A 57,671-nucleotide genomic window follows, 5' to 3' on the forward strand; every position below is an offset into this window, starting at 1 on the left:
AAGAGAGTAGAAAAGAATGGTTGTTATGGATGTTTAAAAGAGCAGGTAGAAAGAATGCGACAATAACTAAATATCAGCTTTGGCAACAACATAATAAACCAATAGAGCTTTGGAGTAATAAGGTTATTAAACAAAAAATTGATTACATTCATAATAATCCAGTAGAAAATGGCTTTGTAGTAAAGCCAGAGGAATGGAAATATTCTAGTGCCAGAAACTTTGCAGGAGACTATACAATTTTAAATATAGATTCTACAGGTTTTATATCAGAGTTTAATTAAGTAAAGATTAATCGTGTTTACCACTAGTCAGAGACTAGCGGTAGCGGGGGAAAAGGTAATTCACTATGTCAATCCAAATTCGGCCTTAAATGTTATGACTAAATTAGATGGGACATTTATAAGTGGTTGGAAATTAGGAGAAGAACAGTTGAAAAAAGTATTAACTAGAGGAAGCTTATAAATTATGGAAATAAATAAAGAAAAAAATAAAACTACTATTGAGTTTTCAAACAATGAACTTTTAGTGTTGTTTGATTGGTTAGTTGATTTTAACAAAAGAGATTATAATTTTAATTGTCAAGTAGCAGAGCAAAGACTATTATGGGATTTAGAAGCGTTATTAGAAAAACAAATTGTAGAGGCTTTTGATGATAATTATAGAAAACTATTAGATAAAGCTCGAAAAAAAATAGCCAATCATGAAATATGAGACCCTGCTCGCGCACGAAATGAAATTCCCGATAGCGCGGAAATGTTTTCCGTGCCGAGTATGAGTAACCCGATGGCGCGGATATAAAAGTACACAAAAGTGCTAGCACAGATTTGTAATCTGTGCCGAGTATGAGTAAGTAAATAGAAATTAAATTATTAAAAATAAATAAAGCCACAGTAGTAATGTTGTTGTTTTACATAGTCCTAACTCTATTGCTTGGATATGATAGCGCAGATTTGCAATCTGTGCAAACAAAGAGTAAGTAAGAATATTAAAAAGTTATGGTTTTTAACAGCAATGGAGCTGAAAATATTTCCGTACCAACTACTAGCTTGTAAGATAATATAAAACGGTTTAATAATATATAAAGACGTTTTTAATGCTTTTTTGTAGATTTAAAAAGAAATATAATGAGCATGTCAACAAAATACAAAGCTTTAGATAATCAGTGTTATTTTATTACAATTACAGTTGTAGGATGAGTAGATGTGTTTACAAGGCTTTCTCAGAAATATGTTATTACAGATGCTTTAAAATATTGTATGAAGAATAAAGGATTAGAGCTATATGGATATTGTTTAATGCATAGCCATATACATTTGCTATGTAGAGCAACAGAAGTTAAGGTTTTACCTGATATTATTCGAGACTTTAAAAAATACACCTCAAAAAAGATTATAACAACTATAAAAGAAGAAGCAGAGAGTAGAAGAGAATGGATGTTGTCTTATTTTAAAGAAGCTTGTAGTCATTTAAAACGTAAACAAGAATACAAAGTTTGGCAAGATGGTTATCATGCCGAGGTTGTTTATTCGAATAGTTTTATAAAACAAAAATTAAAATATATTCATAACAATCCAGTAACTGATAAAATTGTAACGAATCCAGAAGAATATATTTTTAGTTCAGCCAGAAATTATGCAGATTTAGAAAGTGTAATTGATATATAGTTCTAAGAGAGGAGTTACTTTAGTTATAATTAGTATACTATTTTAAATTTTTTCACGGATTACAAATCCGCGAGATCGAATATTCATAATAATACAATTGGTATTAAAGTAGGAAAGATAAATCCAAATGCCAGTATATAAGATTTAGCCAAAATAATTATGCAAAAATTAACGAATGGGGAAGATATAATAATAAATTAGTGAGCTCTAATAAAAAAGATGTGAATTCTAATTTTGTTAAAAGAAAAGGAATTTCAAAGAAAATTTATGGAGAAATAAAAAATGGGACAATTCAATTGTAGAAATATAAATTTCATTATGAATAAAAGGTTTTATTTAATTATAATTACTGTACTTTTAATATTATCATGCCAAAGTAGTTATAAAGAAAAAGATAAGGTTAAATACTACAGTTCAATCAAATCTGAAGTAGTGGATACCTTGAAAGTTGATTCAGAAGATTTAATTACTAGATTAATAGTAAAAATAAAAGGTCATTCTAAAGGCAAGTTTAAGTTTTATTATGGACATAAACCTTATGACAAATTTCAAATAATAGAAATGAATGATGAAATTAACAAAATAATTAACTCTGATTGGTATGAACCAGAATGTGTAATAAAAATTATTCCAAATTATGAGGTGAAAATAGATGGCTTATCTGTTGGGTTTAATTTTGAATAAACTCGATAGCGCGGAAATGTTTTCCGTTCCGTTGGGGTAATGAAATATTGAATCATTTACTAATTAGGGAATTATTTACCATTTTATTGATTTTAGCATTACTTTTGTTATATTGTACAATATGGTAATAAAATGATATAGATATGAGCACATTAGAATTAAGACAAGAGATGCTGGATATGATTAAGAATGAAGATGATAGTTCTTTAAAAAATCTATATCAGCTTATTAAATCCTACAAACAGCAACGTCAATTAGATAAGATGATAGCTGAAGGAGAAGAAGATATTAAAGCAGGAAGATTACATAGTCAATCAGATGTTCAAAAAATGATTGAGAGTTGGGTGAAGTAATTAAACCAGTAGTTTGGACTACCAGAGCTACAAAGGACTTAAAAAAGGTTACTAAATTCAACTTGGAATTGTATGGAGTTGAAAAAGCTTTAGAAATATCTACTAACCTTAGAAAATCTACAGAAATTTTAGAGAGTACTTCTATTGATGTGACTGAATATGGTCAGATTGATGAATAATTTTTACATCTTAAGCATGAGTACAGAAAGTTAATCAATAACCACTGTAAAATTACTTACAGAGTTGGTAAGAATAGTGTTTATATAGTTAGAGTATTTGATACTAGACAAAATCCAAGTAAAAATTTATAATAAGAAAAAGATATCACCCGATTGCGCAGAAATGTTTTCCGTGCCGAGTATGAGTAAGTAAATAGAAATTAAATTTTAAAAATAAATAAAGCCACAGCAGTAATGTTGTGGTTTTGTTGTTTTATATAGTCCTAGCTCTATTGCTTGGATATGATAGTCTCGTTCCCATGTTGTTGTAAAAGATAATTCTTCATAGTAAATTAAATAGTTAGAATGCAACAAGATAAGGTTTGGATTTATTCTTTCACATGAAATGAGTAACAGAGAAGGGGAAAGTATATGGAAAAGCTGACTTATTAAACAAAACTTTTATAAAATAAAAAAACCTTAACAAATAAATGTTAAGGTTTAGTACTGAAGGCGGGACTTGAACCCGCACGGGCATTACGGCCCATTGGATTTTAAGTCCAACGTGTCTACCAATTCCACCACTTCAGCATGGTATAATATATTTATTTTGACTACTTTTAAAATTAAGCCTCGCTAATGAAAGCGAGGCTTAGTACTGAAGGCGGGACTTGAACCCGCACGAGCATTACGGCTCATTGGATTTTAAGTCCAACGTGTCTACCAATTCCACCACTTCAGCATAATCTCTTAAAAGGATTGAGCGAAAGACGGGATTTGAACCCGCGACCCTCACCTTGGCAAGGTGATGCTCTACCCCTGAGCTACTTTCGCGTAGTCAAAAATTATTTTAAAGAACTTGTGCATTGCTCCGAATGCGGGTGCAAATATAACACCATTTTTTGAATTACAAAGCAATTTTTTATTTTTTTTAAATTTAATTACCAATAAATTTTATTGCGATTACATAAGAAAGAAATATCTTTGCAGAAATTTTAAAATAAGAAGTGAGCACCGTTTCATCTGTAAATACAAAAACCTCTTTAAAATCAGTCTTTAACGATTTTAAGCAATTAACAAAAGTTGGCTTATCGGTTAGTGTGGTATTCACATCTATTACAGGATATCTTTTAGGAGCAGAAAATATAAATTATACAACAATACTATTATTAGCTATTGGTGGGTACTTTATGGTAGGCGCATCAAATGCATTTAATCAAGTAATAGAAAAAGATATTGACGCAGTAATGCAACGTACTAAAAACAGACCATTACCTGCAGGTAGAATGTCTGTAACAACAGCATTAATCATAGCAACAATATTTACAATAGCTGGAATAGCCATATTATATGCCATTAATCCTAAATGTGCATTATTTGGAGCAATTTCGATATTCTTATATACAAGTGCCTATACACCATTAAAAGCAGTAACTCCTTTAGCAGTTTTTGTAGGAGCAATCCCAGGAGCAATTCCTTTTATGTTAGGTTGGGTAGCAGCAACAGGAAATTTTGGAATAGAAGCAGGTTTTTTATTCATGATCCAATTTTTCTGGCAATTTCCACATTTTTGGGCAATAGGTTGGTTACAATATGAAGAGTACAATAAAGCAGGGCTGCATATGCTACCTATGGACAAAAAAGACAAAGGAGCTATTGTACAAATTATATTCTATACTTGTGTAATGATATTAATGTCTATTGCACCAGTATTAAAGGTAACAGGAAACTTTTATATATATCCAGTAACTGCTGTTATCATATTATTATTAGGAATGTTAATGTTGTATTATGCATTTCAATTATACAAAACAGAAAAAAACACTGATGCACGAAAATTAATGTTAGCAAGTGTTTTTTATATTACAATAGTACCCATTATATATGTGGTAGATAAATTTTTACATTAATGAGTGAACAAACTTTACAAGAAGAGTTAAGAGCAGGTAAAAGAAAATCAGCGAAACCAATGTTATGGATTTCAATGATTAGTATGGTAATGTTTTTTGCAGGACTTACAAGTGCGTATGTAATAAGTATGAATCGTGAAGATTGGGTTACTTTCGAATTACCACAAGCATTTTATGTAAGTACAGTATTAATAGTAATGAGTAGTATTACATTAATACTATCGCAAAAATTTTTAAAAAAGGATAAAATTCAGGTGTCATTCATGCTATTATTAGCAACTTTAGTGCTAGGATTAGGTTTTGTATGGCAACAATATGTTGGATTTAACGAATTAAAAGCTGTAGGATTGTATTTTACTGGACCAGAAAGTACAGTGTCTACATCTTTTATAATAGGGATAACATTTTTACATGTACTACATTTATTAGCGGGTGTAATTGTGTTATTAGTAGTAATTTATAATCATTTTAAAAAGAAATATTCATCGGCGGATATGCTTGGGTTTGAGTTAGGTGCAATCTTCTGGCATTTTGTAGATGTATTATGGATTTATCTATTTTTCTTTTTCTATTTCATAAGATGATGAAAAATGCGTAATTTTGGCGCACTGTTTTAACAAAAATTAACAAAAAGAGATTTATGGGAGCAAATATTGCTGTAAATTCTGACAACAAAGAGACCTGGGGCGGAGGTGGTGCAAAACCATTTGGCGCTAGTTATGGTAAAATGATGATGTGGTTTTTCATCGTATCTGATGCATTAACATTTTCAGGTTTTTTAGCAGCGTACGGTTTAACACGTTTTAAGTTTATTGACTCTTGGCCAATAGCCGATGAGGTATTTACCCACTTTCCAGGGTTACATGGTGTACACGCACCTATGTATTATGTAGCATTAATGACATTTATTTTAATTGTATCGTCGGTAACAATGGTATTAGCGGTAGATGCAGGTCATCAAATGAAACAAAAGAAAGTAGCTTGGTATATGTTCGCAACGATTGTTTTTGGTATTATTTTCGTTGGATCACAAGCATGGGAGTGGAAAAACTTTATTAACGGTTCGTACGGAGCAGTTAAAACTTCTGATAACCACATTATACAGTTCGTAAAAGATGGACATCAGATAGCGTTAGCCGATTTTATACACACTGAAAGAAAAGACGACAGAATTCACCATACCCGTAAAAATGGATTATGGTTTGATCAAGAACCAGCAATTTCTCAGTATTCGGTAGCACAAGTACAAGAGGCTTTTAAAGCTGATCCTACTTTAAGAATTAGAACTGAAAAATTAAATCCAGAAACTAAACAAAAGATAATTTTATCTAGAGAAGAAAGTTTAGCACAATTAGCTTTAGCAACTCAAGTTGTTGAAGGGGCTAACTTAAAAGTAAATGAGTATGGTAATCCAATATTTGCAGATTTCTTCTTCTTTATTACAGGATTCCACGGATTCCACGTATTCTCAGGGATTTTAATTAATATAATCATATTCTTTAATGTTGTATTAGGAACCTACGAGCGTAGAGGACATTATGAAATGGTTGAAAAAGTAGGTTTATATTGGCACTTTGTAGATTTAGTTTGGGTATTTGTATTTACCTTCTTCTACTTAGTATAATAAAAAAACGATAGTAAAATGGGTCACGCACACGAATCGAATAAAAAAAGAATTTGGATTGTTTTAGCAATCTTAACAATTATAACAACTGTAGAGGTTGTGTTAGGTATTATAAAGCCTGCATCGTTACATTTACATGGATGGGGAACTAGTTGGTTAAACTGGATTTTCATTATCTTAACAATTGCAAAAGCATACTATATTGCATGGGCTTTTATGCACTTAGAAGGTGAAAAAACATGGTTTAGAAGATCAATTGTTTGGACAGGAGTTTTCTTAATATCTTACTTATTATTTATTGTATTGATAGAAGGAGATTATTTATATGAAACATTAGCGCCATTAGTAAAATGGTAATTATATAAAATTGAAAAAAAAGGTGGTTTTAACCACCTTTTTTTGTCTTTAATTTGAAATCAAATGAAGGTAACTAAAAAACACATAGTTCTATTTGCATTATTTATAGTGCCCTTATTATTTTATATATTCCTATCACTTGGAATTAATAATTTTGCAAAACTACCAGTACTAACTGAAAACGTCATAGATATTTCGTCAATTAATAAAAAACACACATTTGATAGAAAAATATCAATTGTTACTTTTTTGGGAACTAATATTGACGAAGCAAAAGGAGAGTTATTTAATTTAAATGAAAAGATTTACAAACCATTTTATGGGTTTAAAGATTTTCAATTAATAGTAATTGCGCCGAAAGGAATGGAAGATAAAGTTGTAAAACTTCAAAAAGACATTGGAGCATTTACAAACATGATTAAGTGGAATTTTGTATTTGCTAATGAAGCAGAGATAAAAGTGTTGTTTGATAGTTTTAAAACCAATCAATCATTAGATAATGTATTACACACATCAAAGGCTTTTATTATAGATAAAGAAATGCACTTAAGAGGAAGGGCTGATGATGAAGATAGTGCAAATGGAAAGTTGTTTGGCTATAATATGAAATCGGTAGCTGAGTTAAATAATAAAATGAAAGATGATGTTAAAGTGGTGTTAGCAGAATATCGCTTAGCATTAAAAAAGAACAATGCTGATAGACAAATATAAAAGCTAATACTATGAAAAAACAAAATTATTCATACATAGGAATTTCATTCATTATCTTATTATTTGGTATTTATTCAGTACCCAAAATTGTTAAACATTTTAAGAAAGCAGACTTATATAAATATACTAAGGTTCCAGATTTTGAATTCACAAATCAACACGGAGAAACCATATCTAATAAAGATTATGAAGGTAAAGTATATGTGGTAGAGTTTTTCTTTGCTACTTGTCCAACAATTTGTCCAATAATGAATGCAAGGTTAGTGGAGGTTCAAAACGAATTTATGGGGAATCCAAATTTTGGTATTGCATCGTTTTCAATAACGCCAGAGATAGATACACCAAAGCAGTTAAAAGCATATGCTAAAAGAAATGGTATAAACCATAAAAACTGGCATATGTTAACAGGTAAGCCAGAAGAAGTTGTGTATAATTTATCAAATGATGGATTTAAATTATTCGTTGGAAAAGGTGAAGTATCTCATGGTGGATTTGAGCATTCGGGGTTATTTGCTTTGGTAGATAAAGATGGATATATCCGTTCACGTTATGACGATCAAGGTAATCCAATAGGTTATTATAGAGCGTTAGAAGAACATGGTTTTGATAATCAAATAAAAGAATTAAAAGAAGATATAAAATTATTGTTAAAGGAGTAATATGAGTGCAGAAGAAAAAAAATATAAAAGGTTTATAACAATTGTATCTATAGTAATTCCAGTAGCAGTAGCGGCATTGTTTGGGATTAAAATACCAAATGTTGAACCCTTAACTTTTTTACCACCTATATATGCAAGTATAAATGCATTAACAGCTGTGTTATTAGTAGCATCGGTAGTAGCTATAAAAAAAGGAAATAAAAAACTTCATGAGCAATTAAATACAACTGCAATTATCTGTTCGGCATTGTTTTTAGTGATGTATGTAGCATATCATATGACTTCAGATTCGACAAAATTTGGAGGAGAAGGGCTAATAAAATATATATACTTGTTTATTTTATTAACACATATTGTATTGTCGGTAATAATTATTCCTTTTGTGTTAGTTACATTTATGAGAGCGCGTTTAGGAAAATTTCCAGAGCATAAGAAAATAGCAAAAATCACATTTCCATTATGGTTATATGTGGCAGTAACAGGAGTAATAGTATATATAATGATATCGCCATATTATGTTTAAAAAAATAGTTTTAATTCTACTATTAATAGTTTCAGGAAATGCATCTGCACAGTGTGCAATGTGTAAAGCGGTAGTAGAAGGAGGTAATGAAACAATGGCAGAAGGAGTTAATAATGGAATAACTTATTTAATGGTATTTCCCTATATATTAGTGGGATTATTATTCTATTTTATTTATCGCCATAAAAAGGCTTCAAAAAATTAACAGTCTAATAAGAGTTTTTTTTTGTAACATATTCTATTTTTAGTCGTCATATAAAAACAGTTTTAAAAAAATGTTCGATTTTGAATCAAATAATGTTCGGAATCAAACAGTTAAATGAAATTGAAAAACAACTAGTACTCTGGAATTCAGAAGATTATATTTTATTTCTTTTTGGAATACCAATTGACTAACTATAATGAACAAAAAAATATTCGTCTTGAAAACAAAAATTGTATTACTAGGAGCTCTATTAGTCTCATTAACAGGTTTTTCTCAAAAACAATGGACGCTTAAAGAGTGTGTAGACCATGCGTTGAAAAACAACATTACAATCAAACAAAATAAGCTAAGTGTACAACTTGCTGAAAAAGATGTAGCTATTGCTAAGGGGAATTTTCTGCCAGATTTAAATGCATCTTCAAATGGTTCTGTAAATTTTGGTTCTTCAATTGGTCAAAATGGATCAAGGATTTCTGCCGATAACTTCAGGTTAAGTGGAAGTTTAAGAACTTCAACAACTTTGTTTAATGGATTTAGAAATTTAAATACTTACAAACAAGCGAAATTAGGAGTAGAAGGAAGTAAATTAGATTTAGAAGTTATTGAAAATGATATTTCTTTAAATGTTGTAAATACTTATCTGAACGTGTTATTTGCTAAAGAAAATTTAAACGTAGCTAAAATTCAGGCTGAAATAAGTAAAAAACAAATTGATAGAGCCAAAGCTCAGTTTGAGGCTGGTGCAGTGCCTAAAGGTGATTTGTTAAATGTTCAATCTACAGCAGCAACAGATGCTCAAAATGTAGTTACTCAAGAGAATACATTAAATTTAGCTTTATTAAGATTATCGCAATTGTTACAATTACCATATGAAGGTTTTGATGTTCAAACAATAGATTTAAATTCTCCCTCTGGTGCATTATTGTATGATAATTCGAATGTAGTTTTCGAAAAAGCAGTTAAAAATAGACCTGAGATAGCTAAAGCAGAATTAAATGTTAAGAATGCAGACCTTTCTATCGATTTAGCTAAAGGAGCTTATTTACCTAGTTTATCATTTGATGCAAGTGCAGGAAGTTCATATCAGCACTTTTTCAATACCAATATTTTTTCTAATGAGTATTTATTTAAACAAATAAATGACAACTTAGGTTATAGTGTTGGTTTGTCATTAAACATTCCAATATTTAATCGTTTTCAAACAAAAAATAGAGTTTCGAAATCTATTATCAGTAAAGAAAACTCAGAGTTAGCTTTAGAGAATCAAAAATTACAGTTGCGTCAAACAATAGAGCAATCGTTTTTAGATGCGAAAGCAGCAGCAAAAACATTTGAAGCAGCAAAAGTATCTTTAGATGCCCAAAAAGAAGCTTTTAAAAATGCACAAGTAAGTTATGATTATGGTTCAATGACTCAGTTTGATTTTGATCAAGTTCGTAATCGTTTAGTTAATGCAGAAGGAGCTATGATTAGAGCTAAATACGATTATGTGTTTAAAACAAAAGTATTAAAGTTCTACTTTGGAGAGTCGATAGTAGATTAGATATAAAGTTTATATAAAAAGAAAAACCTCGTTAAGTAAAAATTAACGAGGTTTTTCTTTATAATGTATCTTTGCAAAAAAGTATTATTAGTTTGGCATTAATTTTAAATATAGAAACGGCTACTAAAAACTGTTCAGTAAGTATTGCAGAAAACGGAAAGGTTTTAGCTATTAGAGAATTAAACGAAGGAAGTTATTCACATGCGGAAAAATTACATCCTTTTATACAAGAGGTTTTAGAAGAACTAGCATTAACCACTAGTAAGTTAGATGCTATAGCAGTAAGTAAAGGTCCTGGTTCTTATACAGGACTTCGTATAGGGGTTTCAGCAGCAAAAGGGCTTTGTTTTTCAATAGACAAGCCATTGATATCGCTAGAAACATTAAAGTCGTTAGCCCGTAGTATAAATGTTGAAGAAGGGCTAATAGTACCAATGATTGATGCGCGTAGGATGGAAGTATATTCTGCAATATATAATTCAAACTATGAACAAGAGAGAGAAATACAAGCTCAAATAATTGATGAAAACTCATTTAAGGAAGAGTTATCGAAAGGGAAAGTGTATTTCTTAGGTGATGGAGCAGGAAAGTGTAAAGAAGTTATTACACATGAAAATGCTGTATTTGTAGATGGAAAGTTTCCTTCATCAAAAGAAATGGCTGCATTAAGTTATGAGAAGTACAAAAAAAACGACATCGAAGATGTCGCTTATTTTGAACCTTTTTATTTAAAAGATTTTATTGTAATTCCAGAAAAAAAGAAGGTTTAACCTTCTTTTTGAATTTCCACAGAGTGTGGATAAGGAATTTCGATACCAGCTTTGTCTAAAGCTAATTTTACGTTTTCAGTAGTTTCGAAGTAAACATCCCAATAGTTAGGAGTTTCCGTCCATGGTCTCACAGCAAAGTTTACAGAACTATCTGCTAATTCAGAAACATTAACACTAGGAGCAGGGTTTTTTAATACTTTAGGGTTAGATGTTAAAACATCCATTAAAATTTCCTTTGTTTGTTTAATGTCGGCATCATACGATACACCAAAAGTTAAATCAACTCTTAATTTACCTTCAGCTGTATAATTAATAATGTTACCGTTAGATAAAGCACCATTAGGAATAATAGCTAATTTGTTTCCTGGAGTGTTTATGTGAGTAGTAAACACTTGAATTTCTTTTACTACACCAGTTACACCTTGCGCTTCGATTAAATCACCAATTTTAAAAGGTTTAAAAATCATAATTAAAGCTCCTCCGGCAAAATTTGATAATGATCCTTGTAAAGCCAAACCAACAGCAAGACCAGCAGCACCAATAATAGCAGCAAAAGATGTTGTTGCAACTCCTAAGTTAGAAATAACAGTAACAAATAATAAAGCTTTTAAAGACCAGCTTAATAAATCGCCCAAAAACTTCTGTAGTGTAACATCTACGTTACGTTTGTTCATTATTTTTTTAAAGGTTCCTACAACAAATTTAATGGCAAATAATCCTACAATTAAAATTGCTAAAGCAGTTAGTACCTTAGGTGTGTAATCAATTAATAAGCTTTGAAACTTATCTAAATACTCTTTCATGTTTAAGTTTTTAAAAAATTAATAAAATGTAAGTAGCGTTAGTTTTTTAAAAAGTGAAGCAAAGTTACAGTATCAATAACAATATACCAATTAAAGAAGGTATAGATTGAACAAAGAATATTCTAGGTTTTTTTGTTGAATAGGCACCATAAATTCCAGCAACAAAAACACAGCCTAAGAAGAAAAGAGCTACATCAGTTTTTACAGATAAAATAGACCAAATCAAACCAGCAGCTAAAAAACCATTATATAACCCCTGATTGGCAGCTAATATTTTAGTTTCTTCTGCATATTCTTTCGATTTTAAACCAAAGGTTTTAATTCCTTTTGGTTTGGTCCATAAAACCATTTCTAAAATAACTATATAAATATGGATTAACGCTACTAAGGCAACGAAAAATAATTGAGGATAGGTCATTGTTAAATTGTTTTTTAGGTTAGTTAATAGATGTTTTTTAATGACAACAAAGTTTATTTACACAAACATATACAAAAAATATAGAGAAATTAGTATGAGTTTTTAAGAGTTGTGGGCATAAAAAAACGATACTGTACACAATATCGTTTAAATAGTAGTTAGTTAATATAGTGTTACTTTACTTCAAAAGTAACTTTTAAGTTAACTCTAAACTCAGTTACTTCATCATCGTTTACAACTACGCTTTGCGATTGTACAAATGCTGATTTAATTCCTTTAACTGATTTAGAAGCTTGTTTTACGGCTTTCCTGGTAGCATCTTCCCAACTTTTGTCAGAATTAGCTAAAATTTCAATAACTTTCATTACTGCCATAATAATTTCTTTAATGATTTATACCTCATAAATATACGAATTTTAAAGGTGATTTCTTTGTAAAAAAACACGATTAAAACTTAATGTTAAATTAATGTTACGAAAATGTTTCAATTATGTAAATATTTTTATATATTTGTAATGTAAGTGTTAATCCTTAAAAGTTTAGATATGAAGAAATTAATAATAGCCGCTTGTGTTTTATCAGTATCATTATTACAAGCTCAAGATACAGAACCAAAATTTGAAAAATCAGGAGATTTAGTAAAAGCAACTTATTTTTATAAGGATGGTAAAGTAAAGGAGCAAGGTTTCTTCAAAAACAAAAAGTTAACAGGGACATGGACTTCTTTCGATGAGAAAGGAAATAAAACCGTTATTGCACATTACGAAGCAGGAAAAAAAGTAGGTAAGTGGTTTATGTGGAAAGAAGATGGACTGAAAGAAATTGATTATAACAACAATGTTATAGCAAGTGTGCAAACATGGAAAGAAGAAACTAAAATGGCTATCAAGTAGTCTTTGGGAGATTAAACAGAATAAAAAAAACCGAGTAGATTTTCTACTCGGTTTTTTATTTTCTTCCAAAATCAGCAGGAATTTCTCCCCAAGCTTTAGTTTCCCATTTTAATAAAGGGTTTTTAAAAGAATTTTCTTTTAGCCACTTTTCGGCACGTTTTATTAAGTCTAAAATATCTTTATTCTTCTCATCAAAAACAATATTAGTTCTACATTGTTTTTTTCGAACCCATCCCATAGCTATTTTCGAATCTGAATAAATAGGTAGTTCATGCATGTTTTTACTTTTTAATAAAGCAATTCCATGAACTAAAGCCAAAAACTCACCAATATTATTGGTTCCATTAATAAAAGGCCCCATTTTAAAGATTTCTTTTTTATTGTGAGTTAAAACACCTCTATATTCCATTTTTCCAGGATTACCAGCACAAGCGGCATCTACAGAGATACTTTCTAAATTAGGATTACCATATTTAGCTTTTTCGGCAGCAGATAGAACAACTTTCTTGGTGTCTTTTCCTTTATAGTCGTTATAACTCTTGGTAAACGCAATTTCAGCTTCTTTTTTATCAATAAAGGCCTTGTATTGGGCACCTTCATACCCCGTTATTTGTTTTTTACAAGTATTCCAAGAGGTAAAAATACCTTTCTCTTTACCTTGCCAAACAACATAGTATTTTTTCTTTTTAGACATTCTTTGTAATTACTTCTTCAATTATTTTAGGAAAATGTTCATATTCTAAGGTATGAATTTTTTCAGCTATTTGCTCAGGTGAATCGTTTTTGTCTATGATTGTTTTTGCTTGAAAAATAATAGCACCTTCATCATAATTCTCATTAACATAATGAATTGTAATACCAGATTCCGATTCGTTATTCTCCTTAACTGCCTTGTGAACATTCATTCCGTACATACCTTTTCCTCCATATTTAGGCAATAAAGCAGGATGAATGTTTATAATTTTATTAGGAAATGCTTCAACAATTTTAGCAGGAATGCGCCATAAGAAACCAGCAAGTACAATAATGTCAGCTTCAACTTGTAAAAAGTTTAGTACGGTGTCATCTTTTGTAAAACTCTCTCTATCAAAGAGAGAAGCCTCGATATTGAGTCGTTCACAACGGTCAAAAACTTTGGCATGCTCATTGTTAGACAGCACGTGAGTAACAGTGGCAATTTGAGAAGAATTGAAGTGTTTAATTATATTTTCGGCATTGGATCCAGAGCCAGAAGCAAAAATTACGATACGTTTCATGTTAAAAATTAGTTGTTTTGTTACTGCAAAAAAAAGAATAATTATTAACAACGGTGGTGTGTGTAGCGAAATATTCAAGTATTTTTTTTATTTTAGGCATCACATTTTTGAGCAAAAGTTAGAATTAATAACTAAGATTTGTATTTTTGCCTCGATTTTAAATTTTAAAACAAACAAATTATGTCAGACATTGCATCAAGAGTAAAAGCAATTATCGTAGACAAGTTAGGAGTAGACGATAACGAAGTAACTAACGAAGCAAGCTTCACAAACGATTTAGGAGCAGATTCATTAGATACTGTTGAGTTAATCATGGAATTCGAAAAAGAATTTGATATTCAAATTCCAGATGATCAAGCAGAAAACATTGGTACTGTAGGTCAAGCGGTAAGCTATATAGAAGACGCAAAAAAATAAGATTTATATGCAATTAAAGCGAGTTGTAGTAACTGGACTTGGCGCATTAACGCCAATAGGAAACAATAAAGAAGAATATTGGAATAGCTTAGTTAACGGAGTTAGCGGAGCAGCACCTATAACGTATTTTGATGCTGCCAAGTTCAAAACTCGTTTCGCATGTGAGTTGAAAAACTTCAACGTGAATGATTTCATACATAGGAAAGAATCACGTAGAATGGATAGATTTACTCAGTATGCAATGGTAGCTTCAGACGAAGCTATTGCTGATGCTAAGATAAATTTAGATGAGGTCAACAAATTAAGAGTTGGTGTTATCTGGGGAGCAGGAATTGGAGGATTGGAAACATTTCAAAACGAAGTATTAAACTTTGCTAAAGGAGATGGAACACCAAAGTTCAATCCATTCTTTATCCCAAAAATGATTGCAGATATTGCTCCAGGAAATATTTCTATTAAAAATGGATTTATGGGGCCTAATTATACTACGGTATCTGCTTGTGCATCATCTGCAAATGCGATGATAGATGCACTTAATTACATTAGACTAGGTCATTGTGATGTTATCGTAACTGGAGGTAGTGAAGCTGCTGTTACAGTTGCAGGTATGGGAGGGTTTAATGCAATGCATGCTTTATCAACTAGAAATGAAAGTCCAGAAACAGCATCAAGACCATTTGATAGCGAACGTGATGGATTTGTTTTAGGAGAAGGAGCAGGAGCAATTGTATTAGAAGAATACGAACATGCCAAAGCTCGTGGAGCTAAAATTTATGCAGAAGTTATTGGAGGTGGAATGTCATCAGATGCTCACCACATGACTGCACCTCACCCAGAAGGAGTTGGTGTAATTGCAGTAATGAAAAACTGTCTTGAAAATGCTGGTATAAAACCAGAAGACGTAGACCATATTAATACTCACGGTACTTCTACCCCTCTTGGAGATGTAGCTGAGTTGAAAGCGATTTCTGAAGTTTTTGGAGATCATGCTAAGAATATAAACATCAACTCTACAAAGTCTATGACTGGACATTTATTAGGAGCAGCTGGTGCTATTGAATCTATTGCAGCAATCTTAGCAATGGAGCACGGTATTGTACCTCCAACAATAAATCATAAGAATGTTGATGAAAATATTAATCCAGATTTAAATTTAACACTGAATAAGCCACAAGAGAGAGAAATCAAAGTCGCAGTGAGTAACACATTTGGTTTTGGTGGACATAATGCTTGTGTCGCTTTTAGAAAACTAGATTAACCCTATATGAATTTTCTTCGTAGAATAGTAAGACCCCAGACTAAAGAAGATGAAAACTTTTACTACGAATTAAAAGAACTGCTTAATTTTAAGCCTATAAAATTATCGCATTATAAGAAAGCCTTTACACATAGGTCTCTTAAGTTAGTTGATAGCAAAGGAAACCCTATTAACTATGAGCGATTAGAATTTTTAGGTGATGCAATTTTAGGTTCGGTAATAGCATCTTATTTATATAAGAAGGTGCCTAAAGGTGACGAAGGATATTTAACTCAAATGCGTTCTAAAGTAGTAAGTAGAGAACACTTAAACGCTTTGGGAAAGGATTTGGAGTTAATACGTTTTGTAAAAAGCAATATTTCACAAGATCATATTAGCAATAATATTTATGGTAATATATTTGAAGCTCTAATAGGTGCTGTATACCTAGATAGAGGTTATAATTATTGTCATCAATTTATTTATGAGCAAGTAATATTACCTTATGTAGATATTGAAAGATTAGAAGGTAAAATTTCTAGTTACAAAGGTTTTGTGATAGAGTGGTGTCAGAAGAAAAAGAAGAAATATAAATTCGAATCATACGAAGATTCTGGGAACCAAAACAAGAGGCATTTTAGTGTTAGAGTAAGTATTGACGGTACTATTGTAGCCAAAGGTAGAGCTACTTCTAAGAAAAAAGCAGAGGAAATTGCAGCAAAAAGAGTGTATTACGCTATGCAAAGTCAGATGACAAACTCTTAACATTTAGCCGAAAACGTTTTCGTAAATTTCACATTATATTTTAGATACATTCATTAATTTAGCAAAAAACAAATAGTTGTTTTAATGGCTACCTATGCACTAAATATTGATGATTTTTCGGATAATGATTATGCATTAATAGGTATTCATACTGTATTGAGTGAGTACAGGTTAGCCTATTTGTTAAATCAATACCTGCAAATTAAGTTTTGCAGAGCCAGTTATGATTTAGATTTTACTCGAAAAAACAACCAATCTTCTTACGCCGTATATGAATATACCAACGTAGAATTAGAGTATGATTGGTTTTTAATTTCCAATAAATATAAATCGACACAAAAAACTATATCAACGAGTCTTTTTAATGAAAGTGATTCTATAATGCATCTCGTTTCAGAGAAAAAGAAAGTTGATTATTTTCTCAAGATAGAAGGAGATTTTGATTATGAATATATTGTCAAAACAATAGAAAAAATAAATCAAATACCTCAAGTTATAACCTCTTATGAAGTAGAGGTTGAATCGTTAAAATCGAAAGATTTTTTAATATTTTAAATTATGCCACACAATAAGAAAACAAAAATTGTAGCAACATTAGGACCAGCAACAAGTACCAAAGAAGTTTTAGCTGAAATGGCTGCATCTGGAGTAAATGTTTTTAGAATTAATTTTTCTCACGCAGATTATGATGATGTAAAAGAGCGTATTCAGCAAATTAGAGAAATTAATGAAGAAAGAGGTTACAATGTAGCAATTTTAGCCGATTTACAAGGTCCTAAGCTTAGAGTGGGGGTAATGCAAGAAGGAGTCGAATTAAAAGCTGGAGACACCTTTACTTTTACTACAGAAGAATGTGAAGGTACTAAGGAAAAAGCTTTTATGACTTACCAACGTTTTCCTAAAGATGTAAAAGCTGGAGAACAGATTTTGGTAGATGATGGTAAACTATTATTTGAAGTAGTTTCTACAGACAAAGAGAAAGAAGTAGTTGCTAAAGTAATAGTAGGAGGTCCATTAAAATCTAAAAAAGGAGTAAACCTTCCAAATACAAACATTTCTTTACCAGCATTGACTGAAAAAGATAAAAAAGACGTTGTTTTTGCTTTACAACAAGAAGTTGATTGGGTTGCTTTATCTTTTGTAAGAACTCCAGAAGATTTAAGAATTTTACGTGACTTAATTAAACAAAAGTCAAGATATAGAGTACCAGTTATTGCTAAGATTGAAAAACCAGAAGCAGTAGAAAATATAGATGCGTTAATTCCTTATTGTGACGGATTAATGGTAGCTCGTGGTGATTTAGGTGTTGAAGTACCAATGCAAGATGTTCCTTTAATTCAAAAGAGTTTAGTTCGTAGAGCTAAAGAAGCAAGAATCCCAGTTATTATTGCTACTCAAATGATGGAAACTATGATTGATAATGCAGTACCTACAAGAGCAGAGGTAAATGATGTTGCGAATTCAATTATGGATGGAGCAGATGCAGTAATGCTTTCTGGTGAAACATCAGTTGGAAAACACCCTATTAAAGTTATTAAAAAAATGACTGAAATTATTAGTAGTGTTGAGTTCTCTGAATTAATTAAAGTTCCACAAGAACCACCTCATATTCGTACAAACAGATTTATAACAAAATCTATTTGTCATCACGCAGCTTTAATGGCTGATGATATTAACGCGGCAGCTATTTCTACATTAACTAATAGTGGTTATACCGCTTTTCAAATTTCAGCATGGAGACCAAAATCACATGTATTAGCGTTTTCATCAGAGAAAAGAATTTTAGGAAAATTAAATCTTTTATGGGGAGTTAGAGCTTTCTATTACGATAGAGATTTAAGTACAGATGATACTGTTGAAGATATTAATGAAATAGCCAAAGAAAAAGGTTTTGTAAAAGGAGGAGATTTTATGATCAACTTATCATCAATGCCTGTAAAAGCAAAAGGTATGGTAAATACTTTACGTGTTTCTCAAATAGACTAAGAAGTATTAGCATTAAATAAATAAAAAAGCGCAACCCAAGAGGTTGCGCTTTTTTATTTTATAATTGTATTTTTTTAGACGTTATAATGGCATCATTGGTTACAAAAGGCATCGGCATCATTATTTCACTTCGAGGTTTTAAATTAAACTTAGGATGTGTTAATAAATCATACGAAACTTCATTTAAAACAATGTTAGGTTTTTCATCTTTATTTAAAGTGAATGATACAGTTACATCCTTATCAGAGTTTGCTATTTGATAAATTAATAATATTCCTTTGTGAGCTTTAAAAGCTTTTCCAGAATCATAAAAAGCACCGTTTACTTTCAAGTCCTTTAATTGGATAGGAGTGTTGTTGTAAAACTCATATTTATTGATGTTGCGCGTAGGTGTAATTGTTAAGTTTAACTTCCTTTCATTATTAATAATGGTATCTAAATTGATTTTAATATTGGAAGTGCTTAAGTTTTTATTTTCTGCCTTTTTATGATAGTTAAAACGAGTATTATACTTGCTTTTACCTTCGACTGAAGGAATACTCCCTTCTTGATAATCAGAATTAAAAATTTGTTTTGTGTAATTATCTAATGTTTTGTTGTAAGTACCCCAATAAGCCATTTTATCATCAGAATTTTGAATATAAACAATACTATTAGGTCTTTTTTTATCAATTGAAAAACCACTGTTAAAAGTTGCAAGAACAAAGAATATTATAGAAATAATACCAGTAATAGTTTGCCATCTGTTCTTTCTTTTTTGTTGATGAAAAACAGGTAAGGTAAAACCAAAAACTAAAACAATAAAAATAGCTGAAACAAATAAAATTTTAAGTCCTAAAGCAACAGGAAACAATTGAATCATAGGAGCTATAATATATACAGTTGGAACTGATATTATGGCAAATAAAGTGGCTTTAGAATTTGCTTTTAGTTTCATTAAAATTAGAATAGCTAAAATTAAAAGAGAAGCATAAACAGGAATAATAAAGAAACCAGCTCCTGGTAAGTATTGGTAAATGAAATAGTTTAAAATAAAACTAAGAGCTATTGGAGCAATAAATAAATCTGTAGTTTTATGTTCTTTAAAACGGCTGTAAATTTTAAATACAATCCAAATATTTAAAAATATAAAAGCAATGATGTATTGATACCCGTTATAAGTAAAACCATGAAGCATATCGGTATATTGCGGGTGTATTATTAAAATTAACTGCCATAAACCGTAAGATACACCAGCACAAATAACCAATGAAGCTATGTAAGGTATAAAACCAATAAAAGTGCCTCTAATAGTAAGTTTATTCTTTGAAAAACCTAAAAAGAGTAGCATACAAAATATGATGAAACTTATAATTAATAAGGTACCGCCCCAAGAGAAAGGGTAAGTCAACATTTTAATTATTGGAAAGTTTACATAAATATAATCTTCGTCACTGTTTAAGTTTGTTAAGTCAGAATTAGCAAAATAATTTAGAGATGTAGTAAAATATTCTGCCTGATGCATTAAAGTTTCTCTATTTAACCTTTCATAAGAATCCTGAGCAGTATGATAATCGAAATGATCATCAATAAAAGCAAAATTGAATCCATTGATATTTCCTTTTTCTCTAAATACAGTTAAATCAGTATCGTTAGGCAACTTTTTATAGATGCTATACATTAATGAGTTTGCTGCAGGATAGTTTGGATTTGAATTTAAAAATTCAGTAAGTAATTTTTTATTCTTACCATTTGTTTCCATTAGCATATAGCTAGATCCTCCACTACCTCGTGCTTCAAAATTTAATACTATTCCGATATTCTTAGCTAAAGGATGATTTTCTACAAAAGCTTGTGCTCCTAATAAACCTAATTCTTCGGCATCAGAAAAAAGAATAATAATATCATTTTTAGGTTGTTTATTTTTAGCTAAAAATGCTCTTACTCCTTCTAGTATAGTTACAACACCAGAACCAGCATCACTAGCACCTAACGAAGAGTGTGGATTAGAATCGTAATGAGTAAGTAATAATACAGATTTCCCACTACCAGAACCTTTAATCTTTGCTATAATATTTTCAGTAGTTGTACTAGCTCTCCATTTTTTATTAATAGCTGTTTGGTATTGAATTTCAGGAGTTAAATTCAGTTTTTTTAACTCATTTACGATATAATCTTGAACCACTTTGTGCTCAGGCGAACCAGTATGATGAGTTTTTTTAGATATGTTTTTTAAATGATATAAAGCATTATTTAACGAAAAATCCTCAGATTTCAATTCTTTACTACTTGAAGGAACAGAGGGGATTACATCGTTAAAACTCCAATAAACTGTAAAAATTACGATTAGTACAGCGATAAAATTATTTGATGATTTCATAGTAAAATTTTAATGCATATAAAAGTAAGTAAATTTACTCTTTATCTGTAAAATAGTTAATTAATTAAAAATCAGTATATTTAGTAGCTAAATCTTACTATTATGGGAATTATTAACTTTCAAGGCAAGCGAACAAATCAACAAGAAAAAGAGTCGGTGCCAATTTTGGTTTCTGATTATATGTCTAAAAATCTTATTACGTTTAAAGAAGATCAATCTATTGAAGATGTTATCGATTCTCTAATCAAAAATAAAATTTCTGGAGGTCCTGTTGTGAATGATAAAAATGAATTAGTTGGAATAATTTCTGAAGGAGATTGTATAAAACAAATATCCGAAAGTAGATATCATAATTTACCTATTGATAAAAATAATACAGTTTCAAAAGCTATGATTACACAAGTTGAAACTATTGATGGAGATATGAATATTTTTGATGCTGCTAATAAATTTTTAGAATCGAAGAGAAGACGTTTTCCAATTACTGAAAATGGAAGATTAGTTGGGCTGATAAGCCAAAAGGACGTGTTAAAAGCTGCGATGAAACTAAGGGGTAATACGTGGAATAGCTAATCTTGTCTAACTAGTAAATACATTTCGTTTTCCAATTCTAAATATCCTTGATCATATACATAAAAATAGGTGTTTCCTGTTTTTGTAATATAAATAGAAGTAATAAACTTAAAGTCAAAACCTCTATCGAATAATTTACGTCTGCTAACTTTTGTTTTTCCTGAAGTGTTAAGTCCACATAGTATTTTATAATTTTTACGAAGCCTATTATTAGTATTTCTAACAAGGTTTTTACTTTCCTTATTAATTTTATTGTTATAGGCGTTTCGACAATAATCTGTGCAGAATTTTTTATCAACTCTACCTATAACTTTTTCACCACATTCTAAACATTTTTTAGCATCCATAATCTGTTTTTTTCAATTCATACCATTTAGCATCGTTACCTTCGAATTTAAAATCGTTTACATATTTCAATCCTATTTTTTGTAGAATTTTGTTGGACCCAATATTATCTGTTTCAGCAGCTCCGTAAATAATATCATATTTCATTTGTTCGAAACCAAATTTTAAACATGTTATTGCTGATTCTGTTGCATATCCTTTTCCCCAGAATTTTGGTAATAATCTATAACCTATATCAATAAAGTTAGTAAAGCCATTTAGCTCTTCTTCTAGGCCTTTATTTAGTTTTAATCCCGACCATCCTATAAAATCTCCTGATTCTTTTTCAAAGGCAGCAAACCTACCAATACCATTTTCACTGTATTGTTTTTCGAAAAAATCAATAATGTCTTCAGCTTGTTTATAAGTAGTAATTGGATTATTGCCAAGATATTTATGTACTTCTGCGTTTGAGTCTAATTCAAAAATATGCGCTGTGTCTTTTCCTTCAAACTTTCTCAATATCAGGCGATTTGTTTCTAATTGGAACTTCATTTTTAGCTATGTTTTTCCTCAAATATAGTAAATATTAAACGACTACATTCATTTACAAACGAAAACAAACGATTACTTACCGATTATGATTTGGATTGTGCTAGATATTTGCAGTGTTAATTCGATTGAATAACAGAGTCTTAACTGTTTAATGAAAAAATAATAATTATGAATGCACTAAAAAACAGAGTACAGTTGATTGGAAATTTAGGAAATGACCCAGAAATTATCAATTTAGATAATGGTAAAAAAATAGCTAAGTTTTCATTAGCTACAAATGAAACGTATAAAAACTCAGAAGGAGAAAAAGTTACAGATACTGAATGGCACTATATAGTTGCATGGAATAAGATAGCTGAAATTATAGAACAATACTTACAAAAAGGAAGTGAAGTAATGATTGAAGGAAAATTAACTTCTAGATCTTTTGAAGATAAAGAAGGGGTTAAGCGCTATGTTACTGAAGTAATTTGTAATGAATTACTAATGCTAGGTAGCAAATAGTGGGAAAGTTGTTTTATGAAAAAGAGAAAAAGGCATTTTTATAATGCCTTTTTTTATTTTAAATACCTAAAACTCTATTTAATATTTCTTGTCTTCTTCTTGCTACAGGGATGTTTTTGTTATTATTCATTTTGCAATAAAAACCATCATTTTTTATAATTTTTGAAGTGTGATTTATATTTATGATATAACTTTTATGAGTTCTGAAAAAAGGCAAATTGTCTAAAATATCATCGTAATCACCAAGATTTCGAGAAGCTATTATTTGTGTATTATTAGTACAGTGAAAAATAGTATAACGCCCTTGAGATTCTAAAAATATTATATCCTTAAATTTAATTAATTCAATTCGATCATTAGATGGTATGGCAATAAAGTCTTGTTTTAAAGAATCGTTAATTGTTTTGTTTAGACTATTAATTTGAGTTTCGGATGTAAATATTTTCTCTTGAATATCTTTTTTAACTCTATTTACAGCTAAGATTAGTTCTTCTGTAACAATTGGTTTTAAAATATAATCAACAGCGTTGTACTTAAAAGCTTTTAAAGCATATTTTTCATGGGAAGTAACAAATATTACTTTAACATTTTGCGGTAACATACAATCTAATAAGTCAAATCCAGTTTTGTCTTTTAGTTGTATATCTAAAAACAGAATATCTGTATTATTATTTTGCAAGGCTTTTATTCCTTCTTCAAAAGAAGTAGCTTCAGCGATTACATTAATATCTCCACAAAACTCGTTTAAATAATATTTTAAGAGTCTTATATTTTTTATTTCATCGTCTATAATAATAGCATTTATTTTTTCCATAGTTTGTTTTTTATATGATGTTATCTTGTATAGGTATATTTAAAACAACTTCAGTTCCTGAAGGATTACCATTTTCATGTAAGTCAATGATTTTTAATTGCATTTTTTTATTGTGTACGCTATTGTAGCCAGAAATTCTATCCTTTAAAATTTCGGTACTCCAAGAACGTCTTTTTTTTCTTCTATAATTTTTGGCAGCAGTTCTACCTATGCCATTGTCAATTACTCTAATTTGTATATAATCGCTTATTATTGAGAAGTCTATAGTTAATTTCCAGTCTTCTTCTTTATTAGATAGTCCATGTATAATAGCATTTTCAATTATAGGTTGAATTAACATACAGGGTATTTTATGGTAGTTGATATTTATTTCAGGAGAGATATTGAAAATAGTATTTAGCTTTTTTTCGAAACGCATTTCTTCTAGTTCGATATAGTTTTTTAAATAAGATATTTCATCTTTTAAAAAAGTCCACTCAGAGCCAGTCATATCTAGTGTTGTTCGAAAAAGTTTTGAAAAAATTTGAATATAATGAGTAGCTACTTTAACACCATCAAAAATTAATACACTTTGAATTCCGTTTAAAGCATTTGATATAAAATGAGGATTCATTTGCGCTCTCAATGCCTTAGATTCTTGTTTAACAATTTGTAGTTGTGCTAAATATTTTTCATGAATCCTATTCTTTTTATGTTGATAAAAAAGATATAAACTTGATAGGATTAATAAGGCACTCAAAAAATAAAACCAGGTTGTTTTATAAAAAATTTGGGAAACAAAAATGTTATATTTTAAATGATTAGATTGTTTTCCTTCATTATCATAACCTTTTATTTCTAGCGTATGATTTCCAGAAGGTAAATCTCTTAATCGTAATGAACTAGTATTTTCCATTTTTATCCATTCATTATTATCATAATAACTGAGCTTGTAAAAGAAAAGGTTATCATTTGCGTTGTTTATAACACTGTTTTTCAAAGCAAATCCCATCTCTATACTATTATGATTATAAGAAAGCCTTATTTTTTTAGGCTTGTTTGAAAGTCCCATTCGTGTTCTAGTAACTTTCCCTTCTTCTGGATTGAATTTCTGTATATAGGAACAGTAAATGGATGATTTTTGAGGATTAAATATTAGTTCATCAGGATTAAAGTTTACAATACCATTTAAACCTCCAAAATATAAGGTTCCGTTTTTAGCCTTATAAAAGGACTTAGCATTAAATTCATTATGGGGCATTCCATCTTTTTCATAATAATGATTAGTTAATGAATTTTTTAAATTGAGTTGTATGAGCCCATTAAAAGTACTAATCCATAAAAAATCACCATTTGGAATTAAGCCTACGATATTATTACTTTTTAAGCCTAAATTTTTTAATTCGATGTCTTGATAATTCGATTTTACTGAGATTTTATAAAGACCGTTACGAGAACCAGCCCAAATGTTTCCATAAGAATCCTTTGTGATGACTTTTATAGATTTCGACATGTCTAAGTTTGAATTATCGTTTTTTAGATAAGTAACAGCTTTATTGGTCTTTAAGTTTTTTTTGTATAAGCCTTGAAGACCTCCAATCCATAAATTATTGTTTTTTTTGTCTAAAAATAAATAGTTAATTTCCTTATTTAAAGATATTGAAGGAGATAAGTTGCCAATATATATTAGTTTTTTTGTTTTTAAATTATATTTAAAAAGTCCATTGCTAGTAGCTAAACATAACTCATCATTAGCAATACTTAGAATGTCTAAAATTGTAGGAGGAGATTTTAATTTTAATTCATTAAATATATGATGAACAATATAAGTTTTACTCTTTAGATTAAGATCAAAAAGACAATTTGCAAAACCATACAAGATAACTTTATTTTTATTATTGATGAATTCCATATCATATATCATTCCATCATAAAAGGAGTTGTTTTTTTTAGTGCCCTTTAATTTAAATTTATTGAAAACACTATCAGTTCTAGTTTTTTTGTATAAACCATAATGAGCAGCAACGTAGGTGTTTAAGCTATCATCTTCAATAATTCCTCTTGTACTAATAAGTTTGTTTTTATTACTTAAAAATCGATTAAATGAATTGTTATAAAGCTGGTAGCAATAAATTTTTTCAGGACTTATACCTATAATAGTATTGTTTTGAAAAAATTTTACCTCTTTTACAGATACGTTAATAGAATTTAAAGTATTATTTTTTAAAATTGGTATTCCATTGCGAAACTCAATAGTTCCTAAGTATATTTTTTTGGTATCAGTTGCTATTAACTTATATGTGTTTTTTGATATATATTTTAACTTATAATTGAAAAAAGGCAATTGAAATATAAATGCTTTTAAATCTTTATTGTAGAAATATTCACCTTCTTTTTGTCCTAATTTAAATTTACCATAATAACTTTTTTTGAAAGGTAGCTTTTCAGAAAAGCTGAGATAATAATAATTATAATTTATACTGTTTTTTTCATAGTTTTTTAAAAACGAATCAAGAAATGGATAAAATCTTAGTTTTTTGCTTTTGTTTAATGAACCTTGATAAATACCATTGTAGGTTAAGAAAACAATTTGATGATTGGATATTTTTATAATTTTTGATTTAGCTAACAGATATAATTTTTCTTTAGGTAATGGGATGTTGAAGTTGTATTTTTCTATTTCATTGTTAGGTTTAATACAATAGAATACACTAGTACAGGTGCCTAGCCAAATATTCCCTTTAGCATCTTCATAAGCAGAATTAAACCAACTATCTCTTTTTTCTCCAATTTTTTCTATAGGATTTAAACGTTGAATGACTCCTTTGGTAGGATCAATTTTGAAAGCTCCAAATTCGGTTAAAGCCCAGAAGAACCCATTTTTAGTTTCAATAAAATCATAGACTTCTTCGATTATATTACCGTTTTTTGTTTTTAGCTTATAAAATTCTTTTTGGTTTCCCATTTCTCTAGTAATACCATTTAGGCTATTATGCCAGATAAAACCATAACTATCGATAAATAGAATTTTATTTTGAGAAGAAGAGATGCCACTATCGGCAATTGAAATTTCGTTTATTTTATTTTGAGATAAACAATGTATAGAAATAATAATAAGCCATAATAAACTTATTGTTTTAAACCTCTTAAGCCCCCACTTAATCATATATAATACTATTACACCTATAAAATAATAGGTGATGTTAATTTATTTTAACAATAGAAAGTTATTATACTTAAGTAGTTTGGGAGGTTAAATATAATTTTTTAAAACAAGAAGAGCTAATTTTTAACCATTTATTACTTGACTTTAATTATCCATTACTAGTTGTTTTTTAATAAAAACTAATACATTCTTCAAATGACTTCAAAAAAGCCCTTCAGATATCTCCTTCAATTTACCGTTTATTACACATTACCTACCGTTGGTTACATAGATGTATACGTTAGTTGATTTACGCAAGGTTTTTATTAGGTATAGATGTTTCTTTGTGTAGGAGTTAGCGAATATATAGCTCTAAATAAATTAGTTGAAATAGTACTCTATTAAACAGAATTAAGTAATTCTTTTTAGAAAGTCTATTAATCAAGAAGCTAATTTAAAGTTCATAAAGTTAGGAATAAAAAAACAATGATAGAGTGGAGGCCATCAATGTTAAATCACCTACCAATGATAGTAGTTTGTTATTATGTTTAGATAATTAAGGGATATCTAGGGATACGTTATGTAAGGTTAGGCTATAAATTATTGGTAGGGAGTTGATGGTGATCACAAAATTTTATCATCAGCCCTATTCACTGAGTTGGGGGACTTAGGCTCTTTCTATTAAATATAGTATAGTATTACGGAATAGGGTTTGATGATTTTATAAAAAATGTTTTGATAGATAATACTAAGTAAGGGCTATGAATATACTTATTGTGTTAATGTTTGTTCTCGTTCTATGTAATTGCATGATAAAGATATGTTTAATTAGCCCTACTTTTATTTAAAATATGATTATGGAGTTTAAGTTGACAACCTACAAAACAATTAGAGGAACAAAAGAAATTTTAGAGTTAAAAGATTATAAAGCAACAGAAGCTATAATTTACAAAGATGGTTCGCCTCGTTTTTATGTTGACTGTTTTGATTTGTGTACTGAATCTAATGTGATTATGAATAGTATGGTGTTATGTCGTCAACAAAAACTTAAAGAGGTAATAAAAGAAATAGGCAGAATGAATAAGGTAAATATATCAATACAAAAAGCTCCTTTTTTTTCAATTAAGAAAAAGGTCGAGTTTAAAAAATTAGAATTACCTCCATTACCTAAAAAATGGTTAATATGATAGTGATGTTAAAGGAGGTAAGTGTATTCTAATTTTACTAATTACTATTCAATAAATAAAGGGAAATTGCAAAGAAAACAATACCCAGCCCCCCGAAGGCGCTTTATATTTAGGATGTTTCGAATTTCTAGGGATAAAGAGTTAGAAAGATGTTATGTAAATAACATCTTTCTTTTTTGTAAAAAAATTGTTTTTTTATATTAAGGTTTTAAATATTAAAAAGCCATACTTAATTGAATTCGTTTTCTAACAATATCAACTTCTAATACTTTTACTTCTACATGTTGATGTAAACTTACATGTTCATTCACATCTTTTACAAAAGTATTGGCAAGGTTAGATACATGCACCAATCCACTTTCCTTAATGCCGATATCTACAAAACATCCAAAATTGGTAATATTATTTACAATTCCAGGTAGTTTCATACCTACTTTAATATCGTCAATAGTTTTTATGTGTTCATTAAAGCTAAAAGTTTTAGCCTTTTCTCTTGGGTCTAAACCTGGTTTTTCTAACTCCTTTATAATATCTTGTAAAGTAGGAAGTCCGTAGGATTCTGTAACATATTGCTGTAATTTTAATTGTTTTAAAACAGACGTGTTACCTATTATATCAATTACATTATTACCAGAATCTTTAGCCATTTGTTTTACTAAAGTATATCGTTCAGGGTGAACAGCAGAATCATCTAATGGATTGCTACTATTTTTAATACGTAAAAAACCAGCAGATTGTTCAAAAGCTTTTCCTCCTAATCGTGGTACTTTTTTTATAGCAGTTCTATTTGCAAAAGCTCCATGTTCGTTTCTATAATTTACAATGTTTTCCGCTAATTTAGGCCCTATTCCAGATACATAGCTTAATAAAGAGGCGCTTGCTGTATTTATATTTACACCTACTTTATTTACACAATGTTCTACAACAGTATCTAACGATTTTTTTAAACTTGATTGTTCTACATCGTGTTGATATTGTCCTACACCGATAGACTTTGCATCGATTTTTACCAATTCCGCTAAAGGATCAGCTAATCTACGACCAATTGAAATTGCTCCTCTCACAGTTACGTCGTAGTTAGGAAATTCATCACGAGCAATTTTTGAAGCTGAATAAATGGATGCCCCAGCTTCGCTGACAACAAAAACTTCTATAGAGTTTTTAAAATGAATTCGTTTTACAAGTTGTTCTGTTTCTCTAGATGCTGTTCCATTACCAATAGCAATTGCTTCAATTTTATATGCGTCTGTTAATGAGCTAATTTTTTTTATAGCCTCTGTTGCTTGACGTTGAGGAGCATGAGGGAAAATAGTTTCATTATGTAATAAATTACCTTGAGCATCTAAACAAACTATTTTACAACCGGTTCTAAAGCCAGGATCAATTGCTAGTATACGTTTTTCTCCTAATGGAGCACCTAATAAAAGTTGTTGTAGATTTTTAGCAAATACTTTTATAGCACTTTCGTCTGCTTTTTCTTTTGCCAAATTAAGGGACTCTGTACTTAGAGAAGGTAAAAGTAAACGTTTGTAAGCATCTGCTATGGCTAACTCGATTTGATCAGCACATTCATTATGTGAACGAATGATACGGTCTTCCATTTTTTGAAGAGCTCGTTCATTATCTATCTCAATTTTTACTCGAATGAAGCCCTCTTTTTCAGCCCTTAAAATTGCCAATAAGCGATGTGAAGGAATACGACTTAAATTTTCCTCCCAATCGAAATAGTCCTTAAATTTTTGAGCTGCTTCTTCGTCTTTTTTAGTTTTAACAACTTTTGTAATAATGGTAGCAAAACGCTCTAATTGATATCTAATATTATTTCTAATGTCTGTACGTTCGTTAACCCATTCAGCAATAATATGACGCGCACCTTCTAGAGCTTTTTCTTCAGAATCTACTTCTTTGTTAATATATTTTGAAGCTGTATATTCTAAGTCGTTTACTCTTTGACTCATAATCATTTTAGCCAAAGGTTCTAAGCCATTTTTTCGAGCGGTTTCTGCTTTTGTTTTACGTTTCTTTTTATATGGAAGATATAAATCTTCTAAAGAAGTAAGGTCTTCTATTTTATCTATTTTATCTTTTAGTTCTTGAGTTAAAAGATTTTGATCTTCAATAGCCTTTAAAATAGCTGTTTTCCTTTTTTCAATAGCTTCAAATTGTTCTTTTAATTGAACTATTTGTCCGATTTCAACTTCATCTAAATTACCTGTTTTCTCTTTTCGATAACGAGCAATAAAAGGGACAGTACAATCTTCGTTTAACAATTCGATAGTATTTTGAATTGATTTTTGTGAGATTTGTACACGAGAAGTAATATAGGATATAAGTTGCATAAATTAATTGAATTTATAGTAAGTATACTTTTTTGTTAAAGGTAAATAAGATCCAAGGATAGTTGAGTTGTTGGTTTTAAAAACATCAAAAGCTATTGGAACTTCTATCTTTTTTTGTTCGTTTTCATATATACCATCTTTCTCGTTAGAGAGTATTGGTTTTATAAAGCTAGTAATTTTGTCATATAAGTTTTCCTTAATAGTGCCTGACAAATGATTAAAATTTTTATCAAAAAGACAATGAATACGAACTGATTTTGTAGTTAAATAACTAGTGTAAGAATTAAAATTTACTTGAGAAAAGTTATTAGTATCAATAAAATTAGGAGCTCCAGCCATTAATACCATTCCTAAAATCGTAGAAATTGTATTAGTTCCCTTACTAGCTAATTTAGAACTTCCAATGACTATTTCATAACCATTTGTATTTTTCATTACTCCAATGCCTATGTTGCTTTGAGAAATCTTTCTTAAAAATTTATTTGTCTTTTCTAAATCGCGATGATCTTCAAATGCACCACCTTCTTGAAAGATAGGAGTATTTTTAAAATTGATAGAATTGTTTGATTTAGCTGTAATTTCTTTTAATAATTGTTCTCTTTTTATATCGTAAATAGTAAATGTTAATATGTTTTTGGATGCTGCTACTTGAAATAATAGATTGTTGTGAATAAAAGAGTTAGACCTTTTATACATTTTTTTTACATTGAATAAAGGTTTTTTTATTTTTTGAAATGAATAAGTGCCTTTATCTATATTTAATGTTAATATTTGAGTGTAAAATCTATTTTTATCTAGCGTAATTATTACATTGTTATTGTTAACATAAAGCTTGCTTAATCTTGAAGCAAGATCTATTGAAGTAGGTGAAGTTTGATTTCTTTTAGTTGTTGTAGAAAAGCTTTTATAAACTATCTCATTTTTATATGGAATTTCATTAATTTTAGTAAGCTCATAAACTATATTTCCAATCTGTCTATGGTTAGGTTTAGTGTAATCAACCAGGAGTTTTTTTAAAGAAATTTCTTTAGTGTCAGTAATTAAAAACTTTTCATTTTGAAAGTTAAATTTGGTTGAGGTAGTAGCACCATTACTATAATAGTTCCTAGAAACTATGGCTGAGTTTTTTTCATTCAGAAAAAGTAAATGAACTTTATTTCCTTTATTAACACTTTGAAGAAATCGAAGATTTTTTAATTCAAAATTACTTTCAGTTATGATAGTTTTGTTTTTGTCAAATAAGAATTTAGCTAAAATAAATTTACTTCTTTCATTGTTAGAAAGAATAAGCGTGTAATTATTTTCTTGATTATATAATTTTCCAATAATTACGTTGTATTTAGGTTTTATACCTTTTAAAACTAACTTTTTTCTATTTTGAAAATCTTTATTTAATAAATAAGCATAAATGCTTTTCTTTTTAAATAAGAAGGTTGAAATATTATCAGTGTATTTATTAAATATTGAAAATGATTTTTGAATGTGTTTTGATGAGTTTTCTATTTCAGGCTTAAAACTTCCAATTTGTTTTTGAGAACTAACATGAGTTAAGTTCATAATCATCAAAATGAAAATAATTTTTTTCATATCAATTTATTTATAATAAAAAAAACCTCACTAAAAAGTGAGGTTACGAATATACTAAAATGTTGTTTTTGTTTAAGCGATAAACTCTCCGTTATTAACCTTGTCAGAAGGTTGTACAAAAGCAAGTTTACCGTCAGGAGTATCTGTCATCAAAATCATTCCTTGGCTTACTACTCCACGTAATTTTCTTGGTGCTAAATTACATAATACAGATACTTGTTGGCCAATAATATCTTCTGGTTTAAAGCTTTCTGCAATACCAGAAACAATAGTTCTTTTATCAATACCTACATCTACCGTAAGTTTTAATAATTTTTTAGTTTTGGCTACTTTTTCAGCTTCTAAAATAGTACCTACACGAATATCTAATTTTGTGAAATCATCAAACTCTATAGTGTCTTTTTGTGGTTCTATTACTTTATTTGCTGCTTCATTTGCCTTTTTAGTAGCTTCTAATTTTGCTAGTTGCTCTTCAATAGTTTTATCTTCTATTTTAGGGAATAATAATTCAGCTTTTCCTTCTTGTATTTGATGCCCTTCTGGTAATAAAACTTCTTTTTCAGAAACTTCATTCCATTGTAAGTTTTCATCAGTTTTTAATATTGATTTTAACTTTTTTGAAGTAAAAGGCACGAAAGGTTCTGATAATACCGATAAAGCTGTTGCTATTTGTAAGGCAACATACATAATTGTTTTAACACGCTCTTCATCTGTTTTAATTAAATTCCAAGGTTCTTCGTCAGCTAAATATTTATTTCCTAAACGAGCTAAGTTCATTAATTCTTGTGAAGCCTCTCTGAAACGATAACGTTCAATAGACTTAGCAATAATATTAGGGAATTCTTTTAGAGCTGCTAAGGTATCTTCATCAACTTCAGAAAAATCATTAGGAGTAGGTACAATACCATTGTAGTATTTGTTAGTTAATACTACCACACGGTTAATAAAGTTACCAAAAATGGCTGCTAACTCATTGTTGTTTTTTGCTTGAAAATCTTTCCAAGTAAAATCATTGTCCTTACTTTCAGGTGCATTAGCTGTTAAAGTATAACGTAACACGTCTTGCTGACCTGGGAATTCTTCTAAATATTCATGTAACCAAACTGCCCAGTTCTTAGAAGTTGATAACTTGTTTCCTTCTAAATTTAAAAACTCGTTAGCAGGTACATTTTCAGGTAAGATATAATCTCCATGAGCCTTTAGCATAGAAGGGAAAATAAGACAGTGAAATACAATATTATCTTTTCCTATAAAGTGTACTAGTTTAGTGTCGTCTTTTTTCCAATAATCTTCCCAGTTTTTACCTTCTCTTGCTGCCCATTCTTTAGTAGCAGAGATGTATCCAATAGGAGCATCAAACCATACATATAATACTTTTCCATCAGCTCCTTCAACTGGTACTGGAATTCCCCAATCTAAATCACGTGTTACTGCACGAGGACGTAAACCATCGTCAATCCACGATTTACATTGTCCTAAAACGTTAGGTTTCCAGTCATTTTTATGACCTTCTAAAATCCATTCGCGTAAAAATGCTTCATGTTTATCTAAAGGTAAAAACCAGTGTTTTGTTTCTTTTAATGTAGGAACATTTCCTGTAATTGCTGACTTTGGGTTAATTAAGTCGGTAGCATTATGACTTGTACCACATTTTTCACATTGATCTCCGTAACTTTCTTCATTTCCACATTTTGGACAAGTACCAATTACAAAACGATCTGCTAAATATTGATTTGCTTCTGCATCGTATAATTGTTCTGTTACTTCTTCAATAAATTCTCCATCGTTGTATAACTTGGTAAAGAATTCAGAAGCTGTTTTATGATGAATTTCAGCTGAGGTACGAGAATAATTATCAAACGAAATACCAAAGTCTTCAAACGACTTTTTAATAATTCCGTGATATTTATCAATAATATCTTGAGGAGTAACACCTTCTTTTTTTGCTCGCATTGGAATAGCTACTCCGTGCTCATCTGAACCACAGATGTAGGCTACATCTTTACCTCTTTGACGTAAATAACGTGCATAAATATCTCCAGGAACATAAACACCTGCTAAATGACCAATATGAATAGGTCCGTTTGTATAAGGTAATGCTGCTGTAATTGTATATCTTTTAGGTGTACTCATGTTTTTTTACTAAAATTAAAGCGCAAAAGTACAAAAAAGCAATTTTTTATACTGTTATAAAATAGGTACATTTGATAGATTTTATACTTTAGAGTCAAGAAAAAAAGACATGATTATGAGAAAAAGAATATTCTTGTTGTTTTTTATGCTGATGATTTCATCAGTTTTTTCACAAACTAAACATATGAAGTTAGTAAAACCACCGTATTTACAAAAAGGAGATACGATTGCAATAGTAGCCCCTGCGGGTATTTTGAAAAACAGAAAACACATTATTGATAAAGCTAAGGAATTAGCTGAAAGTTGGGGGTTAAAAGTGGTTTATGGTAAGCATATGTTTAATCAAAATAATCATTTTGCTGGTACAGATGAAGAACGTTGTCAGGATGTTCAAGATGCATTAGATAATCCTAATATAAAAGCAATTTGGTCAGCTCGAGGTGGGTATGGTTCTGTTAGAATTCTAGATAAATTGGATTTTACTAAATTTAAAGAAAATCCAAAATGGATAATAGGCTATTCTGATATTACCGCTTTTCATAATCATATTCATAATTTGAGAGTTGAAACAATTCATGGTATGATGGGAACAAGTATGCAAGATGAAATAGAAGATATTCCAGAAACTATTGAAACGCTGAGAAAAGCTTTGTTTGGAGAAACTTTAAACTATACTATTCAGTCATCGAAATATAATAGAATAGGAGAAGTGTCAGGTGGAATAATAGGAGGAAATATTGCTATTTTAGCCTCTATGCTTGGTTCAGATAGTCAAATGTCAACAGAAGGAAAAATTCTTTTCATTGAAGAAATTGGTGAATATAAATATGCTATTGATAGAATGTTACAAAGTTTAAAACGAGCAGGCTATTTTAATAAATTGAAAGGAGTTATTGTTGGAGATATGACTAAAATTAAAAGAAATACAACTCCTTGGGGGAGTTCTATAGAACGGTTGATTTTAGATGTGATTCCTAAAGACATTCCTGTTCTGTTTAATTTTCCTGCTGGTCATGAACCAGACAATAGAGCTTTGATAATGGGAAGAACTGTTAAGTTAAATATTGATAAAAGTAGTTCTTCAGTTGCTTTTACAAAATAAATAAACTTCGTTTCATTTTGATTTAAATCAAAACCGTTTTTTTGCTTTTTCAGGAACTTTGTTAGGTTAACAAATGAAGAATGAAAAAGAGCGAGTTATATATTTTACTACCCTTTATTTTAGTTTTTTTCTATTCATGTTCAAATGGAGCAGAAGTAGATGAATATACTTTATTGCCTTATAAATTAGATTTTACTGGCTTTTCACAACCAAACATTCCTGAAGATAATCAACTAACGGAGCAAGGAGTTTTCTTAGGTAGGAAGCTTTTTTATGAGAAAAGTTTAAGTAAAGACAATTCGATTTCCTGCGCTTCTTGTCATGAGCAAAAGAATGCATTTTCAGATAAAAGAAGGTTTTCTGTTGGAGTGAAAAAGTTACCAGGAAAAAGACAAGCTATGGCTATTTTTAATATGGCATGGAATACGAATGGTTTCTTTTGGGATGGTAGAGCTCATTTATTAAGAGATCAAGCTTTAATGCCTATCGAAGATGAATTAGAAATGGATGAAACATTAGAAAATGTTATAGAAAAGCTTAAACAGAAAAGTGACTATAAATTGTTATTTAATAAGGTTTTTCCTAGTGGAGGAATATCTGCAGAAACTATTTCTTTAGCATTAGAACAGTTTATGAACTCAATTATTTCGAATCAAAGTAAATATGATCGCTATTTAAGAAAAGAAGCGACATTAACAACAAGTGAAGAAAGAGGTCGAATATTATTTTTTAAAGGTTACGATGGAAATAATCCAAACAATTCTGGAGCTAATTGTGCACAATGTCATAATGGTGCTAACTTTGAAAACAATGAGTACATGAATAATGGCTTAGATTTAGAAATTAATTTTAAAGATATTGGAAGGGAGAAAGTAACTCAAAGTTCTTTTGATAGAGCAAAATTTAAAGTACCTTCTTTAAGGAATATCGAGGTAACAGCACCTTATATGCATGACGGAAGGTTTAAAACATTAGAAGAAGTTATAGACCATTATAATGATGAAGTGGTGAATTCACTTACTTTAAACTTAACATTAGCAAGTATTAGTAAAAAAGGCTTGGAATTAACAGAACAGGATAAACAAGATTTAATAGCATTTTTAAAAACATTAACAGATACTAATTTGTTAGAAAATCCAAAGTTTTCAAATCCATCCAAATAAGTTGTAACTTAACAGAATGGCAAAACATAATGAACTTGGAAAAAAAGGTGAAGAATTAGCTATTGAATATTTGCAAGAGAAAGGATATGTAATTCTTGAAAAAAATTATCGATTTCAAAAAGCTGAAATTGATATTATTGCTAAAAAAGCTGAAGTATTAATAGTTGTTGAGGTAAAAACAAGATCAACGAGTTATTTTGGAAATCCTCAAGATTTTATAAATCCTAAAAAGGTTAAGTTATTAGTAGCTGCAGCCGATAACTATATAAATGAAAAAGAATTAGATGTAGAATTACGATTTGATGTTATAGCATTAATTAAAGAAAAAGAAGAGTTTAAAATAGAACACTTGGAAAATGCTTTCTTACATTTTTAAAACAAAACACCCATCAAAATTTGATGGGTGTTTTGTTTGTTGAAATCATTTTTTAATGACTTTCAAAATATTTTTTTACATCTTCTAGTTCCTCTGGTGTAGCAATAATTTTCTTATTACTATCTAAAACAAAGTAACTAGGAGTTCCTAATAAGTTATATGCTCTTACAGTTTCATTATCCCATTTATATTCTGGGTGAGTACCTGCTGCATTATGCCAATTAGGTAATTGTTTTTTAAACTCATTCCAGTCTTTAAAATTATTGTCTGAATTTTCAATTGAAAAAGAAATTACAGAAGTGTTTTTGTGATTGTTCATAAAACTGTATAAGTTAGGAACGTCTCTAACACAGTGAGGACAAGCTGTACTCCAAAATACTAATAAATACTTATCACTATCATTTAAAGTAGATAATTTCATTTCTTTACCATCTTCTTCCCAAGAAAAATCTGGAGCAGTTCTACCTACAGTAGCACGTAATACATCTAATATTTTTTTCTTGAACTCAGCATCTTTTTGATTATCTGGTAAATTATCATAGTGCTCAGCAAATAACCAATCTACCGACTCACCATCACGTTTGTCAGATAAAGAAGTAATTAAAAATTCTAATACAGATTTTTTTAATTTTCCTTTTGGTAGCTCACCAATAACTTTATTAATCGCGCCTCTTAATAATTTTTGTTGTAATTCTTTATCTTCTGAATTGTTTAAGTAAAAAACATAATCGTTAATTCTGTCAACTAAGAAAGAAGAGTTAAATAAAGCTTCACTTTTAAAATCGATATATCTAAAGAAGTTGTCTCCAACAGTTGTTAAATAATCTTCCATATTGTCAACAGGACTAGAAGGATTATATCTTTGAGAAGCTTTAATGAAATGATGAACTAACATTCCTTCAGACTTATTTTCATAAGTTTCTTGCACATCTTCAAGTTGTTTAACTTGTTTTTTATATGCTTTTTTAGCCTCTTTATTTTCTTCTTTAATATAAGCTACTTGATTCTCGTCAATCTTTTTTTGAACAGCAGCATATGCTTGTAAATATTCGTTATATAATTTATTTTCTCTAGATGAAGTAAAAACAACTGATTCATCTGGATATTTTGGATTAAAAATAAATTCTACATTTTCTTTATTAAAGAAAAAGTCTACAAACCCAGCACCTCTGTTTCTATAAGTTGCTCTATAAGCACCTGGTTTAGCCGTGCTTGGTAAGTCGAATTTAAATTTACCTATTGATTGCTTGTTTCCACTAACCACAACAGTATCAAATTGAATTGTTGTATTGGTTACAAATTTTTGTTTTGCTCCTTCTATTTTATACAGAATAACCCAATTGGTTTTTTCTGTTGGAGTCATTGTTCCTTTAACAGTATACTGAGCGTTAACTATTGAAGTAGTAAGTATTAATAGAGCCAGTAATTTTTTCATCATTATAATTTAAAGGGTTGTTATTAAGGTTTTAAAACTAGTCATTTAGAAACTTCTTTCCAAGAAGTGTACCATTTTTATTTTTTGTTGTTTATTTTAGGGGAGTTTTTCTTTAAAGTAAATATTATATGCATATTAAAAATAAAGTTTTTTGGATAACGGGCGCCTCATCTGGTATTGGTAAATCATTAGCGATTGCGTTATCTAATTACGATGCAAATTTAATTTTATCATCGAGAAATACAAATGCTTTAGAGGAGACAAAAATACTTTGCAAAAATTCAAAAAACGTTAAGGTTTTGCCAATAGATTTAGAAGATTATAACAGTTTGACTTCTAAAGTAAATGAAGCTATTAAATTTTTTAATAAAATTGATGTTTTAGTTAATAATGGAGGAATTAGCCAACGTTCTTTAATAAAAGATACCAATATATCTGTTGATAAACGTTTGATGGATATTAATTATTTAGGAACTGTAGCTTTAACCAAGGCATTACTTCCTCATTTTACAGAAAGAAACGAGGGGCATTTTGTTGTAACAACAAGTATTGTAGGGAAAATAGGAACTCCATTACGCTCATCTTATGCAGCAACAAAACACGCATTGCATGGTTTTTTTGATAGTTTACGTGCTGAACATCATAAAGATAACATAGCGGTTACTTTAGTTTGCCCAGGTTTTGTAACTACTAATGTATCTAAAAATGCATTAACAGGAAATGGAAGTCCTCAAAATTCAATGGATGCAGCAACAGCCAATGGTATAAACCCGGATAGATTTGCTGAATTGATGATAAAAGCAATTAGAAAAAAGAAAGAGGAGGTTTATATAGCAGGAGCTAAGGAAAAGCTTGGAGTATATACCAAGCGTTTTTTTCCAAAATTATTATCAAAGATGATAAGAAAATTAAGCGTTACTTAATTTTATTCAAAGAAATCTAAAGCTTCAAAATAATTTATAATTGCTTCTTTAATCAATACAGATTGTTCACCTGGTTTTAAATTAGGTAATTCTGTTAGTGTTTTATAGTGAGGCCAACCATCATTATCAAAAAAATCGAATTCATAATAACCATAAGGTTCTAAAAGTTTACAGATAGCAATATGCATTAAGTTTACTTTTTCGTCTTTTTTAAATTTTCGATGTCCTTGACCTAACTCTTGTACACCAATTAAATAGATGATACCATCTAAGTTCAGTTCATCTCCATCAGCAAATTGTTGTGATAATTGCTTTACAACAAAATCCCATTTTTCTTTTAAGTTAACTTCTTTCGTCATTTGATTTTTTTAAGAAAATGCAAAGATACAAATGAGTTGTGTATATTTGAACATAGAATTGATGCACATAATTACTTTATAAACTCTTTAGAATACCTTTAATTATTGCCTATGAATACTTTTGATATTATTATAACAGCTTTACTTCTTTTTGGATTTGTCCGCGGACTTATGAAAGGGTTATTTGTTGAAGTGGCTTCTTTAGTAGCTTTAGTAGCTGGGGTTTATGGAGCAATTCATTTTTCATACTTTATTGGAGATTGGTTAAAGAATAGTGTTACTTGGGATGAAAAATATATTTCTTTAGCAGCATTTGCAGGAACTTTTATTGTAATTATAATTGTAATATCTTTATTAGGTAAGGCCTTAACCAAAATAGCAGATTTTGCCTCTTTAGGAATTTTAAATAAAATATTAGGAGGAGCTTTTGGCGCTTTAAAAATAGGATTGATATTAAGTGTTATTTTCATATTTTTTGGAAAAATGAATGACACCATTCCATTTGTTTCTGAAGAAAATCTTAATGAATCTATTTTATATAAACCAGTCAAAAAAATTGCTCCAACTATTTTCCCATCTATTATAAAGGATGATGAGGTTGAAGAGGAAGAAGAAATAAAAGAAACAAATTAAAAATTGTATATGGATAGTGCTTCAATTCGAGGTTTTATAACGCTTATATTAATATTTATAGCACTATTGCTTTCGGCATTTTTACTCACTGTAAAAACTAAAAACAAAACAAGTAATCAGTTAATGGCTATTTACTTTATTGTTTTTTCTATTCATATTAGTGTTTTTTTTTATGCTAATTATGTACAAGTACCAGTTACTTTAGACATGCTTCGAGATCAAATCGGATTTCTAGCTAGTCCGCTTTTATATTTATATGTAGTATCCTGTATTTATTCATATTTTAAACTTCAGCCCAAGCATCTGTTACATCTTATTCCATTTGCTATTGAATTACTTATTTATTTTCCTAATTTCTACTTGGCTTCTAAAGAACAGCAAATTGAGTTTTATAATAATTACTACTCTAATATTGAAACAAAAATATCTTTAATATATGGACTTTTGGTTTCAATAGTTTATTTGGTTTTCATATTCGTTGAATTAAAAAAATATAAGGAGCTATTGTTAGAAAACTATTCATCTATTACAAATTATAATTATAAATGGTTATTTCAATTGGCTAGTATTAGTGTTATTTTAATTTCTCTTTCACTAATTAAAAGTATTTATAAATTATTTGGTTCAGATGAAGAAATATTGGATGTTATGCGAATTATAACAACATTAGTCCTACTTGGATATTTATGTTGGATTGTTTTGAAAAGTTTATATCAACCTGAATTGTTTAGAGGAATTGACACCAAACATCAATTAGTTAAAAACTTTTTAGAAGAAAAAACTAAGGATACAAAAGAAGAAGTTTTAGAAGAAGTGTCCGTAGTAAAAAAGTTTATGGAAGAAGAAAGACCTTATTTAAATTCATCTCTTACCATTCATAATTTGGCAAATCAAATGAATATTCCTTACAGAGATTTATCAATATTAATAAATCATAATATAGGACAGCATTTTTTTGAATTTGTAAATGGATATCGAATTAACAGAGCCAAAGAAATTCTTGAAAATCCGGAAAATAAGAAACTAACCGTATTAGAAATTTTATATGAAGTAGGTTTTAACTCTAAATCTTCTTTCAATACAGAGTTTAAAAAACAAACAGGATTAACACCAACTCAATATCGGAAAAAACACTTGTAGTCAGGTGTTTATGATAAAGTCGAACGTTTGTGTGAGATAGTCAAACCAATTTATTCATGAAAAAATAGTTCGACTTTATGCATTCGGTCGCAAGCAATTTTAAATAGCTACAATTTTGCTCTCAAATAAAAAATACATTCATGAGAGTTAAAAGCATTTTCATTTTAGCATTATTATTTCAAGCTATAAGTTTAATAGGACAGATAAAGATTACAGGTAAAGTAACAGAAGGTAATGAGCCGATTGTTTTTGCTAACGTTATTTTACAAAGTTTAGAAGGAAAAATTATTAAAGGAACTACAACTATAGATAATGGTGAGTTTTCATTATCCGCTCCAAAAGGAACCTATAATTTAAGAATAAGTTTTATAGGTTTCATAGAAATAAAGAAACAAGTAAGTTTAAATACAGATATAGATTTAGGAACTTTAATATTAAAGGAAGAAAGCAGTAGGTTAAATGAAGTTGTAATTACATCGAAGAAAAGATTAATAGAACAAAAAACAGATAGACTAATTTTTAATGTAGAAAATAGTGTATCTGCAAGTGGAGGCGATGCTTTAGATGCGTTAAAATTAGCTCCCGCTATTACAATTCAAAACAATCAAATAAGTATGGTTGGAGGAGAGGCAACCAGAGTAATGGTTGATGGACGTTTGATTCAACTTTCTGGTGAGGAATTAGTGTCTTTTCTAAATTCAATCTCAGCAGATGATATCAAGAAAATAGAAATTATAACCAATCCGCCAGCCCAATATGAAGCATCTGGAGGAGGTGGAATAATTAATATAGTATACAAGAAAGGAAGAAGGAATTCTTGGAAAAACACAACTTCATTTTCTTATAATGTAAATACTTATGGTTATGGAACATTGCGAAATAATTTCTCATACAATAAAAATAAAATTCAACTAAATGCTTCGATTAATACTACAAGAGGAAGTTTAAGAAACTTAGAAAGAAGTGCTACTTTTTTTCCAAAAAGTACATGGAAGGTTGGCATTGATTCAAAAGATACTAGAAAAAATAATTCAGCTAGGTTGTCTATAAACTATTTATTGTCAGATAATATTGAAATAGGAGGGCAATATCTAGGAAGTTTTAATAGACCTTTTTCTGATGCCCCTGGAACAACTGAGTTTTATAATGAATCTAACCAATTAGATAGTTTATTGGTAAAAACTGAGCCTAGACGCAGAAGTATAAACAACAATATATATAATGCTCATATAATTGCTAAACTTGATACTATGGGGAGAAAACTAACTGTAGATTTTGATTATTTTAATTATGAAAATAAACTAGAAGCGGATGCATTAGTGAATACTTTTTCTCCTTCTGGACAATTTGTAAGGGTAAATCAATCAGTTAAAAATATTACCAATCAAGCAATAGATAACTATAGTATAAAAGCAGATATGTCTCATCCTATTGATAAATTGGATTTGTCTTATGGTTTTAAGTTTAGTTTCATTAATACAAAGAATAAATTAGATAATTTTAGTACAGTAACTAATGTACCTATATTAGATACCAATTTATCTAATGAGTTTGAATACAAAGAAAATGTGCAGGGTTTTTATGTAAATGCTTCAAGAAAAATTAGTGATAAATGGAATTTGCAAGCTGGTCTTAGAATAGAAAATACTGAAACCAGAGGTTTTTCTGAAACTTTAAATCAAGTAAATAAGAATAGTTATACTAAGTTATTTCCTTCAGTGTTTGTATCCTATAATAAAAATGATAACAATACATTTTCATTTAATTATGGAAGAGGTATCAACCGCCCAAATTATAGAGATTTAAACCCTTTTAGAAGCTATGTGAATAGTAATGTATACTCAGAAGGAAATCCATTTATTCAACCTGCGTTTATTGACAGATTTACTTTTACTCATAATTACAAAGGTAAGTTTATAACTTCTTTATATTTTAGTTATACATCTGATGGTTTTGGTACATTATTTTCTGCCGAACCTGAAAATAATATTCAAGCAGTTATAAGAAGGAACTATTATAATGGGACTTATTGGCAACTTTCAGAAATGTATAATGTTCGTTTTACAAGTTGGTGGAAGAGTCAAAATTATGCACATATTTCAGGTGTTAATGCTAATGTATTTGAAGATTTATCAGCACCTGTTAAGAATGGTATTCAATTTAGATTCTCAACGAACAATACTTTTACATTATCAGAAAATACAAGTGTACAAGCAGATTTCTTTTATCAACCAAAATCTAGTTCAAATATTTACGAATTAGGAACGATGTACGGATTGAGCTTAGGAGTTAAAAAAACATTCTTAAAAAAGCAGTTACAAGCAGCTATTTTTGTCAATGATATTTTTGACAGTGCTAGTTTAAATAATTTAACTTCTGAAGTAAATGGAGTTAAAACAATTTATGACCAGAATTATAGTAGTAGATATTTACGTTTTTCATTATCCTATAGTTTTGGAAATAAAAAAATAAAGACTAGAAATCGTGGTTTTGGAAATAGTGAAGAACAGCAGAGAGCAAATTAGCATAAAAAAAGGGAGTTTTTTAAACTCCCTTTTTTATATTATAACAAATGATAATGAATTAAATCATTTCAACTTTTCCAGTAGTTAAAGAGTAAACTCCACCTACTATTTTAATTTCACCATTATCTTCCATTTCTTGTAAAATTTTACTTCTTTGACGGATACGATCCATAGTTAATTTTACATTGTTTTCAACAGTCTTAGCTACAAAAGCACTATTTGTTGAATTTGCTTCTCCTTCTACTTGTTCTGAAGCTAATTTTGCAGCAGGAACAATATTATCTAACATTGCAGTAATATTTCCTAATTCTACTCCATCACAAGCAGCTTTTACAGCACCACAACTTTCATGACCTAATACAAAAACTAATTTACTTCCTGCTACAGCACAAGAGTATTCCATACTTCCTAAAATATCCACGTTTTCGAAGTTACCAGCTACACGAGCTACGAAAACATCACCAATAGTTTGGTCAAAAACCATTTCTACTGGTACTCTTGAATCGATACAAGATAATATTACAGCTTTTGGAAATTGACCACCAGTTGTTTGTTCAACTAAGTCAGTTACGTTAGATGCTGTTAAGTTATTGCTAGTATAACGGTTGTTTCCGTCTAATAAGTCTTGTAATACAGAATCAGCTGTTAATTCTGCTTGCACGTCTTTTGTAATAGCTACATTTCTCATAAAAGTATTTTATTTTTTTAATTATTAATTTTTATGTTTTGTTTTACCCAAACCATACAATCGTCAAAAGACTCAAAAATATGATCTTCTGATATTAAATCTGGGATAATATCAATTCGTTCCATCATGTAGCGAGGTTGTTTTAATAAACCAACAAAAAGTACCTGTACATGTGTTCCGTTTGATTTTAAATCTTGAATCGTATCTTCCATGGCATATAGCCCAGATTGATCCATATATTGCATTCTGTCTAAACGCATAATTACAGAGGTTGCAGTTTTAGGAATTTGTTTAGTTAACGCTTGAAAATCACTAGTAGAGCCAAAAAACAGAGGTCCTTTGATGTGTTTTACAAACAAATGTTCTTTCAATTCCTCAGGGAAATCTTTTTCATCTTTCCAAGCCTCTTCTTTTTTCAGTGATTTTACATCTGAGCGCTCAGCTGTTAAATCACCTATTTTCTTCATAAACATTAAAGAAGCTATAACTAAACCAATACCTACTGCATATACTAAATTCCAGAAAGTAGAAAGTACTAATACCACTAGCATAATTATTACTTCCGAACTTAGTTTTAAAGGTCCAAATTTAGCATCTCGTGGTAAGTTAGGTATAGCTTTTAGTCCTTTATAATCCATAACACCAATACCAACTGTGATTAAAATCCCTGCTAAAACTGCTGCAGGTATTTTTGAAGCTATTGGGCCTAGTCCTAGTAAAATAACTAATAGCATTATACCAGCTATCATACCAGACAATTTAGTTTTACCACCAGAGTTTATATTTACTACTGTACGAATAGTAGCTCCAGCTCCAGGAATACCTCCAAAAATTGAAGCAATAGTATTACCAATACCTTGTCCTATTAATTCTTTATTAGGTTTATGCTTTGTTTTAGTCATATTATCAGCTACAACTGATGTTAATAAAGAATCTATGGCTCCTAATAAAGCCAAAGTTAAGGCAGTAAATACATAAGGTGTAATACTGGATAAGGTAAAGTTTGTAAAGATTTCCATGTTTGGCATTGGGAATCCGCTTGGGATTTCCTCAATAGGCCTGTAGTTTAAACCAAAACCTAATGCAATACCAGTCATAACAACTAAAGCAACTAAAGTACTAGGAACGGCTGTTGTAATGCGTTTAAAACCGTAAATAATGAATATGGTTCCTAAAGCTAATATTAATTCTAAGAAGTTAATGTTTTGTAAAGCTCTTGGTAGTACTTTAAAAGTACCTAAAACACCGGAAGCTTCTTTACCTGCTAAAGTTTTACTTTCTTTTAATATATCTGCTTGAGTTATTTTTTCAGCTCTTTTAATAGTTTCTTTAAAATCTTCAAGAACTAAAATGCCTTCCCCAGCTTCTTCTTTTAAAATATTATCTAAAATTACTTCTTCAGCTTGTGGTTTAAACTGCTCAACAAATTCTATGTCTTCTTTAGCATAATAACCTACTGAAGGTGAAATTTGTGTGACTAAGATTATAACTCCAATTGCTGTCATAAAACCGGAAACTACTGGGTAAGGTATATATCGAATATATTTACCAAGACCTAAAACTCCCAGTCCAATTTGCATTAAACCAGCTAATAAAAAAACAGTTAAAATTGTTGGTAGCGCTCTACTAACATCTCCGTCATTTGCAGCTAATATTCCAGCAATAACAACCATACTTACAGCAGTCATTGGTGCAGTAGGTCCAGAAATTTGAGTGTCTGTTCCTCCAAAAAGTGCTGCAAAAAAAGCAATAAAAATAGCACCGTATAAACCAGCACTAGGTCCTAAACCAGATGAAACACCAAAAGCTAAAGCTAGTGGTAATGCCACAATTCCGGCTGTAATCCCTCCAAAGAGATCACCTTTAAGATTTGAAAATAGTTGTTTCATATATTTTTAGTTGAGTAGGAATAAATATACTAAAAAAACTGTAATAGATACCTACTCACGTTTAGGACTGGTTTATTGATTTAAGTAACCTAGATTTAATATTTTTTAATTAGCAACTACTAATGAAACATTCATTTTATTAAGTAGCTTGTCAAATGATTTTGTAGATTTTGGGTTGACCGTTTCTCTATCTACCAATAATAAATTGGCATCATTTGAATTAACTACTTGAAAGTTTTTTAATGGTTTATTAGCATTTTCAATAATTTCATTAATAAATTTATTATTGTGCTGTTGCTCTATTTCATTATATAAGCCTAATGAGATTTCATTTTCTGGTTGAAGTTCACTCTCAGCTGAGGCTATAATAATTGTTTTGCCTTTTTTCTTTAATACGTGCTTGCTAATCTTATCGCCTAAAGCACTTATGCTTTTACTTCTACGCTTTCCGATTACAATAATATTTGGATTGGTATCTTCTAAAAAAAGGTCAATTTCATTTTTAATATTTCCAAAAGTAAATGAAGAGGCAATATTGATATCATACTTTTGAGAAAATTCAGAAACTAATTCACTAATTTCTTTGTTAGTTTGAGTGAATTGGGAGTTAATGGCTCTTTTTGCTGATAATTGATTATCAGTAACTACAACATCAGTTGGCTTTTTTACGTGGAAAAAATGGATGCTAGCATCTGTTTTTTTTGCCAAGCTAATTGCTGTTTTCAATGATGTTGCCGTGCTATCCTTTAAATCAGATAGCACGACAATTTTATGTTTAGAGATTGCCATTTTATGAAGCTTTTGGTCTTAATTTAAAAAACTCAATAAAACTAGCAGGGTTTTCTACAACACCTCTTTCAGAAATTAACTTAATGTCAATGTTTCTCTCTTTTGCTTTAAAGGCAAAATCTTCAAGGATTTCAACAATATCATGGTCTAAGAATCTTGTTTTTCTTACATCTAATTCTAAGTAAGAATTTTCAGAAAGACTGTCTAATTCTTTTAAAATAGCACCTTTATTGAAGAAAGTAACTTCTTCAGCTAAAGACATTTTTATTTTATGAACACCGTTACTCTTGTCTTCAATATGTAAGAAGTGAGAGTTTTGGTAACTCTTAAATAAGATAACAACAATTCCAACTGCAAGACCTAAACCTATACCTAATAATAAGTCACCAGTAACAACCATTGGTAATACTGTAGCCATAAAAGGAATAAATTGTTTCCATCCTAACTTATACATGTTGATAAATGTAGCTGGCTTTGCTAATTTAAATCCAACAATTAATAATACCGCAGCAAGAACTGATAATGGAATTTTATTTAATAAAGTAGGAATTAAAATTACAGAGATTAATAATAAAATACCATGTACAATTGCAGACATTTTACTTTTACCTCCTGATTGAATATTTGCAGAACTTCTTACAATTACTTGCGTTACAGGTAAACCTCCGATTAAACCTGACATAATATTACCTACTCCTTGTGCTAATAATTCTCTATTTGTAGGAGTTACATTTTTGTCTGGATCTAATTTATCAGTTGCTTCAACACATAATAATGTTTCTAAACTTGCTACTACAGCAATTGTAAAAGCAACAATCCAAACATCTTTACTTCCAATTACTGCAAAGTTTGGAAAAGTAAATTGACTTAAGAATGAATCAATACTTTCTGGAACAGGAACACTTACTAATTGCTTAGCGTTAATTGCTAATGATTCATTACCTTGAGTTAAAGCAAAGAAAATAATACCAACAACTACAGCTACTAATGGTCCTTGAACTAATTCGAATATTTTACCTTTTTTAGATAATACTTGTTGCCAAAGGATTAAGATTCCTAATCCAATAACACCAATAATTGTAGACCCCATACTTATGGCATCTAAAGAAAAACTTGTAGCTGATTTATCGTAACCAAAGAAGAAAGGAATTTGCTTCATAATGATAATGATTCCAATACCTGTTAACATTCCTTTAATTACAGATGAAGGGAAATAATAACCAATAACTCCTGCTTTTAATACACCAAGAATTAATTGAATAATACCTCCTAATACAACTGCTACTAAAAAGTTTTCAAAGCCTCCTAAAGAAGCAATAGAAGTTAATACTATGGCAGCTAAACCAGCAGCTGGTCCACTTACTCCTATTTTTGAGCCACTAATGGCTCCTACAACGATACCACCAACAATTCCTGCTATTAAACCAGAGAATAGTGGAGCACCACTGGCTAGTGCAATACCTAAACATAAAGGTAATGCAACAAAAAATACTACGATACTAGCGGGTAAATCGCTTTTAATTGTTTTAAACATAGACGTGATTTTAACCTAGGGTTACTTTTAATTTAAATTATATATAAATGAAATTTAAGTGCTGTGATAAATGCACTTTTTGAAAAATATTTTATTACTTCCTTTTTTGAGTAATTACTTAAAAAACTTACAGTTAAATTGTTCGTTTTGAAATGTGTATTGCTTTTAAAAAGGACATTAACATCACTTTCAAGGTTTGTTAATGTAGGCCTTGATTATGAGTAAGGTATGTTAAAAAACATCTGGTAGATGTTAGTAATAAGTAATATTTATGAAAATTCTGGAGGTGGAGATTCTAGACTTCTCGATATAGAATTATACTTATTTGAGATGTAAGTATTTTTTTCATCTCTACAAGGAAGTGCATAAGAAGATGAAAATTCGCTAGAAAAGTCGATGATTTTTATTTCATTTTTTTCAGAATTCTCATTGTTTTCAGCATCTTCTTCAATGTCAATAGTTAATGATGACTCGCAAATTTCTTCTGTAATGCTATAATACGAAGGAATAGCTACTGAGGCTAGTAGTATTATAGTGAGTAGGTATACGAAGAAGTTTTTGGTCATTGTCGATTTTTTGACGAAAAGCAAATATAAAAGATATGAGCTAATAAAATGTTAAATAAATGAAAATTTATAACACTTTGATTACGTTGCTCTTTACCCAGCCTATTTTTCCATCGGCTAATTTGATTTTATTCCAATCCTCCACAGCATCTAATACTTTAATTTTTGTTCCTTCATGTAAAGTAAATATAGCATCCGAATCATCAGTAGGAGCATTTTTTATTTCTACTTCTTCATTAAAAACAATTGCTTCAATATTATTCTTTGACTGATTGTATTGTGTAAAAGTTATTGCTAACGTTGTTATTAAAAGAATAAAAGACAAAATACTAGTTGTAAAAAAGAGTCTTTTTTTACTTGGCGTATATGAAAAATAGAACATTAGGAATAAAAAAGATGCTACAAAAGACAGTAGTACTGTAATAACTGCCCAAGTATCATAAGATAATTTTTGTAGGAAATTATTATTGATTTTTTGAAAAATAGATTTCGGTAATTCTTCTATTCTATCTAATGTTAATCGTTTTGCTATAATTAAATTGTTTTGAGCGTCTTCATTTAAAGGGTCTAGTATAAGGGCCTTTTCATAATTATAAATAGAAGGAGCTACTTGATTTAATTTATAATAAGCATTTCCTAGATTAAAGTATAATTCAGAAGAAACTTTACCAGAGCTTTCAATCTCATTATACAACTTAATGGCTTCTGAGTATTTTTTTTCTTTATATAACGTATTTGCTTTAGCAAATGTGTCATTTACAGTTTGGGCTAGCACAAAATGCGCTGAAAAAAACAATAATATTACAATAACTCTTTTCATTATAACTGTTTGTCTAATTGTGTAATTACTTGTTTTGCTTTCTCGTATTCTTCTTTCATTTGCACGTTTGTAATTGGAGTATAACGAGCAAAATCGCAATCGTTTAAAACATCTATAAAGCTTTTTATAGTAGAAGCATCAATTTGTTTACTGTTTAATAAATCGGTTATTTTATCACTGCTTATGTCTGAAGTTTCTACACCTAACTTAGCTTTTAAATAATTATGTAAAGCTCTTTCTAGTGCTTCATAAAAAGCCTCTTTATTCCCTAGTTGTTTTTGAGCTTCCGATAAATATTTTTTAGCAAGTTTATCAGCTTTTCTCAGCTTATTGCCAATTACATCACCATCACGTTCTTCTTTTTTCTTGTAAATGTAAATTCCTACAGGAATTAGAATAATAGGTAATAATAATAAAATGTAAAATACAGTTGACCTGAAAAAATCTGAGTTGTCTATGGTTTCTAGGTTCGTAGACGATTGAATATATCTAAAATCGTTTCCTGTAATTTTTATGTTTTGTTTTGCAACTATTTTGTTGTCAGTAGATGTTGGTAATTCTTTACCTTCTAAAACATCAACATATAAATCTTCCGTAGTTATAGTTTGATAAACTTTTTCTTTTGGGTTGAAATAAGAAAAGCTTGTTTTTGGAATTTTATACTTTCCTTTAAATTCAGGAACTACAGTGTAGTTATCTGTAACAGATCCTTTTAATCCAGATGAAGTTATACTAACATTTTCTTTTCTTTCAGGTTGGTATACTTCTAGTTCTTTAGGTGTTTCTATTTTAGGAAGTTCAAATAATTTTAAATTCCCTTTTCCATTTACTGTTACTTTTATTTTAGCAGACTCGTTAGCTTTTAAGGTAAGTTTGTTTAGAGAAACATCAAAAGAAAATTCTCCTACTGCACCTGTAAAGTCTACTGGTTTATTTTCAAGAGGCAATGCTTTAGCTCTAACTACTTTTTTGGGAGAAGAAAATTCTTTTCTTACCTGTTTTGTAATAACATTTCCAAAAAAATCAGCTCGGCCAGTTGGAACAGCAACTATAATATCCATTTTCATAGGGTCTATAGTCAGTTTACCGTCTTTTGTTGGGATTAATAAGGCTTTGTGTAATACAGCATAACGATAGCGCTCTCCATTGTATTTACCTATTTTAACTGGAGTACCATTTCGTTTGATTTCTTGATTCCAAAAACCATTATATTGAGGTGCTTCTGTAATAGCGTTGTCGTAAATACCTACATTTTCACTAAAATATAAACGATACTCGACATATATCCCTTCTCCTACATAAGGGTTTGATTTAGATAACTCGGCAACTAAATGAATGTTTTGTTGCGCTATGTAGTTAGGGTCATTAGGGTTTTTGGGAAGTTCAACAGCATCTAAAACAATAATCTTAACTGAATTAGATTTTATTGTTTTTCCATCAATTTCTATACTAGCAGGCGGTAAGTTGAATTCACCTTTTCTTTTAGGTTGAAGGATGTAAGAATATGATTTAGAAAAAGATAGTTTTCCATTAATCAATGATTGACTAACTGCTTGACTCGGTCCGCCAACAACTTTAAAGTTTTTAAAGTTAGGTGCTTCAAAATTGTCCGCTCCTTGTTTGTTAATAGTAAATTCAACACGTAATCGTTGATTAACACCTAGTTTATTTTTACTAACAGATGCTTTTAATACAGAATCTTGTGCATTAACACTAAGTGTGATAAAGCAGATTATTAACGATATGTATAGTTTCAACTTCATATTCAGTTTTAAAAAATGCAAAAATAATTAAGATTTTAAATGTTGGTAAATTACCAATCTTTTTCTTGTTTTACCTTTCTTCCTTTTGACTTTTTAACGTTCATTTTCTTTTGCGTCTTTTTCTCCTCGTTGTTTAAACTTTCCAACAATTGCTTCATTTGTTCAGGAGACATTTTTCCTTGTTGAGGTTGAGGCTTTTGTTTTTGGTCTTTCTTATCGTTTTTATTAGGCTGTTTGTTTTGATCTTTATTTTTTTGATCCTTGTTCTCGTCCTTTTTATCTTTATCCTTGTCGTCGCCTTTTTTGTCTTTATTTTTATCTTTTTGTTTGTCTTTGTCGTCTTTATTTTTTTGATCTTTCTTATTCTGATCTTTTTTGTCTTTGTTCTTATCCTTGTTGTTCTTTTGGTTTTGTTGCTGCTTTTTTAAATTCTTTTGTGCAACAGCCAAATTATAACGAGTTTCATCGTCACCAGGATTTCTTCTTAAGGCATTTTTAAACGCATCAACAGCTTGTTGATATTGTTTTTGCTCCATCATTGCATTTCCAATATTGTGGTATGCTTCTGCCTGAGCAAATTTATCTTTTGATGTTTTGGTGGTTACTTCAAATTGAGCAACAGCCTCTTTGAATTTTTTAGCTTGATACAAAGTGTTTCCGTAGTTGTAGCTTGCTTTTTCATATTTACTATTTTTACCTAGGGCTTTACGGTAAGCAATTGCTGCATCATCAAATTTTTGTTTGTTGTATAATTTATTTCCTTCACGTAATAAAGCTCTTGCTTCTCGCTGCAGTTTTAAAGTATCTTGTTGTGCGTTACTAGTAATAACAGCGGCAAAAAACAGCATTAAAAATAAAACATAATGTAAACTTTTCATCTTCATTTATTTTTTAGATTCTTCGTTAAATAAGTCTACTTTCTTTACCCACTTCGTTTTTCTTTCGAAGAAAAATAAATCAATAATTAAAAATAATAACCCTATTCCTAAAAACCATTGGAATTGATCTTTATAATCAGAAAATTGCTTAGTTTCAAACTCGCTCTTTTGAGCATTTGCTATAATATTCTCGATAGTTTTAACAGGGTTTTCTGTTTTGTTTCCATCAATATATTCTCCATTTGAAGCTTCTGCAATACCTTGTAAAACATCTGGTTTTCTTTTAGTAATTACAGTTTCTCCTTTTCTATCTTTTTTATAACCAATAAGTGCGCCATTTAATTTGATAGGAATTTGACCTCCTTTTTCGGTACCAACACCTATGGTATATACTTTTACACCTTCGTTAGCTATATTTTGAGCAATTTGCTTTGTTTCTTCTTGATGGTCTTCACCATCTGAAATAATAATTAAAAAGCGATTGGTTTGCTCGTCGTTATTATAATATGTTTTGGCTAAAGTTAAAGCTTCATTAATAGCAGTTCCTTGACTTGAAACCATATCAGGATTTGCGTTTTGTAGAAACATTTTAGCTGCTGCATGATCTGTAGTAATAGGTAACAGAGGATAAGCGTTTCCTGCATAAATAATGATACCAACTCTATCGCTTCCTAATTTGTTTATGATTTTAGAAATAATCTGTTTCGATTTTTCTAATCTATTAGGAGCTATGTCTTCTGCTAACATACTTTTTGATACGTCAAGAGCAAAAACAACATCGACACCTTCTCTTTTTACGGTTTTTAATTTAGTTCCCATTTTAGGGTTTACTAAGGATATAATTAAAAAAGAAATTCCAATGATAAAAAACACCAATTTTAAAACAGATTTGAATGTAGAGGCGTTTGGAGCTATTTTATTTAATAGTTCTTTGTTTGTGAATTTTTTTTGAGTTCTTTTTTTCCACCATAAAACCAACAGAAAAACAACAATTATTACAGGAATAATTGCAAAAAAGGAAAAATATATTGGTTCTTCTATACGATACATTGTTTATATAAAACTTTTAAATAATGTGTTTTTTAATACGAATTCTAATAATAAAAAGATACCAGCTAAGAATACAAGGAATCTGTATTTTTCAGTATAATTATAGTATTTAAACTCTTCTATTTTTGTTTTTTCAAGCTTATCTATTTCATCATAAATAGCTTTTAATTTAGAGTTGTTAGTTGCTCTAAAATATTTCCCTTCAGTTTCTTTAGCTATGTGTTTTAGTAAAGATTCGTCAATTTCTACTTGTTGGTTTCTGAATGAAATTTTTCCAGTTCTTGGGTCTTTTGCCCAAGGGAAAGGTGCCATTCCGTTAGTTCCTATTCCAATAGTATAAACCTTGATATTGTTTCCTTTTGCTAATTCTGTAGCTGTTTTAGGGTCAACAAAACCAGCATTGTTTACACCATCTGTTAGAAGAATAATAACTTTACTTTTGGCTTTGCTTTCTTTTAATCTGTTTACAGCTGAACCAAGTCCCATTCCAATTGCTGTACCACCTTCAAGTTGTCCCCATCTAATATCTGAAATGGTTCTCTTTACAATTGATTTGTCACTAGTAATTGGAGTTTGAGTAAAGCTTTCACCTGCATAAACTACAATACCTATACGGTCATTAGGTCTTCTATTAACAAAATCGGTAGCAACACGTTTAAGAGCGTCTAAACGGTTTGGTTTTAGGTCTTTAGCAAGCATGCTGGCAGATACATCAATAGCCATAACAATATCGATACCTCGGTTTGTCTTTGTTTTTTTACTAACGGCTACATTTCTTGGTCTAGCCAAAGCAACAATTAAGCAGGTTAAAGCTAAAAGCCTTAAGAGGTATAATAAAGGCTTAAGTTTAGGTAATATAGAGCCTTGTATCTTAAATCCTTTAATACTAGAAATTGTTAAATGAGCGCTGTCTTTTTTTCTTGAATAATAATTCCAAAAGGCAAGTAGAGGAATTAAAATTAATAACCATAAAAATTCAGGGCTATGAAATTCAAAATTATTCCACTTCATCTTCTACTTCTTCTTTTTTAGGTTTTAAATTATCTATTACATTTTTAGCATCTTTACGATCTTGTTCAATTTCGTGTGATAAAGGTTTTGATTTCGCAAATTTTACTAAATCCGATTCTTGTAATAATTCTTTTAACTTTTGAATTGTTTCTTTAGTTGTCTCAATAGACTTTGTTTCGTCAAAATCTTTTAAGGTGTCAATTAATTCATCTGTTGTACTTTCTAGTGCAGGAATGTTTAATTCTCTTTCAATGTATGATCTAACAATTCCTGTTAATTCACTGTAATATTTTTTAATATGGTTGTTTTGCCATAATAATTTGTTGTCTAATTCTTGAAGCTTTTGAATTGCTTCTTCATAAGGAGGTAATAGTGGAACAACAACTGTTTCTTGTTCTTCTTTTTTCTTTCTGAAAACGAAGTAGTAGATTATTAAGCCAATAAGTACTAATATGGCTATAGTCCAATAAATATAATTTTTAAAGTCATCAAATTGATAAGGTTCTCCTTTGATTCCTTTTATTGGGAATTTTTTAATTTTTGTAGTATCAATGGCTACAGTAGCTACATTGATAAGTAAGCTATCTGTTAAATAAGCTTGGTTTTTTATAAAGATTTGTTGTTGTGGTATGTAAAATGAGCCGCTATCAAAACCAGTTAAAATATATTTTTGAACTAGTTTGTTTTTAATCGTATCTATTTTTAAGGTATCGACAACTTCTAATCCTTTAAGGTTGTTTAATTTAGGGATAATTACATTTTCGGTATCATCAACAGAGATTTTATATTGAAATTGTTCACCAATTCTAATATTAGTAGTATCAACTTCAACCTGAACTTTGTTAGATTGTGAAAATCCAATAGAGGATATTAATAAGAAGATGTAGAATAATTTTTTTCTCATTTTATACTGTCTTTGTTATAGTAGACAATTAACCTTTTCGTTTAAAATAACCTAATAACTTTTTTACATAGCTTTCATCTACACGTGTACTGATAGTTCCTGCACCACTTTTTGTAAAAGTAGTTTCGAAATAATCAGATAAGCGCAATGCGTTAGCTTTGTATTGATTTCTTACTGATGCTGAACTAGTGTTTACTAATTGCATTTTTCCTGTTTCTGCATCTACCATTGGTACCATACCTAAATTAGGAATTTCTTCATCAGATTTATCATATACACGGATACCTGTAACATCGTGTTTGTTTCCAACAATTTTTAATGTGCGTTCGTAATCATCATCCATAAAATCAGAAAGCATAAAAACAATAGCTTTCTTTTTCATAATATTAGATAAGAATTTTAATGCTTCGCTAATATTAGTTTGTTTACTTTTTGGATTGAATTCGATTAACTCTCGAATAATTCTTAAAACATGACTTTTCCCTTTTTTAGGAGGAATGAATAGTTCTACTTGGTCAGAAAATAAAATTAAACCAACTTTATCATTGTTTTGGATAGCAGAAAATGCGAGAGTTGCAGCAATTTCTGTTATTGTGTCTTTTTTAAATTGATTAGTAGTACCAAAAAATTCAGAACCAGAAATATCAACTACCAGCATCATGGTTAGTTCACGTTCTTCTTCAAAAACTTTTATATAAGGTTCGTTATAACGTGCAGTTACATTCCAGTCAATAGCTCTAATATCATCTCCGTATTGGTATTGACGTACTTCAGAGAAGGTCATACCACGACCTTTAAAGGTCGAGTGGTATTCTCCTCCAAAAATATGATTAGACAAGCGACGTGTCTTAATTTCTATTTTCCGAACTTTTTTTAGTAATTCTTTTGTATTCATTTAATTTAACCAAGCTTCTGGTAAAGGTGGTAAATCCATTTCTGTATACTCAGCATCTTGTTTTATCGAAAACAAAGGTGCTTTTTGTATAGATAAATTTACATTGTTCTTTTGACCAATTTCTCTAATTACTTCATCTAATTTTCTTTGTTGGCATAGTACTAAGCTGTTCATTATTACGTTAGATTCTGTTTGTAAATCAAAACAATCTACATAAAAAGAAGGAGAGTCATCCTTATAAATGATAGCTTCTGTACTTTTTTTTCTTCTTAATTCTAAAATTTTTTTTGTTCCGTTCAACGTTTTGTACGTCGTTAATTTAAATCTCATATAGCTTTTTGTTTAAGGGGGTAAAACTTTTGCTTAGTTGAGTAAAATAGTTATGGTTTTGTTATGTGTGTGTAGGTGTTTTTAGTTAAGGCACCTGAACCTCATTTATAATTGAATTTATAATATCTATAGATGTAACGTTTTCAGCTTCTGCTTCGTATGTAATTCCAATTCTATGACGTAAAACATCGTTTACAACAGCTCTAACATCTTCTGGAATAACATAACCTCTACGTTTAATAAAAGCATAACATTTAGCTGCTTTAGCTAGTGCAATACTTCCACGAGGAGAAGAACCAAAACTAATTAAAGGTTGTAGTTGTTCTAAGTTATATCTTTCAGGATAACGAGTAGCAAAAATGATATCAAGAATGTACTTCTCAATTTTTTCATCCATGTATACTTCGTTAACAACTTGACGCGCTTTTATAATTTGTTCAACAGAAACAACAGGGTTAACTTT

61 protein-coding genes, 3 tRNA genes and 1 pseudogene (1 of these 65 running past the window's edge) are annotated in these 57,671 nt (G+C 29.7%); 33 read left to right on the plus strand and 32 right to left on the minus strand.

Annotated elements, in window-relative coordinates; genetic code table 11:
- From Q0958_RS14705 to Q0958_RS14735, 7 genes and pseudogenes are all read left to right on the plus strand, one after another.
- Positions 1-281: pseudogene (locus Q0958_RS14705) on the plus strand (transposase); the annotation flags it as partial.
- 13 nt (positions 282-294) lie between these two features.
- Positions 295-462, plus strand: coding sequence for a colicin D domain-containing protein (locus Q0958_RS14710; RefSeq protein ID WP_299124378.1), 168 nt, complete (start codon positions 295-297; stop codon positions 460-462).
- Between the two features lie 3 nt (positions 463-465).
- Positions 466-711 (plus strand): hypothetical protein, encoded by a 246-nt coding sequence (locus tag Q0958_RS14715; RefSeq protein ID WP_299124380.1) that lies wholly within the window; start codon positions 466-468, stop codon positions 709-711.
- Positions 712-1,202: 491 nt separating this feature from the next.
- Positions 1,203-1,664: a transposase gene (locus Q0958_RS14720; RefSeq protein WP_299124382.1), complete on the plus strand. Its 462-nt coding sequence runs from the start codon at positions 1,203-1,205 to the stop codon at positions 1,662-1,664.
- 318 nt (positions 1,665-1,982) lie between these two features.
- Entirely contained in the window at positions 1,983-2,348 is a 366-nt protein-coding gene (locus Q0958_RS14725) for a hypothetical protein (RefSeq protein WP_299124384.1), read from the plus strand.
- A 143-nt stretch (positions 2,349-2,491) separates the two neighbouring features.
- Positions 2,492-2,701, plus strand: coding sequence for a hypothetical protein (locus tag Q0958_RS14730; protein ID WP_299124385.1), 210 nt, complete (start codon positions 2,492-2,494; stop codon positions 2,699-2,701).
- Positions 2,689-2,880 (plus strand): hypothetical protein, encoded by a 192-nt coding sequence (locus Q0958_RS14735; RefSeq protein WP_299124387.1) that lies wholly within the window; start codon positions 2,689-2,691, stop codon positions 2,878-2,880. Before Q0958_RS14730 ends, Q0958_RS14735 begins: the two co-directional genes overlap by 13 nt.
- A 484-nt stretch (positions 2,881-3,364) precedes the next feature.
- Here the strand turns inward: Q0958_RS14735 and Q0958_RS14740 are convergent.
- The 3 genes from Q0958_RS14740 to Q0958_RS14750 all read right to left on the minus strand — a co-directional run bounded on the left by Q0958_RS14740 (position 3,365) and on the right by Q0958_RS14750 (position 3,693).
- Positions 3,365-3,450: transfer RNA gene (locus Q0958_RS14740), tRNA-Leu, on the minus strand.
- Between the two features lie 65 nt (positions 3,451-3,515).
- Positions 3,516-3,601, minus strand: a tRNA-Leu gene (locus Q0958_RS14745).
- A gap of 20 nt (positions 3,602-3,621) precedes the next feature.
- A tRNA-Gly gene (locus tag Q0958_RS14750) sits at positions 3,622-3,693 on the minus strand.
- 173 nt (positions 3,694-3,866) lie between these two features.
- Between Q0958_RS14750 and cyoE the strand changes: the two genes are divergently transcribed.
- From cyoE to tsaB, 10 genes are all read left to right on the plus strand, one after another.
- Complete coding sequence (cyoE, locus tag Q0958_RS14755; protein ID WP_299124389.1) at positions 3,867-4,769, plus strand: heme o synthase; 903 nt, start codon at positions 3,867-3,869, stop codon at positions 4,767-4,769.
- Positions 4,769-5,353, plus strand: coding sequence for a cytochrome c oxidase subunit 3 (locus Q0958_RS14760; protein WP_150899380.1), 585 nt, complete (start codon positions 4,769-4,771; stop codon positions 5,351-5,353). Before cyoE ends, Q0958_RS14760 begins: the two co-directional genes overlap by 1 nt.
- A gap of 56 nt (positions 5,354-5,409) precedes the next feature.
- Positions 5,410-6,393 (plus strand): cytochrome c oxidase subunit 3, encoded by a 984-nt coding sequence (locus Q0958_RS14765; protein ID WP_299124392.1) that lies wholly within the window; start codon positions 5,410-5,412, stop codon positions 6,391-6,393.
- An 18-nt stretch (positions 6,394-6,411) separates the two neighbouring features.
- Positions 6,412-6,750 carry a cytochrome C oxidase subunit IV family protein gene (locus Q0958_RS14770; RefSeq protein ID WP_299124394.1) on the plus strand — a complete coding sequence of 113 codons (339 nt, stop codon included), beginning with the start codon at positions 6,412-6,414 and terminating at the stop codon, positions 6,748-6,750.
- A gap of 63 nt (positions 6,751-6,813) precedes the next feature.
- On the plus strand, positions 6,814-7,461 hold the full coding sequence (locus Q0958_RS14775; RefSeq protein ID WP_299124396.1) for a hypothetical protein: 648 nt from the start codon (positions 6,814-6,816) through the stop codon (positions 7,459-7,461).
- A gap of 11 nt (positions 7,462-7,472) precedes the next feature.
- Complete coding sequence (locus Q0958_RS14780; protein ID WP_299124398.1) at positions 7,473-8,120, plus strand: SCO family protein; 648 nt, start codon at positions 7,473-7,475, stop codon at positions 8,118-8,120.
- 1 nt (position 8,121) lies between these two features.
- Positions 8,122-8,643, plus strand: a complete 522-nt coding sequence (locus tag Q0958_RS14785; RefSeq protein ID WP_299124400.1) for a DUF420 domain-containing protein — start codon at positions 8,122-8,124, stop codon at positions 8,641-8,643.
- The gene (locus tag Q0958_RS14790; protein ID WP_272150780.1) at positions 8,636-8,848 is read left to right on the plus strand and encodes a hypothetical protein; all 213 of its coding nucleotides are present in this window, start codon (positions 8,636-8,638) and stop codon (positions 8,846-8,848) included. The genes Q0958_RS14785 and Q0958_RS14790 overlap by 8 nt, the downstream gene beginning before the upstream one ends.
- A 217-nt stretch (positions 8,849-9,065) precedes the next feature.
- A complete protein-coding gene (locus Q0958_RS14795; protein WP_299124403.1) occupies positions 9,066-10,391 on the plus strand; it encodes a TolC family protein in 1,326 nt (441 codons plus the stop codon).
- A gap of 92 nt (positions 10,392-10,483) precedes the next feature.
- Positions 10,484-11,161, plus strand: a complete 678-nt coding sequence (gene tsaB, locus Q0958_RS14800) for a tRNA (adenosine(37)-N6)-threonylcarbamoyltransferase complex dimerization subunit type 1 TsaB (RefSeq protein WP_299124405.1) — start codon at positions 10,484-10,486, stop codon at positions 11,159-11,161.
- Here tsaB and Q0958_RS14805 read toward each other — a convergent pair.
- The 3 genes from Q0958_RS14805 to Q0958_RS14815 all read right to left on the minus strand — a co-directional run bounded on the left by Q0958_RS14805 (position 11,158) and on the right by Q0958_RS14815 (position 12,756).
- Positions 11,158-11,964 (minus strand): mechanosensitive ion channel domain-containing protein, encoded by an 807-nt coding sequence (locus tag Q0958_RS14805; RefSeq protein ID WP_299124407.1) that lies wholly within the window; start codon positions 11,962-11,964, stop codon positions 11,158-11,160. The genes tsaB and Q0958_RS14805 overlap by 4 nt on opposite strands.
- A gap of 64 nt (positions 11,965-12,028) precedes the next feature.
- A complete protein-coding gene (locus tag Q0958_RS14810) occupies positions 12,029-12,382 on the minus strand; it encodes a DUF1304 domain-containing protein (RefSeq protein WP_299124409.1) in 354 nt (117 codons plus the stop codon).
- A 173-nt stretch (positions 12,383-12,555) separates the two neighbouring features.
- On the minus strand, positions 12,556-12,756 hold the full coding sequence (locus Q0958_RS14815) for a dodecin family protein (protein WP_150899369.1): 201 nt from the start codon (positions 12,754-12,756) through the stop codon (positions 12,556-12,558).
- A 171-nt stretch (positions 12,757-12,927) separates the two neighbouring features.
- Here Q0958_RS14815 and Q0958_RS14820 point away from each other — a divergent pair, with 171 nt between their 5' ends.
- The gene (locus Q0958_RS14820) at positions 12,928-13,275 is read left to right on the plus strand and encodes a nicotinic acid mononucleotide adenyltransferase (RefSeq protein ID WP_299124411.1); all 348 of its coding nucleotides are present in this window, start codon (positions 12,928-12,930) and stop codon (positions 13,273-13,275) included.
- Between the two features lie 55 nt (positions 13,276-13,330).
- Here the strand turns inward: Q0958_RS14820 and Q0958_RS14825 are convergent, their stop codons facing one another.
- Together Q0958_RS14825 and Q0958_RS14830 are read right to left on the minus strand one after the other, a co-directional pair.
- Entirely contained in the window at positions 13,331-13,969 is a 639-nt protein-coding gene (locus Q0958_RS14825; RefSeq protein WP_299124413.1) for a ribonuclease H family protein, read from the minus strand.
- Entirely contained in the window at positions 13,962-14,531 is a 570-nt protein-coding gene (locus Q0958_RS14830; RefSeq protein WP_299124415.1) for a phosphoribosylglycinamide formyltransferase, read from the minus strand. The genes Q0958_RS14825 and Q0958_RS14830 overlap by 8 nt, the downstream gene beginning before the upstream one ends.
- A 180-nt stretch (positions 14,532-14,711) precedes the next feature.
- Between Q0958_RS14830 and Q0958_RS14835 the strand changes: the two genes are divergently transcribed.
- From Q0958_RS14835 to pyk, 5 genes are all read left to right on the plus strand, one after another.
- Positions 14,712-14,948 carry an acyl carrier protein gene (locus Q0958_RS14835; RefSeq protein ID WP_093871978.1) on the plus strand — a complete coding sequence of 79 codons (237 nt, stop codon included), beginning with the start codon at positions 14,712-14,714 and terminating at the stop codon, positions 14,946-14,948.
- 7 nt (positions 14,949-14,955) lie between these two features.
- On the plus strand, positions 14,956-16,206 hold the full coding sequence (fabF, locus tag Q0958_RS14840) for a beta-ketoacyl-ACP synthase II (RefSeq protein WP_299124422.1): 1,251 nt from the start codon (positions 14,956-14,958) through the stop codon (positions 16,204-16,206).
- Between the two features lie 6 nt (positions 16,207-16,212).
- On the plus strand, positions 16,213-16,950 hold the full coding sequence (rnc, locus tag Q0958_RS14845; RefSeq protein ID WP_299124424.1) for a ribonuclease III: 738 nt from the start codon (positions 16,213-16,215) through the stop codon (positions 16,948-16,950).
- Positions 16,951-17,034: 84 nt separating this feature from the next.
- On the plus strand, positions 17,035-17,505 hold the full coding sequence (locus Q0958_RS14850) for an IPExxxVDY family protein (protein ID WP_299124426.1): 471 nt from the start codon (positions 17,035-17,037) through the stop codon (positions 17,503-17,505).
- Between the two features lie 3 nt (positions 17,506-17,508).
- A complete protein-coding gene (gene pyk, locus Q0958_RS14855) occupies positions 17,509-18,936 on the plus strand; it encodes a pyruvate kinase (protein WP_299124428.1) in 1,428 nt (475 codons plus the stop codon).
- 58 nt (positions 18,937-18,994) lie between these two features.
- On the opposite strand, the gene Q0958_RS14860 is transcribed toward pyk, so the two are convergent.
- Complete coding sequence (locus Q0958_RS14860; protein ID WP_299124430.1) at positions 18,995-21,295, minus strand: M20/M25/M40 family metallo-hydrolase; 2,301 nt, start codon at positions 21,293-21,295, stop codon at positions 18,995-18,997.
- A 102-nt stretch (positions 21,296-21,397) separates the two neighbouring features.
- Here Q0958_RS14860 and Q0958_RS14865 point away from each other — a divergent pair, with 102 nt between their 5' ends.
- Positions 21,398-21,868 carry a CBS domain-containing protein gene (locus Q0958_RS14865; RefSeq protein ID WP_299124432.1) on the plus strand — a complete coding sequence of 157 codons (471 nt, stop codon included), beginning with the start codon at positions 21,398-21,400 and terminating at the stop codon, positions 21,866-21,868.
- On the opposite strand, the gene Q0958_RS14870 is transcribed toward Q0958_RS14865, so the two are convergent.
- Together Q0958_RS14870 and Q0958_RS14875 are read right to left on the minus strand one after the other, a co-directional pair.
- Positions 21,865-22,215: a hypothetical protein gene (locus Q0958_RS14870; protein WP_299124434.1), complete on the minus strand. Its 351-nt coding sequence runs from the start codon at positions 22,213-22,215 to the stop codon at positions 21,865-21,867. The genes Q0958_RS14865 and Q0958_RS14870 overlap by 4 nt on opposite strands.
- A complete protein-coding gene (locus tag Q0958_RS14875) occupies positions 22,205-22,747 on the minus strand; it encodes a GNAT family N-acetyltransferase (protein ID WP_299124436.1) in 543 nt (180 codons plus the stop codon). The genes Q0958_RS14870 and Q0958_RS14875 overlap by 11 nt, the downstream gene beginning before the upstream one ends.
- 168 nt (positions 22,748-22,915) lie before the next feature.
- On the opposite strand from Q0958_RS14875, the gene ssb reads away from it, so the two are divergent.
- On the plus strand, positions 22,916-23,251 hold the full coding sequence (gene ssb / locus Q0958_RS14880) for a single-stranded DNA-binding protein (RefSeq protein ID WP_235275557.1): 336 nt from the start codon (positions 22,916-22,918) through the stop codon (positions 23,249-23,251).
- Between the two features lie 58 nt (positions 23,252-23,309).
- On the opposite strand, the gene Q0958_RS14885 is transcribed toward ssb, so the two are convergent.
- Together Q0958_RS14885 and Q0958_RS14890 are read right to left on the minus strand one after the other, a co-directional pair.
- Positions 23,310-24,065 carry a LytTR family DNA-binding domain-containing protein gene (locus Q0958_RS14885; RefSeq protein ID WP_299124439.1) on the minus strand — a complete coding sequence of 252 codons (756 nt, stop codon included), beginning with the start codon at positions 24,063-24,065 and terminating at the stop codon, positions 23,310-23,312.
- Positions 24,066-24,075: 10 nt separating this feature from the next.
- The gene (locus tag Q0958_RS14890; RefSeq protein ID WP_299124441.1) at positions 24,076-27,210 is read right to left on the minus strand and encodes a histidine kinase; all 3,135 of its coding nucleotides are present in this window, start codon (positions 27,208-27,210) and stop codon (positions 24,076-24,078) included.
- Between the two features lie 836 nt (positions 27,211-28,046).
- Here Q0958_RS14890 and Q0958_RS14895 point away from each other — a divergent pair.
- A complete protein-coding gene (locus Q0958_RS14895) occupies positions 28,047-28,376 on the plus strand; it encodes a hypothetical protein (RefSeq protein ID WP_299124443.1) in 330 nt (109 codons plus the stop codon).
- Positions 28,377-28,591: 215 nt separating this feature from the next.
- Here the strand turns inward: Q0958_RS14895 and Q0958_RS14900 are convergent, their stop codons facing one another.
- From Q0958_RS14900 to metG, 3 genes are all read right to left on the minus strand, one after another.
- Positions 28,592-30,715 (minus strand): Tex family protein, encoded by a 2,124-nt coding sequence (locus Q0958_RS14900; protein WP_299124445.1) that lies wholly within the window; start codon positions 30,713-30,715, stop codon positions 28,592-28,594.
- 3 nt (positions 30,716-30,718) lie between these two features.
- Positions 30,719-32,302, minus strand: a complete 1,584-nt coding sequence (locus Q0958_RS14905; RefSeq protein WP_299124447.1) for a hypothetical protein — start codon at positions 32,300-32,302, stop codon at positions 30,719-30,721.
- A 72-nt stretch (positions 32,303-32,374) separates the two neighbouring features.
- Positions 32,375-34,435 (minus strand): methionine--tRNA ligase, encoded by a 2,061-nt coding sequence (gene metG, locus Q0958_RS14910; protein ID WP_299124449.1) that lies wholly within the window; start codon positions 34,433-34,435, stop codon positions 32,375-32,377.
- A gap of 184 nt (positions 34,436-34,619) precedes the next feature.
- On the opposite strand from metG, the gene Q0958_RS14915 reads away from it, so the two are divergent.
- From Q0958_RS14915 to Q0958_RS14925, 3 genes are all read left to right on the plus strand, one after another.
- A complete protein-coding gene (locus tag Q0958_RS14915) occupies positions 34,620-35,537 on the plus strand; it encodes an LD-carboxypeptidase (RefSeq protein WP_299124451.1) in 918 nt (305 codons plus the stop codon).
- An 80-nt stretch (positions 35,538-35,617) separates the two neighbouring features.
- Positions 35,618-36,700: a cytochrome c peroxidase gene (locus Q0958_RS14920; RefSeq protein ID WP_299124453.1), complete on the plus strand. Its 1,083-nt coding sequence runs from the start codon at positions 35,618-35,620 to the stop codon at positions 36,698-36,700.
- 16 nt (positions 36,701-36,716) lie between these two features.
- Positions 36,717-37,076, plus strand: a complete 360-nt coding sequence (locus Q0958_RS14925; protein ID WP_299124454.1) for a YraN family protein — start codon at positions 36,717-36,719, stop codon at positions 37,074-37,076.
- Positions 37,077-37,128: 52 nt separating this feature from the next.
- Here the strand turns inward: Q0958_RS14925 and Q0958_RS14930 are convergent, their stop codons facing one another.
- A complete protein-coding gene (locus Q0958_RS14930) occupies positions 37,129-38,511 on the minus strand; it encodes a redoxin family protein (RefSeq protein ID WP_299124456.1) in 1,383 nt (460 codons plus the stop codon).
- A 128-nt stretch (positions 38,512-38,639) separates the two neighbouring features.
- Between Q0958_RS14930 and Q0958_RS14935 the strand changes: the two genes are divergently transcribed.
- The gene (locus tag Q0958_RS14935) at positions 38,640-39,434 is read left to right on the plus strand and encodes an SDR family oxidoreductase (protein ID WP_299124458.1); all 795 of its coding nucleotides are present in this window, start codon (positions 38,640-38,642) and stop codon (positions 39,432-39,434) included.
- A gap of 2 nt (positions 39,435-39,436) precedes the next feature.
- Here Q0958_RS14935 and Q0958_RS14940 read toward each other — a convergent pair whose 3' ends face one another.
- On the minus strand, positions 39,437-39,793 hold the full coding sequence (locus tag Q0958_RS14940) for a hypothetical protein (protein ID WP_150899344.1): 357 nt from the start codon (positions 39,791-39,793) through the stop codon (positions 39,437-39,439).
- Positions 39,794-39,904: 111 nt separating this feature from the next.
- Here Q0958_RS14940 and Q0958_RS14945 point away from each other — a divergent pair, with 111 nt between their 5' ends.
- From Q0958_RS14945 to Q0958_RS14955, 3 genes are all read left to right on the plus strand, one after another.
- A complete protein-coding gene (locus Q0958_RS14945) occupies positions 39,905-40,426 on the plus strand; it encodes a CvpA family protein (RefSeq protein WP_299124461.1) in 522 nt (173 codons plus the stop codon).
- A gap of 9 nt (positions 40,427-40,435) precedes the next feature.
- Positions 40,436-41,566: a helix-turn-helix domain-containing protein gene (locus tag Q0958_RS14950; protein ID WP_299124463.1), complete on the plus strand. Its 1,131-nt coding sequence runs from the start codon at positions 40,436-40,438 to the stop codon at positions 41,564-41,566.
- 140 nt (positions 41,567-41,706) lie between these two features.
- Entirely contained in the window at positions 41,707-44,091 is a 2,385-nt protein-coding gene (locus tag Q0958_RS14955) for an outer membrane beta-barrel protein (RefSeq protein WP_299124465.1), read from the plus strand.
- A 58-nt stretch (positions 44,092-44,149) separates the two neighbouring features.
- Here the strand turns inward: Q0958_RS14955 and Q0958_RS14960 are convergent, their stop codons facing one another.
- The 14 genes from Q0958_RS14960 to Q0958_RS15025 form a co-directional block, all read right to left on the minus strand.
- Complete coding sequence (locus tag Q0958_RS14960; protein ID WP_150899340.1) at positions 44,150-44,779, minus strand: carbonic anhydrase family protein; 630 nt, start codon at positions 44,777-44,779, stop codon at positions 44,150-44,152.
- 17 nt (positions 44,780-44,796) lie between these two features.
- Positions 44,797-46,668 (minus strand): SulP family inorganic anion transporter, encoded by a 1,872-nt coding sequence (locus Q0958_RS14965; protein ID WP_299124467.1) that lies wholly within the window; start codon positions 46,666-46,668, stop codon positions 44,797-44,799.
- Positions 46,669-46,773: 105 nt separating this feature from the next.
- Positions 46,774-47,457: a universal stress protein gene (locus Q0958_RS14970; RefSeq protein ID WP_299124469.1), complete on the minus strand. Its 684-nt coding sequence runs from the start codon at positions 47,455-47,457 to the stop codon at positions 46,774-46,776.
- 1 nt (position 47,458) lies between these two features.
- Complete coding sequence (locus tag Q0958_RS14975; RefSeq protein WP_299124471.1) at positions 47,459-48,991, minus strand: SulP family inorganic anion transporter; 1,533 nt, start codon at positions 48,989-48,991, stop codon at positions 47,459-47,461.
- A gap of 269 nt (positions 48,992-49,260) precedes the next feature.
- Positions 49,261-49,557: a hypothetical protein gene (locus tag Q0958_RS14980; protein WP_299124473.1), complete on the minus strand. Its 297-nt coding sequence runs from the start codon at positions 49,555-49,557 to the stop codon at positions 49,261-49,263.
- Between the two features lie 67 nt (positions 49,558-49,624).
- Positions 49,625-50,377: a tetratricopeptide repeat protein gene (locus Q0958_RS14985; protein ID WP_299124475.1), complete on the minus strand. Its 753-nt coding sequence runs from the start codon at positions 50,375-50,377 to the stop codon at positions 49,625-49,627.
- Positions 50,377-52,140: a BatD family protein gene (locus Q0958_RS14990; protein WP_299124477.1), complete on the minus strand. Its 1,764-nt coding sequence runs from the start codon at positions 52,138-52,140 to the stop codon at positions 50,377-50,379. The genes Q0958_RS14985 and Q0958_RS14990 overlap by 1 nt, the downstream gene beginning before the upstream one ends.
- Before the next feature lie 50 nt (positions 52,141-52,190).
- On the minus strand, positions 52,191-53,018 hold the full coding sequence (locus tag Q0958_RS14995; protein ID WP_299124479.1) for a tetratricopeptide repeat protein: 828 nt from the start codon (positions 53,016-53,018) through the stop codon (positions 52,191-52,193).
- Between the two features lie 6 nt (positions 53,019-53,024).
- On the minus strand, positions 53,025-54,068 hold the full coding sequence (locus tag Q0958_RS15000; protein ID WP_299124480.1) for a VWA domain-containing protein: 1,044 nt from the start codon (positions 54,066-54,068) through the stop codon (positions 53,025-53,027).
- Between the two features lie 3 nt (positions 54,069-54,071).
- Entirely contained in the window at positions 54,072-55,079 is a 1,008-nt protein-coding gene (locus Q0958_RS15005) for a VWA domain-containing protein (protein WP_299124482.1), read from the minus strand.
- Entirely contained in the window at positions 55,066-55,983 is a 918-nt protein-coding gene (locus Q0958_RS15010; protein ID WP_299124484.1) for a BatD family protein, read from the minus strand. The genes Q0958_RS15005 and Q0958_RS15010 overlap by 14 nt, the downstream gene beginning before the upstream one ends.
- A 28-nt stretch (positions 55,984-56,011) precedes the next feature.
- Positions 56,012-56,878, minus strand: coding sequence for a DUF58 domain-containing protein (locus Q0958_RS15015; RefSeq protein WP_299124486.1), 867 nt, complete (start codon positions 56,876-56,878; stop codon positions 56,012-56,014).
- Positions 56,879-57,208 carry a hypothetical protein gene (locus Q0958_RS15020; protein ID WP_299124488.1) on the minus strand — a complete coding sequence of 110 codons (330 nt, stop codon included), beginning with the start codon at positions 57,206-57,208 and terminating at the stop codon, positions 56,879-56,881.
- Between the two features lie 85 nt (positions 57,209-57,293).
- Positions 57,294-57,671, minus strand: the end of a protein-coding gene (locus Q0958_RS15025; protein ID WP_150899328.1) for an AAA family ATPase. The gene runs 612 nt beyond the window's last position; the window shows 378 of its 990 coding nt (coding positions 613-990); the start codon falls outside the window, past its right edge; the stop codon is at positions 57,294-57,296.

It is taken from the genome of uncultured Tenacibaculum sp. (genome assembly GCF_947499065.1).
GTDB lineage: Bacteria > Bacteroidota > Bacteroidia > Flavobacteriales > Flavobacteriaceae > Polaribacter.

What these genes read in the sequence shown, in the direction of transcription:
- Q0958_RS14715 (WP_299124380.1), top strand. Translation starts at nt 466, where the DNA reads ATGGAAATAAATAAAGAAAAAAATAAAACTACTATTGAGTTTTCAAAC.
- Q0958_RS14725 (WP_299124384.1), top strand. Translation starts at nt 1,983, where the DNA reads ATGAATAAAAGGTTTTATTTAATTATAATTACTGTACTTTTAATATTA.
- Q0958_RS14730 (WP_299124385.1), top strand. Translation starts at nt 2,492, where the DNA reads ATGAGCACATTAGAATTAAGACAAGAGATGCTGGATATGATTAAGAAT.
- Q0958_RS14760 (WP_150899380.1), top strand. Translation starts at nt 4,769, where the DNA reads ATGAGTGAACAAACTTTACAAGAAGAGTTAAGAGCAGGTAAAAGAAAA.
- Q0958_RS14765 (WP_299124392.1), top strand. Translation starts at nt 5,410, where the DNA reads ATGGGAGCAAATATTGCTGTAAATTCTGACAACAAAGAGACCTGGGGC.
- Q0958_RS14770 (WP_299124394.1), top strand. Translation starts at nt 6,412, where the DNA reads ATGGGTCACGCACACGAATCGAATAAAAAAAGAATTTGGATTGTTTTA.
- Q0958_RS14775 (WP_299124396.1), top strand. Translation starts at nt 6,814, where the DNA reads ATGAAGGTAACTAAAAAACACATAGTTCTATTTGCATTATTTATAGTG.
- Q0958_RS14780 (WP_299124398.1), top strand. Translation starts at nt 7,473, where the DNA reads ATGAAAAAACAAAATTATTCATACATAGGAATTTCATTCATTATCTTA.
- Q0958_RS14785 (WP_299124400.1), top strand. Translation starts at nt 8,122, where the DNA reads ATGAGTGCAGAAGAAAAAAAATATAAAAGGTTTATAACAATTGTATCT.
- Q0958_RS14790 (WP_272150780.1), top strand. Translation starts at nt 8,636, where the DNA reads ATGTTTAAAAAAATAGTTTTAATTCTACTATTAATAGTTTCAGGAAAT.
- Q0958_RS14805 (WP_299124407.1), bottom strand. Translation starts at nt 11,964, where the DNA reads ATGAAAGAGTATTTAGATAAGTTTCAAAGCTTATTAATTGATTACACA.
- Q0958_RS14810 (WP_299124409.1), bottom strand. Translation starts at nt 12,382, where the DNA reads ATGACCTATCCTCAATTATTTTTCGTTGCCTTAGTAGCGTTAATCCAT.
- Q0958_RS14815 (WP_150899369.1), bottom strand. Translation starts at nt 12,756, where the DNA reads ATGGCAGTAATGAAAGTTATTGAAATTTTAGCTAATTCTGACAAAAGT.
- Q0958_RS14820 (WP_299124411.1), top strand. Translation starts at nt 12,928, where the DNA reads ATGAAGAAATTAATAATAGCCGCTTGTGTTTTATCAGTATCATTATTA.
- Q0958_RS14825 (WP_299124413.1), bottom strand. Translation starts at nt 13,969, where the DNA reads ATGTCTAAAAAGAAAAAATACTATGTTGTTTGGCAAGGTAAAGAGAAA.
- Q0958_RS14830 (WP_299124415.1), bottom strand. Translation starts at nt 14,531, where the DNA reads ATGAAACGTATCGTAATTTTTGCTTCTGGCTCTGGATCCAATGCCGAA.
- Q0958_RS14835 (WP_093871978.1), top strand. Translation starts at nt 14,712, where the DNA reads ATGTCAGACATTGCATCAAGAGTAAAAGCAATTATCGTAGACAAGTTA.
- fabF (WP_299124422.1), top strand. Translation starts at nt 14,956, where the DNA reads ATGCAATTAAAGCGAGTTGTAGTAACTGGACTTGGCGCATTAACGCCA.
- rnc (WP_299124424.1), top strand. Translation starts at nt 16,213, where the DNA reads ATGAATTTTCTTCGTAGAATAGTAAGACCCCAGACTAAAGAAGATGAA.
- Q0958_RS14850 (WP_299124426.1), top strand. Translation starts at nt 17,035, where the DNA reads ATGGCTACCTATGCACTAAATATTGATGATTTTTCGGATAATGATTAT.
- pyk (WP_299124428.1), top strand. Translation starts at nt 17,509, where the DNA reads ATGCCACACAATAAGAAAACAAAAATTGTAGCAACATTAGGACCAGCA.
- Q0958_RS14860 (WP_299124430.1), bottom strand. Translation starts at nt 21,295, where the DNA reads ATGAAATCATCAAATAATTTTATCGCTGTACTAATCGTAATTTTTACA.
- Q0958_RS14865 (WP_299124432.1), top strand. Translation starts at nt 21,398, where the DNA reads ATGGGAATTATTAACTTTCAAGGCAAGCGAACAAATCAACAAGAAAAA.
- Q0958_RS14870 (WP_299124434.1), bottom strand. Translation starts at nt 22,215, where the DNA reads ATGGATGCTAAAAAATGTTTAGAATGTGGTGAAAAAGTTATAGGTAGA.
- Q0958_RS14875 (WP_299124436.1), bottom strand. Translation starts at nt 22,747, where the DNA reads ATGAAGTTCCAATTAGAAACAAATCGCCTGATATTGAGAAAGTTTGAA.
- ssb (WP_235275557.1), top strand. Translation starts at nt 22,916, where the DNA reads ATGAATGCACTAAAAAACAGAGTACAGTTGATTGGAAATTTAGGAAAT.
- Q0958_RS14885 (WP_299124439.1), bottom strand. Translation starts at nt 24,065, where the DNA reads ATGGAAAAAATAAATGCTATTATTATAGACGATGAAATAAAAAATATA.
- Q0958_RS14890 (WP_299124441.1), bottom strand. Translation starts at nt 27,210, where the DNA reads ATGATTAAGTGGGGGCTTAAGAGGTTTAAAACAATAAGTTTATTATGG.
- Q0958_RS14895 (WP_299124443.1), top strand. Translation starts at nt 28,047, where the DNA reads ATGGAGTTTAAGTTGACAACCTACAAAACAATTAGAGGAACAAAAGAA.
- Q0958_RS14900 (WP_299124445.1), bottom strand. Translation starts at nt 30,715, where the DNA reads ATGCAACTTATATCCTATATTACTTCTCGTGTACAAATCTCACAAAAA.
- Q0958_RS14905 (WP_299124447.1), bottom strand. Translation starts at nt 32,302, where the DNA reads ATGAAAAAAATTATTTTCATTTTGATGATTATGAACTTAACTCATGTT.
- metG (WP_299124449.1), bottom strand. Translation starts at nt 34,435, where the DNA reads ATGAGTACACCTAAAAGATATACAATTACAGCAGCATTACCTTATACA.
- Q0958_RS14915 (WP_299124451.1), top strand. Translation starts at nt 34,620, where the DNA reads ATGAAGTTAGTAAAACCACCGTATTTACAAAAAGGAGATACGATTGCA.
- Q0958_RS14920 (WP_299124453.1), top strand. Translation starts at nt 35,618, where the DNA reads ATGAAAAAGAGCGAGTTATATATTTTACTACCCTTTATTTTAGTTTTT.
- Q0958_RS14925 (WP_299124454.1), top strand. Translation starts at nt 36,717, where the DNA reads ATGGCAAAACATAATGAACTTGGAAAAAAAGGTGAAGAATTAGCTATT.
- Q0958_RS14930 (WP_299124456.1), bottom strand. Translation starts at nt 38,511, where the DNA reads ATGAAAAAATTACTGGCTCTATTAATACTTACTACTTCAATAGTTAAC.
- Q0958_RS14935 (WP_299124458.1), top strand. Translation starts at nt 38,640, where the DNA reads ATGCATATTAAAAATAAAGTTTTTTGGATAACGGGCGCCTCATCTGGT.
- Q0958_RS14940 (WP_150899344.1), bottom strand. Translation starts at nt 39,793, where the DNA reads ATGACGAAAGAAGTTAACTTAAAAGAAAAATGGGATTTTGTTGTAAAG.
- Q0958_RS14945 (WP_299124461.1), top strand. Translation starts at nt 39,905, where the DNA reads ATGAATACTTTTGATATTATTATAACAGCTTTACTTCTTTTTGGATTT.
- Q0958_RS14950 (WP_299124463.1), top strand. Translation starts at nt 40,436, where the DNA reads ATGGATAGTGCTTCAATTCGAGGTTTTATAACGCTTATATTAATATTT.
- Q0958_RS14955 (WP_299124465.1), top strand. Translation starts at nt 41,707, where the DNA reads ATGAGAGTTAAAAGCATTTTCATTTTAGCATTATTATTTCAAGCTATA.
- Q0958_RS14960 (WP_150899340.1), bottom strand. Translation starts at nt 44,779, where the DNA reads ATGAGAAATGTAGCTATTACAAAAGACGTGCAAGCAGAATTAACAGCT.
- Q0958_RS14965 (WP_299124467.1), bottom strand. Translation starts at nt 46,668, where the DNA reads ATGAAACAACTATTTTCAAATCTTAAAGGTGATCTCTTTGGAGGGATT.
- Q0958_RS14970 (WP_299124469.1), bottom strand. Translation starts at nt 47,457, where the DNA reads ATGGCAATCTCTAAACATAAAATTGTCGTGCTATCTGATTTAAAGGAT.
- Q0958_RS14975 (WP_299124471.1), bottom strand. Translation starts at nt 48,991, where the DNA reads ATGTTTAAAACAATTAAAAGCGATTTACCCGCTAGTATCGTAGTATTT.
- Q0958_RS14980 (WP_299124473.1), bottom strand. Translation starts at nt 49,557, where the DNA reads ATGACCAAAAACTTCTTCGTATACCTACTCACTATAATACTACTAGCC.
- Q0958_RS14985 (WP_299124475.1), bottom strand. Translation starts at nt 50,377, where the DNA reads ATGAAAAGAGTTATTGTAATATTATTGTTTTTTTCAGCGCATTTTGTG.
- Q0958_RS14990 (WP_299124477.1), bottom strand. Translation starts at nt 52,140, where the DNA reads ATGAAGTTGAAACTATACATATCGTTAATAATCTGCTTTATCACACTT.
- Q0958_RS14995 (WP_299124479.1), bottom strand. Translation starts at nt 53,018, where the DNA reads ATGAAAAGTTTACATTATGTTTTATTTTTAATGCTGTTTTTTGCCGCT.
- Q0958_RS15000 (WP_299124480.1), bottom strand. Translation starts at nt 54,068, where the DNA reads ATGTATCGTATAGAAGAACCAATATATTTTTCCTTTTTTGCAATTATT.
- Q0958_RS15005 (WP_299124482.1), bottom strand. Translation starts at nt 55,079, where the DNA reads ATGAAGTGGAATAATTTTGAATTTCATAGCCCTGAATTTTTATGGTTA.
- Q0958_RS15010 (WP_299124484.1), bottom strand. Translation starts at nt 55,983, where the DNA reads ATGAGAAAAAAATTATTCTACATCTTCTTATTAATATCCTCTATTGGA.
- Q0958_RS15015 (WP_299124486.1), bottom strand. Translation starts at nt 56,878, where the DNA reads ATGAATACAAAAGAATTACTAAAAAAAGTTCGGAAAATAGAAATTAAG.
- Q0958_RS15020 (WP_299124488.1), bottom strand. Translation starts at nt 57,208, where the DNA reads ATGAGATTTAAATTAACGACGTACAAAACGTTGAACGGAACAAAAAAA.